The organism is Sphingorhabdus wooponensis, from assembly GCF_003933235.1.
In the GTDB taxonomy this organism is placed as follows: Bacteria; Pseudomonadota; Alphaproteobacteria; order Sphingomonadales; family Sphingomonadaceae; genus Sphingorhabdus_B; species Sphingorhabdus_B wooponensis.
In genome coordinates, this window is record NZ_RWJI01000001.1 from 758,934 (window position 1) to 813,584 (window position 54,651).

62 protein-coding genes, 1 tRNA gene, 1 other RNA gene and 1 pseudogene (2 of these 65 running past the window's edge) are annotated in these 54,651 nt (G+C 54.4%); 37 read left to right on the top strand and 28 right to left on the bottom strand.

What is annotated here, in order from left to right:
* The 3 genes in view from guaB to D7D48_RS03875 are tightly spaced (at most 35 nt apart) and all read left to right on the top strand, a layout consistent with a single transcriptional unit that may run on beyond the window.
* On the top strand, positions 1-1,122 hold the 3' portion of the coding sequence (gene guaB, locus D7D48_RS03865; RefSeq protein ID WP_125230035.1) for an IMP dehydrogenase. It extends 339 nt beyond the left edge of the window; 1,122 of the gene's 1,461 nt are visible here — the last part of the coding sequence; the start codon falls outside the window, past its left edge; it ends in the stop codon at positions 1,120-1,122.
* A 3-nt stretch (positions 1,123-1,125) separates the two neighbouring features.
* The gene (locus D7D48_RS03870) at positions 1,126-2,307 is read left to right on the top strand and encodes an RsmB/NOP family class I SAM-dependent RNA methyltransferase (RefSeq protein WP_125230036.1); all 1,182 of its coding nucleotides are present in this window, start codon (positions 1,126-1,128) and stop codon (positions 2,305-2,307) included.
* A gap of 35 nt (positions 2,308-2,342) precedes the next feature.
* Positions 2,343-2,870 (top strand): tetratricopeptide repeat protein, encoded by a 528-nt coding sequence (locus D7D48_RS03875; RefSeq protein WP_125230037.1) that lies wholly within the window; start codon positions 2,343-2,345, stop codon positions 2,868-2,870.
* Between the two features lie 4 nt (positions 2,871-2,874).
* Here D7D48_RS03875 and D7D48_RS03880 read toward each other — a convergent pair whose 3' ends face one another.
* Positions 2,875-3,360: an RNA pyrophosphohydrolase gene (locus D7D48_RS03880; protein ID WP_125230038.1), complete on the bottom strand. Its 486-nt coding sequence runs from the start codon at positions 3,358-3,360 to the stop codon at positions 2,875-2,877.
* Positions 3,357-4,316 carry an alpha/beta hydrolase gene (locus D7D48_RS03885; protein ID WP_125230039.1) on the bottom strand — a complete coding sequence of 320 codons (960 nt, stop codon included), beginning with the start codon at positions 4,314-4,316 and terminating at the stop codon, positions 3,357-3,359. The genes D7D48_RS03880 and D7D48_RS03885 overlap by 4 nt, the downstream gene beginning before the upstream one ends.
* Positions 4,317-4,473: 157 nt before the next feature.
* On the opposite strand from D7D48_RS03885, the gene D7D48_RS03890 reads away from it, so the two are divergent.
* Both D7D48_RS03890 and D7D48_RS03895 read left to right on the top strand, forming a co-directional pair.
* Positions 4,474-5,433: a metal-dependent hydrolase gene (locus D7D48_RS03890; protein ID WP_125230040.1), complete on the top strand. Its 960-nt coding sequence runs from the start codon at positions 4,474-4,476 to the stop codon at positions 5,431-5,433.
* Positions 5,430-6,827 carry a cryptochrome/photolyase family protein gene (locus D7D48_RS03895; protein WP_125230041.1) on the top strand — a complete coding sequence of 466 codons (1,398 nt, stop codon included), beginning with the start codon at positions 5,430-5,432 and terminating at the stop codon, positions 6,825-6,827. The genes D7D48_RS03890 and D7D48_RS03895 overlap by 4 nt, the downstream gene beginning before the upstream one ends.
* Before the next feature lie 16 nt (positions 6,828-6,843).
* Here D7D48_RS03895 and D7D48_RS03900 read toward each other — a convergent pair whose 3' ends face one another.
* Together D7D48_RS03900 and purF are read right to left on the bottom strand one after the other, a co-directional pair.
* Positions 6,844-7,554, bottom strand: coding sequence for an SDR family NAD(P)-dependent oxidoreductase (locus D7D48_RS03900; RefSeq protein WP_125230042.1), 711 nt, complete (start codon positions 7,552-7,554; stop codon positions 6,844-6,846).
* Between the two features lie 2 nt (positions 7,555-7,556).
* On the bottom strand, positions 7,557-9,014 hold the full coding sequence (gene purF / locus D7D48_RS03905; RefSeq protein ID WP_125230043.1) for an amidophosphoribosyltransferase: 1,458 nt from the start codon (positions 9,012-9,014) through the stop codon (positions 7,557-7,559).
* A gap of 130 nt (positions 9,015-9,144) precedes the next feature.
* Between purF and hisI the strand changes: the two genes are divergently transcribed.
* On the top strand, positions 9,145-9,504 hold the full coding sequence (gene hisI / locus D7D48_RS03910; RefSeq protein WP_125230044.1) for a phosphoribosyl-AMP cyclohydrolase: 360 nt from the start codon (positions 9,145-9,147) through the stop codon (positions 9,502-9,504).
* Between the two features lie 47 nt (positions 9,505-9,551).
* Here the strand turns inward: hisI and D7D48_RS03915 are convergent, their stop codons facing one another.
* From D7D48_RS03915 to D7D48_RS03930, 4 genes are all read right to left on the bottom strand, one after another.
* Complete coding sequence (locus tag D7D48_RS03915) at positions 9,552-10,769, bottom strand: dihydroorotase (RefSeq protein ID WP_125230045.1); 1,218 nt, start codon at positions 10,767-10,769, stop codon at positions 9,552-9,554.
* Complete coding sequence (locus D7D48_RS03920; RefSeq protein WP_125230046.1) at positions 10,766-11,761, bottom strand: aspartate carbamoyltransferase catalytic subunit; 996 nt, start codon at positions 11,759-11,761, stop codon at positions 10,766-10,768. The genes D7D48_RS03915 and D7D48_RS03920 overlap by 4 nt, the downstream gene beginning before the upstream one ends.
* An 81-nt stretch (positions 11,762-11,842) precedes the next feature.
* Positions 11,843-12,304 (bottom strand): Holliday junction resolvase RuvX, encoded by a 462-nt coding sequence (gene ruvX, locus D7D48_RS03925; RefSeq protein WP_125230871.1) that lies wholly within the window; start codon positions 12,302-12,304, stop codon positions 11,843-11,845.
* A complete protein-coding gene (locus D7D48_RS03930; protein ID WP_125230047.1) occupies positions 12,301-13,410 on the bottom strand; it encodes a DUF3089 domain-containing protein in 1,110 nt (369 codons plus the stop codon). The genes ruvX and D7D48_RS03930 overlap by 4 nt, the downstream gene beginning before the upstream one ends.
* Before the next feature lie 140 nt (positions 13,411-13,550).
* On the opposite strand from D7D48_RS03930, the gene gatC reads away from it, so the two are divergent.
* From gatC to D7D48_RS03975, 9 genes are all read left to right on the top strand, one after another.
* Positions 13,551-13,838 (top strand): Asp-tRNA(Asn)/Glu-tRNA(Gln) amidotransferase subunit GatC, encoded by a 288-nt coding sequence (gene gatC / locus D7D48_RS03935; RefSeq protein ID WP_125230048.1) that lies wholly within the window; start codon positions 13,551-13,553, stop codon positions 13,836-13,838.
* Complete coding sequence (gatA, locus tag D7D48_RS03940) at positions 13,838-15,322, top strand: Asp-tRNA(Asn)/Glu-tRNA(Gln) amidotransferase subunit GatA (RefSeq protein ID WP_125230049.1); 1,485 nt, start codon at positions 13,838-13,840, stop codon at positions 15,320-15,322. The genes gatC and gatA overlap by 1 nt, the downstream gene beginning before the upstream one ends.
* Before the next feature lies 1 nt (position 15,323).
* The gene (gene gatB / locus D7D48_RS03945; protein WP_125230050.1) at positions 15,324-16,790 is read left to right on the top strand and encodes an Asp-tRNA(Asn)/Glu-tRNA(Gln) amidotransferase subunit GatB; all 1,467 of its coding nucleotides are present in this window, start codon (positions 15,324-15,326) and stop codon (positions 16,788-16,790) included.
* Positions 16,791-16,894: 104 nt separating this feature from the next.
* Positions 16,895-16,979: transfer RNA gene (locus tag D7D48_RS03950), tRNA-Leu, on the top strand.
* 93 nt (positions 16,980-17,072) lie between these two features.
* Positions 17,073-18,572: a trigger factor gene (gene tig, locus D7D48_RS03955; RefSeq protein WP_125230051.1), complete on the top strand. Its 1,500-nt coding sequence runs from the start codon at positions 17,073-17,075 to the stop codon at positions 18,570-18,572.
* 112 nt (positions 18,573-18,684) lie between these two features.
* Positions 18,685-19,794 (top strand): energy transducer TonB, encoded by a 1,110-nt coding sequence (locus D7D48_RS03960; protein ID WP_125230052.1) that lies wholly within the window; start codon positions 18,685-18,687, stop codon positions 19,792-19,794.
* A 166-nt stretch (positions 19,795-19,960) separates the two neighbouring features.
* Positions 19,961-20,593 (top strand): ATP-dependent Clp protease proteolytic subunit, encoded by a 633-nt coding sequence (locus D7D48_RS03965; protein WP_125230053.1) that lies wholly within the window; start codon positions 19,961-19,963, stop codon positions 20,591-20,593.
* A 134-nt stretch (positions 20,594-20,727) separates the two neighbouring features.
* Positions 20,728-21,999: an ATP-dependent Clp protease ATP-binding subunit ClpX gene (gene clpX, locus D7D48_RS03970; RefSeq protein WP_125230054.1), complete on the top strand. Its 1,272-nt coding sequence runs from the start codon at positions 20,728-20,730 to the stop codon at positions 21,997-21,999.
* Positions 22,000-22,262: 263 nt separating this feature from the next.
* Positions 22,263-24,776 (top strand): TonB-dependent receptor, encoded by a 2,514-nt coding sequence (locus D7D48_RS03975; protein WP_125230055.1) that lies wholly within the window; start codon positions 22,263-22,265, stop codon positions 24,774-24,776.
* A 55-nt stretch (positions 24,777-24,831) separates the two neighbouring features.
* On the opposite strand, the gene mtgA is transcribed toward D7D48_RS03975, so the two are convergent.
* From mtgA to D7D48_RS03990, 3 genes are all read right to left on the bottom strand, one after another.
* A complete protein-coding gene (gene mtgA, locus D7D48_RS03980) occupies positions 24,832-25,533 on the bottom strand; it encodes a monofunctional biosynthetic peptidoglycan transglycosylase (RefSeq protein ID WP_125230056.1) in 702 nt (233 codons plus the stop codon).
* Positions 25,534-25,584: 51 nt separating this feature from the next.
* A complete protein-coding gene (gene rpoH / locus D7D48_RS03985; RefSeq protein ID WP_125230057.1) occupies positions 25,585-26,490 on the bottom strand; it encodes an RNA polymerase sigma factor RpoH in 906 nt (301 codons plus the stop codon).
* 73 nt (positions 26,491-26,563) lie between these two features.
* The gene (locus D7D48_RS03990; RefSeq protein ID WP_125230058.1) at positions 26,564-27,505 is read right to left on the bottom strand and encodes an RluA family pseudouridine synthase; all 942 of its coding nucleotides are present in this window, start codon (positions 27,503-27,505) and stop codon (positions 26,564-26,566) included.
* A 16-nt stretch (positions 27,506-27,521) separates the two neighbouring features.
* Between D7D48_RS03990 and D7D48_RS03995 the strand changes: the two genes are divergently transcribed.
* The 10 genes from D7D48_RS03995 (at position 27,522) to D7D48_RS04040 (ending at position 35,294) form a co-directional block, all read left to right on the top strand.
* Positions 27,522-27,929, top strand: coding sequence for a M67 family metallopeptidase (locus D7D48_RS03995; RefSeq protein ID WP_125230059.1), 408 nt, complete (start codon positions 27,522-27,524; stop codon positions 27,927-27,929).
* 64 nt (positions 27,930-27,993) lie between these two features.
* Positions 27,994-28,635: a histidine phosphotransferase family protein gene (locus D7D48_RS04000; RefSeq protein ID WP_125230060.1), complete on the top strand. Its 642-nt coding sequence runs from the start codon at positions 27,994-27,996 to the stop codon at positions 28,633-28,635.
* A gap of 90 nt (positions 28,636-28,725) precedes the next feature.
* The gene (locus D7D48_RS04005) at positions 28,726-29,418 is read left to right on the top strand and encodes an N-acetylmuramoyl-L-alanine amidase (RefSeq protein ID WP_125230061.1); all 693 of its coding nucleotides are present in this window, start codon (positions 28,726-28,728) and stop codon (positions 29,416-29,418) included.
* A 6-nt stretch (positions 29,419-29,424) separates the two neighbouring features.
* Positions 29,425-29,802, top strand: an RNA gene (gene rnpB / locus D7D48_RS04010) — RNase P RNA component class A.
* A gap of 158 nt (positions 29,803-29,960) precedes the next feature.
* A complete protein-coding gene (locus tag D7D48_RS04015) occupies positions 29,961-30,191 on the top strand; it encodes a hypothetical protein (protein WP_125230062.1) in 231 nt (76 codons plus the stop codon).
* Between the two features lie 75 nt (positions 30,192-30,266).
* Positions 30,267-30,899 (top strand): Yip1 family protein, encoded by a 633-nt coding sequence (locus D7D48_RS04020; protein ID WP_185739770.1) that lies wholly within the window; start codon positions 30,267-30,269, stop codon positions 30,897-30,899.
* 51 nt (positions 30,900-30,950) lie between these two features.
* On the top strand, positions 30,951-31,484 hold the full coding sequence (locus D7D48_RS04025; protein WP_125230064.1) for a J domain-containing protein: 534 nt from the start codon (positions 30,951-30,953) through the stop codon (positions 31,482-31,484).
* A gap of 20 nt (positions 31,485-31,504) precedes the next feature.
* Positions 31,505-31,918: a hypothetical protein gene (locus tag D7D48_RS04030; RefSeq protein WP_221738619.1), complete on the top strand. Its 414-nt coding sequence runs from the start codon at positions 31,505-31,507 to the stop codon at positions 31,916-31,918.
* A 51-nt stretch (positions 31,919-31,969) separates the two neighbouring features.
* Positions 31,970-33,943, top strand: coding sequence for a TonB-dependent receptor family protein (locus tag D7D48_RS04035; RefSeq protein WP_125230066.1), 1,974 nt, complete (start codon positions 31,970-31,972; stop codon positions 33,941-33,943).
* Between the two features lie 10 nt (positions 33,944-33,953).
* Positions 33,954-35,294 carry a PepSY-associated TM helix domain-containing protein gene (locus D7D48_RS04040; protein ID WP_125230067.1) on the top strand — a complete coding sequence of 447 codons (1,341 nt, stop codon included), beginning with the start codon at positions 33,954-33,956 and terminating at the stop codon, positions 35,292-35,294.
* Here D7D48_RS04040 and D7D48_RS04045 read toward each other — a convergent pair.
* The 10 genes from D7D48_RS04045 to D7D48_RS04085 form a co-directional block, all read right to left on the bottom strand.
* The gene (locus D7D48_RS04045; RefSeq protein WP_125230068.1) at positions 35,282-35,686 is read right to left on the bottom strand and encodes a SufE family protein; all 405 of its coding nucleotides are present in this window, start codon (positions 35,684-35,686) and stop codon (positions 35,282-35,284) included. The two genes, D7D48_RS04040 and D7D48_RS04045, sit on opposite strands and share 13 nt — an antisense overlap.
* A gap of 24 nt (positions 35,687-35,710) precedes the next feature.
* Positions 35,711-35,953: a hypothetical protein gene (locus D7D48_RS04050; protein ID WP_125230069.1), complete on the bottom strand. Its 243-nt coding sequence runs from the start codon at positions 35,951-35,953 to the stop codon at positions 35,711-35,713.
* 27 nt (positions 35,954-35,980) lie between these two features.
* Positions 35,981-36,253 carry a hypothetical protein gene (locus D7D48_RS04055; RefSeq protein WP_125230070.1) on the bottom strand — a complete coding sequence of 91 codons (273 nt, stop codon included), beginning with the start codon at positions 36,251-36,253 and terminating at the stop codon, positions 35,981-35,983.
* A 43-nt stretch (positions 36,254-36,296) separates the two neighbouring features.
* Positions 36,297-36,623, bottom strand: coding sequence for a hypothetical protein (locus tag D7D48_RS04060; RefSeq protein ID WP_185739771.1), 327 nt, complete (start codon positions 36,621-36,623; stop codon positions 36,297-36,299).
* Positions 36,624-36,638: 15 nt separating this feature from the next.
* The gene (locus D7D48_RS04065; protein WP_125230071.1) at positions 36,639-36,938 is read right to left on the bottom strand and encodes a hypothetical protein; all 300 of its coding nucleotides are present in this window, start codon (positions 36,936-36,938) and stop codon (positions 36,639-36,641) included.
* On the bottom strand, positions 36,938-37,093 hold the full coding sequence (locus D7D48_RS10495; RefSeq protein ID WP_185739772.1) for a hypothetical protein: 156 nt from the start codon (positions 37,091-37,093) through the stop codon (positions 36,938-36,940). Before D7D48_RS10495 ends, D7D48_RS04065 begins: the two co-directional genes overlap by 1 nt.
* A 26-nt stretch (positions 37,094-37,119) precedes the next feature.
* Positions 37,120-37,503 (bottom strand): envelope stress response membrane protein PspC, encoded by a 384-nt coding sequence (pspC, locus tag D7D48_RS04070; protein ID WP_125230072.1) that lies wholly within the window; start codon positions 37,501-37,503, stop codon positions 37,120-37,122.
* Position 37,504: 1 nt separating this feature from the next.
* Entirely contained in the window at positions 37,505-37,792 is a 288-nt protein-coding gene (gene pspB / locus D7D48_RS04075; protein ID WP_125230073.1) for an envelope stress response membrane protein PspB, read from the bottom strand.
* Between the two features lie 3 nt (positions 37,793-37,795).
* Complete coding sequence (gene pspA / locus D7D48_RS04080) at positions 37,796-38,479, bottom strand: phage shock protein PspA (RefSeq protein ID WP_125230074.1); 684 nt, start codon at positions 38,477-38,479, stop codon at positions 37,796-37,798.
* Positions 38,480-38,588: 109 nt separating this feature from the next.
* Complete coding sequence (locus D7D48_RS04085; RefSeq protein WP_125230075.1) at positions 38,589-38,777, bottom strand: hypothetical protein; 189 nt, start codon at positions 38,775-38,777, stop codon at positions 38,589-38,591.
* Positions 38,778-38,944: 167 nt separating this feature from the next.
* On the opposite strand from D7D48_RS04085, the gene pspF reads away from it, so the two are divergent.
* Positions 38,945-39,982 (top strand): phage shock protein operon transcriptional activator, encoded by a 1,038-nt coding sequence (pspF, locus tag D7D48_RS04090; protein ID WP_125230076.1) that lies wholly within the window; start codon positions 38,945-38,947, stop codon positions 39,980-39,982.
* A gap of 49 nt (positions 39,983-40,031) precedes the next feature.
* Here the strand turns inward: pspF and D7D48_RS04095 are convergent, their stop codons facing one another.
* From D7D48_RS04095 to dapF, 5 genes are all read right to left on the bottom strand, one after another.
* Positions 40,032-40,595 carry a urate hydroxylase PuuD gene (locus D7D48_RS04095; RefSeq protein ID WP_125230077.1) on the bottom strand — a complete coding sequence of 188 codons (564 nt, stop codon included), beginning with the start codon at positions 40,593-40,595 and terminating at the stop codon, positions 40,032-40,034.
* A 142-nt stretch (positions 40,596-40,737) separates the two neighbouring features.
* Entirely contained in the window at positions 40,738-41,367 is a 630-nt protein-coding gene (locus D7D48_RS04100) for an inner membrane-spanning protein YciB (RefSeq protein WP_125230078.1), read from the bottom strand.
* Complete coding sequence (gene ftsY / locus D7D48_RS04105) at positions 41,364-42,293, bottom strand: signal recognition particle-docking protein FtsY (protein WP_125230079.1); 930 nt, start codon at positions 42,291-42,293, stop codon at positions 41,364-41,366. The genes D7D48_RS04100 and ftsY overlap by 4 nt, the downstream gene beginning before the upstream one ends.
* On the bottom strand, positions 42,290-43,543 hold the full coding sequence (mtaB, locus tag D7D48_RS04110; RefSeq protein WP_125230873.1) for a tRNA (N(6)-L-threonylcarbamoyladenosine(37)-C(2))-methylthiotransferase MtaB: 1,254 nt from the start codon (positions 43,541-43,543) through the stop codon (positions 42,290-42,292). The genes ftsY and mtaB overlap by 4 nt, the downstream gene beginning before the upstream one ends.
* A gap of 8 nt (positions 43,544-43,551) precedes the next feature.
* Entirely contained in the window at positions 43,552-44,358 is an 807-nt protein-coding gene (dapF, locus tag D7D48_RS04115; protein ID WP_125230080.1) for a diaminopimelate epimerase, read from the bottom strand.
* A 243-nt stretch (positions 44,359-44,601) separates the two neighbouring features.
* Between dapF and ffh the strand changes: the two genes are divergently transcribed.
* From ffh to D7D48_RS04170, 11 genes and pseudogenes are all read left to right on the top strand, one after another.
* Entirely contained in the window at positions 44,602-46,086 is a 1,485-nt protein-coding gene (ffh, locus tag D7D48_RS04120; protein ID WP_185739773.1) for a signal recognition particle protein, read from the top strand.
* 44 nt (positions 46,087-46,130) lie between these two features.
* Positions 46,131-46,598: pseudogene (gene rpsP, locus D7D48_RS04125) on the top strand (30S ribosomal protein S16); the annotation flags it as partial.
* A 108-nt stretch (positions 46,599-46,706) separates the two neighbouring features.
* Positions 46,707-47,213 (top strand): ribosome maturation factor RimM, encoded by a 507-nt coding sequence (gene rimM / locus D7D48_RS04130; RefSeq protein WP_125230083.1) that lies wholly within the window; start codon positions 46,707-46,709, stop codon positions 47,211-47,213.
* Positions 47,210-47,950 (top strand): tRNA (guanosine(37)-N1)-methyltransferase TrmD, encoded by a 741-nt coding sequence (gene trmD, locus D7D48_RS04135; RefSeq protein ID WP_125230084.1) that lies wholly within the window; start codon positions 47,210-47,212, stop codon positions 47,948-47,950. The genes rimM and trmD overlap by 4 nt, the downstream gene beginning before the upstream one ends.
* Positions 47,951-47,957: 7 nt before the next feature.
* Entirely contained in the window at positions 47,958-48,350 is a 393-nt protein-coding gene (gene rplS, locus D7D48_RS04140) for a 50S ribosomal protein L19 (protein WP_125230085.1), read from the top strand.
* Positions 48,351-48,442: 92 nt separating this feature from the next.
* Positions 48,443-49,468, top strand: a complete 1,026-nt coding sequence (locus D7D48_RS04145) for an aspartate-semialdehyde dehydrogenase (RefSeq protein WP_125230086.1) — start codon at positions 48,443-48,445, stop codon at positions 49,466-49,468.
* A gap of 3 nt (positions 49,469-49,471) precedes the next feature.
* Positions 49,472-50,119, top strand: a complete 648-nt coding sequence (locus D7D48_RS04150; protein WP_125230087.1) for a 2-hydroxychromene-2-carboxylate isomerase — start codon at positions 49,472-49,474, stop codon at positions 50,117-50,119.
* 36 nt (positions 50,120-50,155) lie between these two features.
* Positions 50,156-50,914, top strand: coding sequence for an alpha/beta fold hydrolase (locus D7D48_RS04155; RefSeq protein ID WP_125230088.1), 759 nt, complete (start codon positions 50,156-50,158; stop codon positions 50,912-50,914).
* The gene (locus D7D48_RS04160) at positions 50,911-51,486 is read left to right on the top strand and encodes a GNAT family N-acetyltransferase (protein ID WP_185739774.1); all 576 of its coding nucleotides are present in this window, start codon (positions 50,911-50,913) and stop codon (positions 51,484-51,486) included. The genes D7D48_RS04155 and D7D48_RS04160 overlap by 4 nt, the downstream gene beginning before the upstream one ends.
* Positions 51,479-52,009, top strand: coding sequence for a hypothetical protein (locus D7D48_RS04165; protein ID WP_125230090.1), 531 nt, complete (start codon positions 51,479-51,481; stop codon positions 52,007-52,009). Before D7D48_RS04160 ends, D7D48_RS04165 begins: the two co-directional genes overlap by 8 nt.
* A 54-nt stretch (positions 52,010-52,063) precedes the next feature.
* Complete coding sequence (locus D7D48_RS04170) at positions 52,064-53,938, top strand: M2 family metallopeptidase (RefSeq protein WP_125230091.1); 1,875 nt, start codon at positions 52,064-52,066, stop codon at positions 53,936-53,938.
* 46 nt (positions 53,939-53,984) lie between these two features.
* Here the strand turns inward: D7D48_RS04170 and D7D48_RS04175 are convergent, their stop codons facing one another.
* A complete protein-coding gene (locus tag D7D48_RS04175) occupies positions 53,985-54,488 on the bottom strand; it encodes a hypothetical protein (protein ID WP_125230092.1) in 504 nt (167 codons plus the stop codon).
* A gap of 68 nt (positions 54,489-54,556) precedes the next feature.
* On the bottom strand, positions 54,557-54,651 hold the 3' end of the coding sequence (locus D7D48_RS04180; protein WP_125230093.1) for an AMP nucleosidase. 1,351 nt of this gene lie beyond the right edge of the window; 95 of the gene's 1,446 nt are visible here — the last part of the coding sequence; its start codon lies beyond the right edge, outside the window — the gene reads right to left on this strand; the stop codon is at positions 54,557-54,559.

Below are 54,651 nucleotides of genomic sequence, written 5' to 3' on the forward strand. Positions count from 1 at the left end.
GCGAATGCCATTTCCGGCATTCCGGTAGTAGAGGCGAGCGGAAAGCTTGCTGGTATATTGACCAACCGCGATGTCCGCTTTGCTGAAAATCCGGCGCAGCCTGTGTCCGAACTGATGACGCACGAAAATCTGGCGACAGTGTCCGCCTCCGTCACGCAAGAAGAAGCACGACGTTTGCTGCATCAGCGGCGGATTGAGAAGCTGTTGGTTGTCGACGAGGCCTATCATTGCATCGGCTTGATTACGGTCAAGGACATCGAAAAAGCCGTTCTCTACCCCAATGCCACCAAAGATAGCTCCGGACGGTTGCGCGTTGCGGCTGCGACCACTGTCGGCGAAAAAGGTTTAGCTTATACAAAAGCGTTGATTGATGCAGAGTGCGACCTGATCGTCGTGGACACTGCGCATGGCCATAGCGCGATGGTTGCCGCCGCAGTTGCCGAAATCAAGCGCATGGCGCCAGAGGTTCAGATTGTGGCAGGTAATGTCGCCACCGCCGCTGCCACCCGCGCATTGATTGATGCAGGCGCCGATGGCATCAAGGTAGGCATTGGCCCCGGGTCAATCTGCACCACCCGCGTAGTTGCGGGCGTAGGCGTGCCGCAATTGACGGCAATTATGGAATCAGCTGCAGAGGCAGCAAAGTCTGGTATTCCGGTGATCGCTGACGGCGGTTTGCGGACATCGGGTGATGTTGCCAAGGCGCTTGCGGCGGGCGCATCCTCGGTAATGGTCGGATCATTGCTAGCGGGCACCGAAGAGGCACCGGGCGAGACATTCCTGTATCAAGGCCGCGCTTATAAAAGCTATCGTGGCATGGGCAGTGTCGGGGCAATGGCGCGGGGATCGGCTGATCGCTATTTCCAGCAAGATATTAAGGACCAGCTTAAACTGGTCCCCGAAGGCATTGAAGGGCAGGTACCCTTCAAAGGACCTGCACGTGATGTCATTCATCAGCTTGTCGGCGGCGTAAAGGCTGCGATGGGTTATACAGGTTCGCGCACAATCGCCGACCTTCAGGAACGCGCGCAGTTTGTACGCATCACCAATGCCGGATTACGGGAAAGCCATGTTCATGACGTTACCATTACACGCGAAGCACCTAATTATCCGACGCGTTAAGATATGAGGCCCGCTGCGCGCCTGCAATCGGCGATTGAGCTGGTTGACCAAATCATTCTTGCAGCCCGCGATGGCGGTGCGTCTGCAGACCAGATTGCCAAACGCTTTTTTGCAGAGCGGCGCTATGCGGGGTCAAAGGACCGCCGCGCAGTGCGTGATTTGGCGTGGGGTGTCATCCGACGTTTTGGTAAGCGCCCTGCGACTGCACGCTCGGCCTTTGCCGCGATGGCGGATGCGGATCCGGCGCTCGCGGTACTGTTCGACGGCAGCGATTATGGTCCGGCTGTCATTGATCCGGCGGAGGCTCGGTCAACCGGCGGTGCTTTGCCCAAATGGATTAAGCCATTGTTTTCCGCAGTTGTCGATGAAGCGGAGCAAGCATCCTTGCTAGACCGCGCGCCGATGGACCTGCGCGTTAACGCGTTAAAAGCCCGCCGAGAGGAAGTTGCGGCTTTGTTGCCGGAAGCAGAAATATTGCCTACGCTCGAATTTGCACTGCGGCTGCCCGGCGGCACTGCAATCGACAGTCACCCTGCGGTCGAAAATGGACAGGTTGAGATACAGGATTTGGGTAGCCAGCTCATCGTCGAGGCGTGTCAGGCCAAGGGGCTTGATACTGTGCTTGACCTCTGCGCTGGTGCGGGGGGCAAGACGCTTGCCTTGGCCGCGGCGATGCGCAACGCGGGTCGCCTGATTGCGACTGACACCAACCGTAACCGGCTGGACCAGTTAAAGCCACGCGCAGCACGGGCAGGCGCAACAAACGTCGAAACGCAACTATTAAATCCTAATAAAGAAAAAGAGATGCTGGTCGATCTTCAGAATAAGTGTGAGCTTGTTCTCATAGACGCGCCCTGTTCCGGCAGCGGTACATGGCGGCGGAATCCCGAAACACGCTGGCGTTTGGATGCGGCGCGGTTGAAGCGTGTGGTCGAGGAGCAAGCCAAGCTTTTGGACATTGGTTCAGAAATGGTCGCGCGCGGCGGGCATATCGTTTATGCAGTATGCTCGCTCATCGAAAATGAGGGCAAGGGGCAAGTGGTAGCGTTTTTGAAATCGCATAAGGGTTGGCGCGCGGTAGAAACCGGCGTTTCCATGGGCCGTGCCGATGGCGATGGTGTGATTCTCACACCTTTACATGATGGCAGTGACGGATTTTTCTTCGCGAGGCTCCAAAAGCTGTGATAGCAAAGCGGACCGAAAATTTTTGGATAAAATGTATGCGTTTTTCACCCGCAGCGATTGCCCTGTCATTCACGTTCGCCATTATGTCGAGCGCCAGCATTAGCGGCCCCGCGGACAATGATATTGATGCGCGATCGGTTGCTTTGGTGAAAACCGGTGATGAAGAAGCCAGCGCTGGCCGTGTCGATAGTGCCATCGGCTGGTATGAAAGCGCGCTGGCGGTCGACCCACGCAACCGCGCCGCCTATATTGCCATGGCACGCGCCGTGAAGTCCCAAGGGTTGAACGGCAAAGCTATCAGCTTTTATACAGAAGCGCTGGAGATTGATGCCAACGACCAAGTTGCTTTGGCCGAACAAGCGGAAGCTTTCATAGCGAAAGGCGCGCTGGAACAGGCACGCAAGAATATGGCTCGCCTAACGACGGTGTGCCGTGCTGATTGTAATTCTGTCGCCCGACTTACGACCGCTATCGATATAGCGTCACGCAAAGAACAGGCGCAGGCAAGTGCGGTTGACTTGAAAGAGAAATTAGGCGCAATGCCGGAGCCTAAGGCGAATTGAGCGTCTAAATCAGGTCGGCAAATTCCGCGAGAATATTCTCATATAGCCGCTTTTTAAACGGCACGATGAGTTGCGGGACCATGAGTGCATCTACCCACTGCCAGCTGGTGAATTCCTGATGCGCGGTTTCAATATTGATATCGGTATCACTGCCCTTGAACCGCATGAGAAACCAGATCTGTCGCTGGCCGCGATATTTGCCCTTCCAAATTCGCCCAATCATATCATCGGGTAAATCGTAGAAATGTTCGTCTTTGCTGCGAGCGAGAATGTCTACCAAGTCCGCGCGGACACCGGTTTCTTCGAACAATTCGCGTAACGCTGCGGCCTCGGCCTCTTCACCATCGTCAATACCGCCCTGCGGCATCTGCCATGCGTCGGTGCCTGCGGGCCGGTCTAGGCGCTGCCCCACAAAAACCTTGCCTTGCATATTGGCGAGCATGATGCCCGCGCAGGGGCGGTAAGGGAGGTCGTCAAATGCAACGGTCATGTGCTTGGCGTCACGTCGGCGAGCATATTTTTGAGAGCCTTTATATAGCCTTCGACATCGGTCTGCACTGACGGAATGGCTTGGCGAATGTTGATGTGGCCGTGGATATTGCCATCAGCACTGATATGTTGAACATGCACGCCGGCCTGTCTAAGCTTATCGACATAAGCAAGGCCCTGATCACGCAAGGGGTCTAGGCTGGCCGTGGTCACGAGACTGGGCGGCATGCCTTCTTGGGGGAAGTTTAGCGGTTCGGAGCGATAGTCATTCGGCACCGCTGCATGACCTTCGCCGAAATAGGTCATGGCTTCTTCTGTTAGCAAATAGCCATTGGCAAAGTCGCGCATGCTTGGCCAATCGGGGTCAAGGGTGACGACAGGGTAAATGGGAAACTGCACCAGCACCGGAACAGCAGCAGGTTTGTCGCGCAGGGCCATGGTGGTTACAATCGTCAGATTGCCGCCCGCGCTATCGCCCGACGTGATGAGGCCCGTAACCTTTAGGCCTAATTCTGCTGGGCTGGACGCAATCCAGCGCGTTGCGGCTTCGCAATCTTCCGCAGGGGCGGGAAAGGGATGTTCCGGCGATAGACGGTAATCGATGGAAATGACGGGCAGGTCGAGCAAACGCGCGACTTCGGCGCAATAAGGTTCGTAAGTATAAAGGCTGCCAATGACGAAACCGCCGCCATGGTAAAACACCATGACGGGGCCAGGAGCACGATCGGCGCGGTTGTCATAAACCCGCGCGGGAATGGTTCCTGCAGGGCCGGGAATTTCTATATCGCGGATCACGGCCAGTTCACCCACCGGCGCATCGGCGACATCGCGCATCGCCGACGTAATTGCGCGGGCCTCATCCGCGGAAACTTCCCAAAATTTCGGACCGGGAACCGCATTTAGAAATTGCAGGAACATGGCCACATCGGGGCGCACAAAGGATGGTGATTCAGTCATCGTATTCTCCATATCAGCCAAGTGATAGGGCGGTGCGCGGGACAGGTCCAGCATATTGGGTCGCAAGGCGATGCGGATCGCGCCGTGGCGTGAAGAAAATCGGCATAGCGATAACGCCGTATTGCCATACCGGCACCATTCCGCCAGCAGCGGACCTATGGATAATCTCACACATAGCCTTGTCGGCGCGTTGATTGGTCAGACGGGCTTAAAGCGGAAAACCGGGCTTGCGATGCCGACGTTGATTATCGCGGCGAACATTCCTGATATTGACGCCGTTGCAACATTGCTGGGCGGGCAACAGCATCTCGCCTTGCGGCGTGGTTTGACGCATGGGCCGATTGCAATGTTGGTGCTGCCGCTGATGCTATGGGGCATCATGCTGTGGTTTGACCGCTGGCAGACCCATCGTGCGAAACGACCGGAAAAGCGGCTGCCTTTGCATAAGGGGTGGTTGCTTGCGTTGGCCTATATCGGTTGTCTCAGTCATCCCTTGTTCGATTGGTTCAACAGCTATGGCATCCGCTTGTTAGAGCCCTTTTCCAGCCAATGGTTCTATGGCGATACATTGTTCATTATCGATATTTGGTTGTGGGCTGCGTTGATCGCAGGCGTTTGGATTTCACGGCGGCGTGAACGGCACGGCGCAAGCTGGCGCGCGCCAGCTTTGGTGAGCTTCGCTGCAATTGGTGCGTACATCTTGGCCAATGGCCTGATGTCGGACCGTGCCGAGCAATTGACGGCGGAGGCCGTGCGGCAAAAGCATGACATTGTCCCCACCCTCATCGTGGCAAACCCCGTTCCTGTCCAATTCTGGAAGCGTGAGATGCTGTGGCGCAACGATAGGCTTTATGGGCAGGGCATCTATACCGCCTTCAGCACGGTTCGCGTCGATGATACGATGCGCGCGCACCATATGGGTGTGGATGATAAAAAGGCGTTTGCGGCAAATGTGACGGCGCAATCGCCATTCTTATTCTGGGCACGTATGCCCGTGGCGCAGATTATCGCTGAGAACGACAAAAAGGCGTTAAGACTGTCAGACCAACGCTTTGTCGACCCGATGGTCGGCGATCGCTTTTCTGAGACTTTCCCAATCGGAGAGGACGGCAAATGACCGCGCCTGTGATTCTCTGGTTCCGCCGCGATTTACGCTTATCGGATCAGCCCGCATTGGCAGCAGCGGTCGCAAGCGGTGCGCCAGTTATTCCGGTCTACATCCTCGACGACGACACGCCAAAACATCGCAAGATGGGTGCTGCATCGCGTTGGTGGCTGCATCATAGTCTGAACGCGCTGGATACTGATTTGCGTGCGCTTGGATCAAAGCTTATCCTGCGGGCAGGCAAGTCGGACGCGATTTTGAGTGCATTGGCTGCAGAGACCAAGGCTTCGGCTGTGCATTGCATACGGCATTATGATCCGTGGTGGCGCAATGCCGAAAAAGCGGTCATGAATGGACTAAGCGAAGGCACTGCGTTTGTGTGCCATGATGGCAATTATTTACTTCCCGCCGGCAGCGTGACCACGGGCAGCGGTGGGCAATATAAAATCTACACGCCGTTCATGCGCGCTTTGTGGCAGCATATGCCGCCGCCCGTGCCGCATCCTGCACCGACAAAAATCCCCGCGCCAGATAATTGGCCGGAAAGCGATGGCCTATCCGGCTGGAACTTGCTGCCGACTAAGCCCGATTGGTCGGGTGGCATGTCTGAAATGTGGATGCCGGGCGAGGCGGGCGCGCAAGATCGGCTCGCGGCATTTGTGGATAAGGCGAAATTTTACGACGAGAAACGCAACTTGCCGTCGGTAGAAGGCTCCTCCTTTCTGTCCCCGCATTTGCACTTTGGCGAAATTTCGCCTGCGGCTTGCTGGCATGCAACCATGGACCAGGGCGGATCAGTAGATGTATTCCTGAAAGAATTGGTCTGGCGGGATTATGCGCAGAATGTCATTGTCCAGATGCCGGAATATGGCGCAAAAAATGCGCGAGATGCTTTTGATAAGCTTCCCTGGCGTGACCTGTCCGACCCGGTGGTTCAGGCGGACTTTGTCGCATGGACCAAGGGACAGACGGGCTATCCCATTGTTGATGCCGGCATGCGGCAATTATGGGCGACGGGTTGGATGCACAACCGCGTGCGGATGATAACGGCATCATTCTTGGTCAAGCATCTGCTGATTGACTGGCGCGAAGGCGAAAAGTGGTTTTGGGATACGTTGGTCGATGCCGATTATGGAAGTAATGCGGTCAATTGGCAGTGGACCGCTGGCACGGGTGTCGACAGCAATATGTTCGTGCGTATCATGGCGCCCTTGTCGCAATCGGAGAAATTCGATGCCATGCATTATATCCGAGAATGGGTACCCGAACTGGCGGCGTTGCAGGCGCCCTATATCCACGATCCCGATGAATATGGCGCGCGTCCGAAAGGCTATCCGCGGAAAATCATTGGCCACAAAGCAGCGCGTGAACGCGCGTTAAAGGCGCACGAGATAGTGAAGGGGTAAGGTTGGGGAAACCCGCTTAACCCGCAACTACCAAACGGTGTCCGGTCGCAAATTCGGTCTGCAGCATCTGCACGATGGCATCGGCAACAACGAAGGGTTCTTTGACCGTTGACGGGTCTTCGCCTGGATAGGCCTTCGCCCGCATGGCTGTGCGTGTGCGGCCGGGGTCGACAATAAGAGTGCGCACTTGGGATAGGTTCTTGACCTCATCGCCATAGCTTTGGACCAGATTTTCTAATGCCGCCTTTGACGCGCCATAGGCACCCCAAAATGCCCGTGGGCTTGCGCCAACAGAGGATGTGAGCGCCACTAATCGACCAGCTTCGCTTTTGCGTAATAAGGCATCAAATGAGGCGATCATCACTTGCTGTGCCGTGACGTTCAAGGTGAAGAGCCGCGCAAATTCTGCGCCATCAATCGCGGGCACAGGGCTTAAGGTTCCAAGCATAGCGGCATTCAAAACAAGAATGTCGAGCTTACCCCAACGCTCTGTCACTGCGACAGCAAGGCGCGATATGCTGTCGCCGTCGGTGAGGTCAAGCGGGGCAATGGTCGCATTGCCGCCTTCGCTAAAAATTGCGTCTTCGACAGCCTCAAGATCTTTTGCCGTCCGCGCGGTTAAAATGACATGTGCGCCTTGGGCGGCCAAGGCCGTTGCCGTCGCCGCGCCAATCCCACGACTTGCCCCTGTTACCAGCGCAATCTTGCCTGCAAATGCCTTCGTCATGTTTATGCCAGTTTTTGTTCGCCAAGCATCATGAGGTCGCTTGCCTCATGCGCCTCATGGTCGGTCAGGGTGGTGGGATAATCGCCCGTGAAACACGCATCGCAATATTGTGGCTTGTCCGCATGGCGTGAATCTTCGCCAAGCGCACGATACAGTCCGTCGATGGACAAGAACGCAAGGCTGTCGGCCTGAATAAACTGGCGCATTTCCTCTACATCCATGCGGCTTGCCAGCAGCTTGGAGCGTTCGGGCGTATCGACGCCGTAGAAACAACTGTTCATCGTTGGCGGGCTAGCGATACGCATATGCACTTCGGCGGCACCTGCTTCGCGCATCATCTGCACGATTTTCAGCGATGTTGTGCCACGGACGATAGAATCGTCGATCAGCACGATGCGTTTGCCTGCCACCAAGTTTCTGTTGGCATTATGCTTTAACTTCACACCCAAATGGCGGACGCCGTCGCCGGGCTGAATGAAGGTACGGCCGACATAATGCGAACGAATGATGCCAAGTTCGAAAGGAATTTTGGCCGCTTCGGCATAGCCAATGGCTGCTGGCGTGCCGCTATCGGGCACCGGAATGACATAATCAACATCGACGCCATTTTCACGCGCGAGTTCAGCGCCAATCGCCTTGCGCACCGAATAAACGCTGATGCCTTCAACGATGGAATCGGGCCGCGAGAAATAGACATGCTCAAAAATACATGGCCGTTGTGAAATGGGAATGAACGGCTTGTGCGATTGAATGTCCGTTCCACGCACCACAACCAATTCACCCGGTTCCACCGAACGGATGAATTCCGCGCCAACAATATCCAGTGCAACCGTTTCCGAAGCAAAGATAATAGTGTCGCCAAGCTTGCCCATGACCAACGGGCGAATGCCCAAAGGATCGCGGCAGGCGATCATGCCCTCTGTTGTCAAGCACAGCAGCGAATAAGCGCCTTCAACCCGCTTCAGCGCGTCAATCAAACGATCGAGCAAAGTCCGGTAACCGGAGGTTGCGACCAGATGGATGATGACCTCTGTGTCGGACGTAGACTGGAAAATGGAACCACGGCGCACAAGGTCGCGGCGCAGTGTCATCGCGTTTGAAATATTGCCGTTATGCGCAATCGCGAATCCGCCCGTGGCAAGATCGGCATATAAAGGCTGCACATTGCGCAGCGATGTCTCGCCTGTTGTAGAATAACGCACATGGCCAATGGCGCATCGTCCGACGAGGCCGCCAATGATTTCTTCACGGTCAAAATTGCCCGCAACATGGCCCATTGCCCGATGCGTGTGGAAATCATGCTCGTCAAAGCTGGTAATGCCCGCAGCCTCTTGGCCGCGATGCTGCAGCGCGTGGAGGCCAAGTGCCACCATAGCAGAGGCACCTTCCGTGTCGTAGACACCGAAAATACCGCACTCCTCGCGAAGTTTGTCGTCATCAAAAGGGTCGGTGGTCAGCATATATCGAATCCCGCTGCGCTTCGCTGCGTCGCCTATAGGCATGGCTTTTACAATTGTCTCCCCCTCTTATGGTAAGATTGTCAGAAAGAAAATGTTGGCGGGGCAAAGAGGCTTGGGTTAGGCAATCCATATGACCGATGAACGAGAGAGCGGATGGACGCTTGACCCCAAATATGACGCCAACGGCTTGCTGACGGCTGTCATCACCGATGAATCCGATGGCGCCGTGTTAATGGTGGGGCATATGAATGCAGAGGCGCTTGCGAAAAGCATGGAAACCCGCACGGCTGTGTTCTTCTCACGCAGTCGCCAGCGGCTTTGGCAAAAAGGTGAAAGCAGCGGCAATGTCTTGCATATTGTCGATATGCGCATCGATTGCGATCAAGACGCCCTTTGGATCATCGCGCGGCCGCAAGGTCCGACCTGCCATACGGGCGCAAGAAGCTGCTTTTATCGTAAGCTGACCGATGAAGGCTTGGAACCTGTTTGAAAGCAGCGGCAATACTGCGGGTGCCGCACGGGATGCCTAGCCTGCGCCTAAATAAGCTTGCCGCCCTTAAGCATGTGCCGAACGCGACCTTGAACGGGTAGTCGATCAAAGGGCGTGTTGCCTGCCAGCGCGGCCATGCGATCACCATCCACCTGCCACGGGGCATCTGGGTCGATCAGGATCAGGTCAGCCTCTTGGCCTTCCACAATTTGACCTGCATTTAATCCCAATATTTTTGCAGGGTTCGATGCGAGCAATGCAAACATACGGCCCATCGAAATCACATTATCGCGTACGAGGTTCAACGATAGCGCCAGCAATGTTTCTGCCCCCGCCATGCCCGGCGCGCTTTCGGAAAAAGGCAGGCGCTTGTCTTCTGGCCCGCGTGGGTCATGCCCCGATGCGATAACGTCAATCGTGCCATCGGCAATCGCAGCGATACATGCCAGTCGGTCGCTTTCAGACCGCAGCGGCGGCGAAAGCCGCGCAAAAGTACGGAAATCTGAAATGGCGTTGTCGGACAAGAACAGGTGCGCAGGCGTAATTCCGCACGTAACGGGCAGGCCTTTTGCCTTTGCCGCGCGGATCAGGTCGAGACCGCGTGCGGTGGTAACTTGCCGGAAATGCACATGCGCGCCGCTTTCTTCCGCCAACATCAGATCGCGAGCGATAGCCAATGTTTCGGCTACAATTGGGGCACTTGAAAGGCCAAGCAACGTGGCGGTTTCGCCTGCCGTAGCTACCGCATGGCCAGCCACCCCGGAATCCTCGGTATGTACAATGACGGGAAGGTCCAAAGCTGCACAATAATGCATGATGCGGAGCATGACGCCGCTGTCGGCTATCCATTTGCGGCCAGTTGCCACACCTACAGCGCCCGCGTTTTTCATCAGCGCAATTTCCGCCATATGAAGCCCGTCAAGGCCTTGGGTGGCCGCAGCAAGAGGATGCACCCATAGATCGGGCTTGCCCTTCAATGCGGCAAAGCGGACGGTCGCTGGGTCGTCATGCACGGGCGATTGATCGGGCATCAATGCGGCGCGGGTTATCCCGCCAAATCTAAAGGCCGGTTTATCGGTTTTGAAAACGCCCAAATCGATTATGCCGGGGGCAACGACTAACCCGCTGGCGTCGATGTGATGAGCGATCGGCGCAGCCGTGCCGACCGAGGCAATTTTGCCGTCCTGAATATGCAGATGCAATGGTTCGGCCTTATCCGCACCGGGCAGGATTACTTGGCCTTGAATGATACTTATGTCTGTCATGCCCAGCCCTCCTGACCGCGTGCCTTGCGGGTCAATATGTCGAGACAGGCCATCCGCACCGCAACGCCCATTTCGACCTGCTCGGTAATGGCGGAACGGTCGACATGGTCCGCAACGCTGCTGGCAATTTCCACGCCCCGGTTCATGGGGCCGGGGTGCATGACAAGCGCGTCCGGCTTGGCCAAGGCTAATCGCCGTTCATCCAAGCCATATAGATGGAAATATTCACGCGGGGACGGAATGAAATCGCCCTGCATCCGTTCGTTTTGCAGACGCAGCATCATGATAACATCGGCCCCGTCCAATGCGGCATCGAAATTGGTAAAGGGAATGGCGCCAAATGCCTCAATCCCGCTGGGCATAAGGGCAGGGGGCGCAACCACGCGCACTTCTGCGCCCAAAGATTTTAGGCAAAACAGGTTTGAACGGGCCACGCGGCTGTGCAGCACATCGCCGCAAATAACGACGGTTTGACCCTCAACCTTCCCCTTGCGGCGCAGGATGGTCAGCGCGTCGAGTAAGGCTTGGGTCGGATGTTCGTGGCTGCCGTCGCCAGCGTTGAGGACAGGGCAATCTACTTTGCTGGAAATGAGCTGCACTGCGCCTGAACTGCCATGGCGAATCACAATGGCGTCGGCGCGCATGGCGTTAAGCGTCATGGCCGTGTCGATCAGCGTTTCGCCCTTTTTCACGCTCGATTGCGCCGCGTGCATATTCACCACGTCCGCACCAAGCCGCTTTCCAGCGATTTCAAAGGATAATAAGGTGCGCGTTGAATTTTCGAAAAAGGCGTTGATGATGGTCAAGCCGGATAGCGTGTCAGCATGTTTTGCCGCGCCAGCGCGGTTCAGCTTAACCCATTGCTCCGCCTCTTTAAGGATGTAGAGAATTTCCCACGGCTGAAGTCCGGCGATGCCAAGCAAATGCTTGTGCGGAAAGGCATCCGACCCGCTAGGAAAGCTGTCGGCTGCGAAAGGTGTTGTCCACGTCATTAAAGCGATGCCCTTAATAGGGATTTGGGTGAGACTCAAATGATTTGTCGGCGTCTTCCTGACCAAAGCCTATTTCAGCCATCACCCGCTGGTCAGCGCATCAATTGCGCCTTGCAGGATGAACGCCGCCGCACCGCTGTCGATTTTCTCCGCGCGTTTGGCGCGGCTCATGTCTGCGGCAATCATGTCGCGTTCGACCGCTTGGGTGGACCAACGTTCGTCGCGCAGCAAAATCGGAAGGCCCAGATCGACGATATTTTTTGCAAAAGCCCGGCTGGACTGGCTGCGTGGGCTTTCGCTGCCGTCCATGTTGAGCGGTAAGCCAATAACAATCCCGCGCGTTGGCCGTGTCGCAATCGCCGCCTTTAATTCGAATTTATCCTTCGTAAACTTGGCGCGCTTAATGAGGTCGGCGGGTGAGGCGAAAGTCCAGCCAGCATCACAAAAGGCCGTGCCTATGGTTTTGCTACCGATATCAAGCCCAATTAAAACACCGCCGTCAGTCAGTTGATCGCGGAAACTGGCAACCGATACAAAAATCATTTCTGCAGATATTTCTTTAAGCGCCATGTCGCATCCGCACGCACATTGGCCCAGAATAAGGGAAAATCATACACATGGTAATTGTTGCCGGGTAGCACATAAGAGCCAATCTCCGGCGGATCGCCAATCAGCAGAAAGCCTTTGGTGTCGCATCTTGCCGGCACGGCACCCACAATCAATTCGCCGGTTTCCAATTTATCATCGGGTTTTAACGTCCCCAAATTGGCTTCCACCGAAGCTGCAGGCTTCGCGCCGCCATTGAGCGGGTTTGTGCATAGCATTGCCGTGTCCTTGCGCGGCGTGCCGTTAAATCCGGTTGTGGCGTTGTAGACTTTGACTATCCGGTCATATTCGGCCGGCACGGCAAAGCTTTGCCACGCCATGATGCAGCCGGTGTCATCGGGGCCAGCGCAGGCGGGGAAGCCCATTTGTGGCATGTCAGCCGTCACTGAAATTGGCCATCCCACGGCATAGACCGCGACAATGCGTTTGGCGATGGGTTTGCCCGCTACGCGGTCCTTGAGCAAATGTGTGAGGTGCAACGCGCCCTGGCTATGGCCCGCCAAAATGATCGGGCGGTCCTTTTGCACCTTTGCGGTAAATTCATCAAAGGCCAGAAGAACGTCTTGATAGGCAGCATCCAACGCTTGTTGACCCTCCGGCTTGCTGGTCAGAAACGCGCCAATCGCCGCCTGACGATAACGGGGTGCCCACATTTCACCTGCACTGGCCAAGGGTGAGGCAAGGCCGCGTAGGAACATGCGCGCGCGGTCCTGCGATTCTGGATCATTGAGGGGCGCATTCCAATAATCCCGGCTGATATAGGATGTCGGATGCACGAAGAATATGGCGGCAGACCCAGGTGCATCGGGTTTCGCCGCACCGCTTGGCAGCCAATTGGCTGGATTGTCTGTTTTGCCGGGACGCGCAAACCACATGTCATTGCCCTCATATTTGCTGGGTGCAAAGGCAGGTTGCGGTTCAAATTTGGCTGTGGGAACAAAGGCAAGTTCGGTCAGCTCGCTTTCATAAATGCGAATGACAAAGCCACCCGCAATGACAAGAACGGTAAGCGCTGCGACGATATAAAGAAATTTACGTGCCAAGTGTATGTCCCAAGATTTTGATGCGATTTACCCGATTAGATGGAAATAGCATCGGAAAATTGAACGGGGGATGAAAGATTAGCTCTTTACCCCAAGCTTTTCCGTTGAAGCAATGCAGGCGCAATGCTAGCGGCGGGCTTATGTCTGTAGATAAAGATACCGTGAATAAAATCGCACGGCTTTCGCGTATCGCGATTAGCGATGCTGAGGCTGACAAAATGGTCGGCGAGCTCAATGGCATTTTGGCCTGGGTGGAGCAATTGGGAGAGGTCGACGTCACTGGCGTCGAGCCGATGACAGCCGTCATCGCCAATAAGCTGCGCCTGCGCGATGATGTTGTGACCGATGGCGATGTGCGCGACAAAGTGCTCGCCAACGCACCAGCCAAGGAAGGCAGCTTCTTTGGCGTGCCGAAGGTGATTGAATAATGACTGATTTTTCCAGACTCGGTGTGGTCGCTATCCGTGATGGCGTGGCCAAGGGTGACTTTAAGGCTGTGGAAGTCGCAGAGGCGCTGAACGCGCGCGTATCTGCGGCAAAGGCCTTGAATGCTTTCATCGTGGAAACCCCTGAAAAAGCCATAGAGGCTGCGCAAGCCGTCGATGCTGACCGCGCTGCTGGCAAGCCGCTGGGCAAAATGGCCGGCGTGCCCATTGGTATGAAGGATTTGTTCTGCACCGAAGGCGTGCAGACAACCGCCGCAAGCCACATATTGGAAGGCTTTGTGCCAACCTATGAATCCACCGTGTCCGCCAATTTGTGGAAGGCCGGTGCAGGGATGTTGGGCAAGCTGAACCTTGACCAATTCGCGATGGGTTCGTCGAATGAGACCAGCTATTTTGGCAATGTTATCTCGCCTTGGCGTCGCAATGACGGCAGCACGGCGGCATTAGCGCCCGGTGGATCGTCGGGTGGTTCGTCTTCCGCCATCGCCGCGCGGCTTTGCCCTGCAGCGACGGGGACAGATACTGGCGGATCGATTCGCCAGCCTGCGGCTTTTGTTGGCATTAGCGGCATTAAGCCTACTTATGGCCGTTGCTCACGCTGGGGCGTCGTGGCCTTTGCAAGTTCTTTGGACCAAGCTGGCCCGATGGCGCGCGACGTGCGCGATTGCGCGATCATGTTAGAAGCTATGGCAGGTTTTGATCCGAAGGATTCGACCTCGCTCGATTTGCCGGTGCCCGCATGGGAAGCTGGCCTAAACAGTGACCTGAAGGGCAAGCGTATCGGTATCCCCAAGGAATATCGTCTCGATGGTATTGACGAAGATATCGCCAAAATGTGGGATAATGGCATATCTTGGTTGAAAGATGCAGGCGCGGAAATCGTCGATATCAGCCTGCCGCATACCCAATATGCGTTGCCAGCTTATTACATCATCGCGCCTGCCGAAGCGTCATCGAACCTTGCGCGCTATGACGGCGTGCGCTTCGGTTTGCGCGACTTACCAGAAGGCGCAGGCCTGCAAGACATGTATGCCGCGACCCGCGCCGCTGGCTTTGGCGAGGAAGTCCGCCGTCGCATCATGATCGGCACCTATGTGTTGAGCGCTGGTTTCTACGACGCATATTACACGCAAGCGCAGAAGGTTCGCGCCTTAATTGCACGCGATTTCGAAAATGCATGGGCAAGCTGTGACCTCATCCTCGCGCCAACCGCACCAAGCGCGGCGTTCGGATTGGGCGAAAAAAATGCCGACCCATTGTCGATGTATTTGAACGACGTATTCGCTGTGCCCGCTTCACTGGCTGGTCTGCCTGCCATGTCCGTTCCCGGCGGCCTGAGCAAAGATGGCTTACCATTAGGCCTGCAAATTATCGGCAAAGCGCTGGATGAACAGTCGGTGCTCAACGCGGGCCTCGCGATTGAACAGCGTTCAGGATTTACGGCGGAAGCCGGAGAGTGGTGGTAATATGAGTGAATACCGCATCCAAGGGAATACCGGCGCGTGGGAGGTCGTAATTGGCCTTGAAGTTCATGCGCAGATAACCAGCGAGTCTAAGCTGTTTTCGGGCTCTTCGACGGGCTTTGGTGCTGAACCGAACAGCCATGTTAGCCTCGTTGACACGGCCATGCCGGGCATGTTGCCCGTGCCAAACCGCGAATGCCTGCGTCAGGCCGTCCGTACCGGCATGGCAATCAATGCGCAGATCAACCGCTGGTCGCGTTTTGACCGTAAAAATTATTTCTACGCCGATTTGCCGCAGGGTTACCAAATTTCGCAGCTCTATCACCCGATTGTAGGTGAGGGCGAAATTGAGGTAACGCTCAACGAAAAAGACCCCGATAGCCCGACCAAGAAAATTGGTATTGAGCGCATCCATGTTGAGCAGGACGCAGGCAAGTTGATGCATGACCAGCATCCAACGATGTCCTTCGTTGACCTTAACCGTTCGGGCGTGGCCTTGATGGAAATCGTCTCGCGCCCGGATATCAGCAGCCCGCAGGAAGCCGGCGCGTATCTCAAGAAATTGCGCTCCATTCTGCGTTATGTTGGCTCATGCGACGGCAATATGGAACAAGGCTCCATGCGTGCCGACGTCAACGTATCGGTGCGTAAGCCTGGCGGCGAATTGGGTACGCGCACCGAGACCAAAAACGTCAATTCTATCCGCTTCATGATGCAAGCCATTGAGTATGAGGCGCAGCGTCAGGTGGATCTGATCGAAAGCGGCGGCGCAGTGGTGCAGGAAACGCGCCTGTTTGACCCCAATAAAATGGAAACGCGGTCGATGCGGTCAAAAGAAGACGCGCATGATTATCGCTATTTCCCCGACCCCGATTTGCTGCCCGTGGAACTCGACGACGCGTTTCTCGAGGAATGCCGCGCATCCTTGCCAGAGCTTCCCGATGCCAAGCGTGCGCGCTATGAGGCGATGGGCCTGACAGCCTATAACGCGGCCGTTCTGACGGCAGAGGCCGAAACGGCATTCTGGTTTGAAGATTTGCTGGCGCAAGGCGTGGATGCCAAGCAAGGGTCCAACTGGTTGATGTCCGAATTGTTCGGCGCGCTGAACAAAATGGGCAAGACTTTGGACGAAAGCCCAGTCAATCCCAAGCAAGCCGCCGAATTGCTCGGCCTCGTTGCCGATGGTACGATCAGCGGCAGCATCGCGAAGCAAGTTTTTGAAATCATGCTCGAAACGGGGCAGGCCGCATCGGCCATCGTCGAAGAAAAGGGCTTGAAGCAAACCAACGACACGGGCGCGATTGAGGCGGAAATCGCCAAGATCATGGCCGCGAACGAGGACAAGGTTGCGGAATATCGGTCCGGTAAGGACAAGTTGTTCGGCTTCTTCGTCGGCCAAACGATGAAGGCTATGCAGGGCAAGGCCAATCCGCAAATCATCAATGATTTGCTGAAAAAGGCTTTAGGGTAAGCTGTCTGTGCGGGGGTGCGGTGGTTTCGCCGCTTCTCCCCTTGCCCCGCAGCGGCTTTCCCGTTAGAGGCTCCCGTCGTTTGTTAAATGGCAGCTTTTGGTAAGCGGGCGTGGCGGAATTGGTAGACGCACCAGATTTAGGTTCTGGCATCGCAAGGTGTGGGGGTTCGAGTCCCTTCGCCCGCACCACGAAAAAGGGGAATTTCCCGGCTGTCGTTGAACCCGAAAGCCATTAACAGTTTTTGGCAGGCCAGCGGGTCTGTCGTAGATAGAGAAGAAAACATGCAGACCGTCGAGACACAGAATGAAGGCCTGAAGCGCGCTTATCGCATGATGATTACCGCAAAGGACGTTGAATCCCGCATCGATGCCGAGGTGAAGAAAATTGCACCTCAAGTGCGTATGCCCGGCTTCCGTCCCGGCAAGGTTCCCGCCAATCTGGTTAAGAAGATGCATAAGGATTCGCTGCTTCAGGACGCGCTGAACAGCTCGATCCAAGAAGGCGTCCAAAAGGCCATTTCTGATCATAAATTGCGTCCAGCGACTCAGCCGCATGTGCATCTGGGCGAAGATTACGCGCCGGGCAAAGACGCGGTTGTTGATTTCCATCTAGAAGTGCTTCCCGCAATTGCCGCGCCATCGATAGACGGCATCACGCTTGAGCGCCTGACTGTTGAAGTGAGCGATGCGCAAGTGGACGAATCGATCCTGAAGCTTGCCGAAGGGCAAAAGAGCTTTGAAGCGGCAGACAAGAAATATGCTGCGAAAATGGGCGACAGCGTAGTTATCGATTTTGAAGGCAAGGTTGACGGCGTGCCTTTCGAAGGCGGTAAGGGCGAAGGCATGGCCGTTGAGCTTGGCTCTGGTCAGCTGATCCCTGGTTTCGAAGACCAATTGGTTGGCGTGAAAGCCAATGACGAGAAGGTTCTGAACGTAACCTTCCCAGACGATTATAATGCTGAGAACCTGAAGGGTAAGGCGGCAACTTTTGACATCGTCGTCACCGAAGTGCGCAAGCCCGTTGAAGCCAAGGCAGATGACAATCTTGCCAAGATGTTCGGCCTGGATGGCATCAACAAGCTCCGCGAGTTGATGAAGGTTCAAGTTGAGCAAGAGCATAACGGTCTGACGCGTACATATATGAAGCGCCAATTGCTGGATCAGCTTGCGGCCGGGCATGATTTCGACGTGCCACCTTCCATGGTTGAAGCGGAATTTGCCCAGATTTGGGCGCAATTGGAGCAAGAAGCTGCGCGCGAAGAAGATGCCGAAGCTGCGAAAAAGGAAATGGAAGCCGAGCGCGAAGAGTATCGCGATATCGCCGTCCGCCGCGTTCGCTTGGGCCTGCTCCTCTCGGAAATCGGCCAAGCCAATGGCGTTGAAGTGAGTGCGCAGGAAATGAACATGCTCGTGCAGCAAGCTGCACAGCAATATCGCCCTGAAGACCGTCAGCGTTTCGTGCAATATCTGCAGGAAAACCCAATGGCAGCTGCACAATTGCGTGCGCCTTTGTTTGAAGACAAGGTTGTCGACTTCCTGTTCGAGAAGGCGACCGTAACGGACAAGGCTGTGGCTAAGGACGTGCTGGAAGCCGCGATTGAAGCGGAACCAGATGCAAAGCCTGCCGCTAAGAAAAAGGCACCTGCCAAAAAGGCCGCCTCAAAGGATGAAGCGCCTGCCAAGGAAGCCAAGCCTGCTGCAAAGAAGGTTGCTCCTAAAAAGGACGTAGATACAGCGCCTGCGAAAAAGGCACCTGCCAAAAAGGCTGCGCCAAAGAAATAATCTCTTCGATATTAGATGAGGCAAAAAGGGGGATGCGATGCGTCCCCCTTTTTGTATCTGCTAAGGCGATAGCCCCTTGTTGGCAGCCAAGGCACATGGCACATGTTGCGCTATGTTGAACTTTGTATTCGCCTTGGTCGCGCCATCAATCACGATATCGCCGTCCGTTGCGCCCCTTCCGATTGTGACGACGGTCAGCCCCACTGAGAGGTCTGCGCGGCGTCAGGCCGTGGTTGTAATGCAGCCTATGTCAGGCCGTTGCGGTGATGCACCACTCGATATTTCCCGTGTCCAAACGCCAATGGCCGACCTCGTCTGGACCGGCAGCAATTCGGACCAGCCAGTGCAGCTGCGCTTTCGCATTGATGAAAACGGTCGCCCACTTGGCATAATGCGCGACCCGGCGGGCTATGGCGCAATGGCAGACTTAGCGCCGTCACTTGCGGCAAGCCGATTTGAGCCGAATGCCATTCGAGACGAATGCGTCATTGCCTATCAAACTAAACGCAGTAGCATCGTGGATGCGGACATCCACGCTCTGATAGGCTATTCGATTTTTGCGCAATCTCGGCCACCCAAAGAGCTGTTTGAACGCGTTGCACCCAAGGGATCTGACTGCAGCACACGGCAGTCAGCGGTGTTGCTGCGTGCATTTCCCGATTTTGAAAAAATCCCCGCGACACCAGGCCGGTCCAACTGGAGCATGGTGCAGTTTGACATTAACGATGCGGGAAAACCCGTGCGTCTGCGAATATATGAGACAACGGGCAATAAAGCGCTTGATAAAGCCTCGTTAAACGCCGTGGCACAATCGCGCTTTGCCAAAGGTGCGAAGCAGGGGTGCCTCTATCCTTACACGCGGCACAGTGGCAAGCTGATTGCGCCGGAAAGCAAAGAACTTGATGTATATCGCTACGAAGACAGTAATTGTCCCCAAGCCGTCGAATGGAAATCGCAGCCCACATTGATATATCCGGAAAATTTCCGCCGGCGCGATATTGAAGGCTGGGCCGTGATTGCATTTGATCTCGCGCCGTGGGGCGCGGTCGGTAATACTAAGGTCGTCGCTGCCGAACCTGCCGCTGAATTTGGAGAGGCCGCGCAAAGGATCGTCTCTGCCAGCACAACTGCGCCATCCATGCAGGGCTACAGCAATTGCGTTGTGCGAGTGCGCTATGCCATGCAGAAGCAGGATCGCGACACACAATTGAAAGTCGATTAGGTCGTCAAATGAGGAAGAAGTAATCGAATTTGTGAATGATTAGACTGTGGCGCGTGACCAAGTGCTCCAATTCATCCCCAAACTTAACCGTTTTCCTGCTTGAAACTTTGCTTGCCCGCGCCGATGTAGGCGAAGAGGCATAAACATAACATCTTAGAGGTATTTCATGCACGTTCCTTTTGATCCCGTCCAAGCATTGGTCCCCGTCGTAATCGAGCAATCGAACCGTGGGGAGCGCAGCTGGGACATTTTTTCGCGGCTTTTGCGCGAACGGATCATTTTTGTGACGGGCGAAGTGGAGGACAATATGGCCTCCGTCATCACAGCGCAGCTCTTGTTTCTCGAATCGGACAATCCGAAGAAAGACATCTGGATGTATATTAACTCTCCAGGCGGCGTGGTTACGGCGGGTATGGCGATCCACGACACGATGCAATATATCCGCCCGAAAGTCGGCACTGTTTGCATTGGCCAAGCGGCGTCTATGGGCAGCTTCCTACTCGCAGCGGGCGAACCCGGCATGCGCGTTGCGTTGACCAATTCCCGGATCATGGTGCATCAGCCTTCCGGCGGCGCACGCGGCATGGCGTCGGATATTCAGATTCAGGCGAACGAAATCCTGCGGATCCGCAAGCGTATGAACGACCTATATGCGAAATATACCGGCAAGCCATTGAAGGATATCGAAAAAGCGATGGACCGCGATACATTCCTTGAAGCAGAAGAAGCAAAGGCATTTGGCCTTGTGGATGAGGTGTTCGACAAGCGGCCAGCCAATGCGGAAGCCGACGCAAGCTGACAACATTGTCGATAGTTTTCGTAGATTTGCCGTGATGGCATTGTCCTTATTGGGCTATTGCTAAATCGGAACGCATCTTTAGGATGTTGATTTAATAAGGTGCGTTTGAAGTTGGCGTGCAAGCAGGACATTTTATGACGAAGTTGAGCGGTTCAGATACAAAAAGCACTCTTTATTGCTCCTTCTGCGGAAAATCGCAGCATGAAGTGCGCAAGCTCATCGCTGGTCCCACCGTATTCATCTGTGATGAATGTGTGGAGCTTTGCAATGATATCATTCGCGAAGAAACAAAGGGCGCGTTGAACGGCCGCAAAGAAGGCGAAGTGCCAACGCCGCAGGAAATTTGCGAAGTATTGGACGATTATGTCATTGGTCAGCCGCAGGCAAAGCGCGTCTTGTCGGTTGCCGTCCATAACCATTACAAACGCCTCAACCATGGTGCAAAGGGCGCAGATGTTGAGCTTGCGAAGTCCAACATCCTGCTTGTTGGCCCCACGGGTTGCGGTAAGACATTGTTGGCACAGACACTTGCCAAGACGTTTGACGTGCCGTTCACCATGGCAGATGCCACGACCTTGACAGAAGCCGGCTATGTCGGTGAAGATGTTGAGAATATCATTCTCAAGCTGCTGCAAGCCTCGGACTATAATGTCGAAAAGGCGCAGCGCGGGATCGTCTATATCGACGAAATCGACAAGATCAGCCGCAAGGCCGAAAACCCCTCGATAACCCGCGATGTGAGCGGGGAGGGCGTGCAGCAGGCCCTGCTGAAGCTTATGGAAGGCACAACCGCCAGCGTCCCGCCACAAGGCGGCCGCAAGCATCCGCAGCAAGAGTTTCTGCAGGTGGATACGACGAACATACTGTTCATCTGCGGTGGTGCATTTGCCGGGCTTGAAAAGATTATTTCAAACCGCCTGGAGAGCAAGTCGATTGGCTTTGGCGCGCATGTCGCCGATCCTGACGAGCGCCGTACAGGCGAAATCCTCAAGCAGATTGAGCCAGAAGATTTGTTGAAATTTGGTCTTATCCCCGAATTCGTAGGGCGCTTGCCGGTAACAGCTACGCTGGAAGATCTCGATATAGCGGCTTTGGTGAAAATCCTGTCGGAGCCAAAAAACGCGCTTGTGAAGCAATATCGCAAGCTGTTTGAAATGGAAGAAGTTGGCCTAAGCTTTACCGATGATGCGTTGGAAGCCGTTGCTAAAAAGGCAATTGAACGCAAAACCGGTGCGCGTGGGTTGCGGTCCATTCTGGAGGCGATTTTGCTAGATACGATGTTCGACTTGCCAACCTATGACGGCGTCGACGAAGTTGTGGTCGACAAAGACGTGGTGGAAGGTCGCAAGACCCCCGTTTTGGTATATGCCAAGTCGGCCAAGGCCAGCAAAGAAGACGCCGCCTAATCCGTCACAGGCATACTGTGGCAAAGCTGCCACATTTGCAGACAAAATAAACGAAAATATTGCTTTGCACAATTTGGTGCAACGCGAAACTATGCTTGTGCCTCACTCTCGTCTAAGGGCGCTTCATCTGCGGAGCTGATTGTCATTTTACTGACATTTACGAGCTCCAAGGGAGGTCGCAAGGTCCATTTCGTTCGCGTGATTCGGCCAAAAACCAAAATCTGTCGAACAAACGGCATGTGAAAATCATAGGGGTTAAGAGCATGAAGATTCGTTACCAGTTTGCAGCAAGCGCTGTCGCACTTACCATTTGCAGTTTTTCCAGCGCGGCATTCGCGCAATCAACCGGTTCGGTCGACTTCGAAGACGAAGTGATTGTTGTCTCAGGTTCGCGTTCGCAGGATGTTGCCGGTGTTCAGATCCCTGACACGACGAAGGCAAAATCGGTCCTTACCGAAGAGTATATTCAGCGTCAGAACCCAGGGCAAACTGTCTTGGATACTATCAACGCCATACCAGGTGTTACCTTTACAAATAATGACGCCTATGGTTCGTCTGGCGGATCGCTGAACATCCGTGGATTTGGTGGTGACCGCATCAGCTTAACATTTGACGGCGTTCCTTTGAACGACACCGGAAACTATGCAATCTATTCGAACCAGCAATTGGACCCCGAATTGATCGAGCAAGTGAACGTAAACCTGGGTTCAACTGATGTTGATAGCCCAACAGCTTCAGCGGTTGGCGGTACAGTTAATTATCGTACGCGTCGTCCTTATGAAGATTTTTCTGTGCGTGTCGGCACTTCGGCTGGTCAGTTTGATTTCAAGCGCTTTTTCGCTAGCGTCGACTCCGGAAATTTGAACGCAAGCGGCTCACGCTTCTATGTTTCGGCTTCGAACGCAACAAATGATAATCCGTTCAACAATTATGGTAAGGTAGATAAGCAACAATATAATGCTTCATTCTTCCAACCTATTGGTGACAATGGCGATTTTGTTCAGGTTTCGGCACATTATAACCAGAATCGTAACAATTTCTTTGGCTCGGTAGCGCTTCGTGAAGACACTTCTGGCAACCGTATTGTTCCCAATCGCTTTCCTTTGACGACGGATGAGCGGGAATATAATATTAACTTCCCATGCACGACCACCGTGCCCGCCCGACCCAACTTGGCAGACGCGGCGACCCTCTGTGGCACTGAGTTTGATCGTCGTTTTAATCCGTCCAATACCGGTAACCTTCGTATCAAATCGAAATTCAGCCTCACAGACACATTAACGCTGACGGTTGACCCTAGCTTCCAATCCGTAAAGGCTAATGGCGGCGGCACAGTGAATGCGCGCGAGCGTTTAGAAGGTGGCCGCACAGGATATATCGGTGGGCGTCCTTATTTTGGTAAGGATTTGACTGGTGATGGTGACTTGTTGGACGAAGTTGCAATCTTGGCACCCAGCAACACGCGGACCCAACGTTTTGGTGTCATTGCCAACCTGCGTTACGACATGTCAGATACTCAGTCGATCCAGGTTTCTTACACATTCGACCGTGGTCGTCACCGCCAAACCGGTGAAACCTGCTTGTTGAACACAGGTGGCACACCGGAAGACGTATTCTGTAACGAAGGTTTGACGGATGCGGCTGGCAATGTTTTGCAAAAACGCGATCGTAAGTCGATCGCCACGTTGCATCAAGCATCAGGTCGTTACAACGGCAAGTTCATGGAAGAGAAATTGTTGCTCGACATTGGCGTACGTCTTCCATTCTTTACGCGCGACCTAACGCAAAATTGCTTCACAACTTCCGCAAGCGGATTTGTTGACTGCTTCGGTAGCGACACGCTGAATGCATCTTATGCGGCATCCTTCCCAACCCGCCAAGGGCCACAGAACCGGGTGTTTAACTATAACAAGCTGCTTCCGAACGTTGGATTTACCTACAAGTTGGTCGATAATGTTAGCTTGTTCGGTAGCTACGCGCAGGGGCTTTCCGTTCCCGGTACTGATCCATTGTACAGCAGCTTCTTTTTCGTACCCGGCACTGCTGGTGTGAAGCCGGCACCGGAAACAACTGACAGCTTTGATGGCGGTCTGCGTTATCGTTCTGGCCCTGTGCAGGCTATGGTTTCTGGTTGGTTTACCAAGTACAACAACCGCTTGCAGACTGTTTTTGATGTTGAGACCAACGAGTCAATCTTCACAAACATTGGTAAGGTGGATGTATACGGTCTTGATGCAAGCATAGCATTCCAACCCGTAGACTTTTTCAACGTCTATGCGTTCGGCTCACTTAATGAGAGTGAAATCAAGGATAACGTTAAGCGTTCGGCCACACAGACTGTTCCGTTGGCAGGTAAGAAATTGAACGATACACCAAATTATAGCTTTGGTGTGGGCTCGCAGATTAATCTGGGTCCTGTATCAATTGGTGGCGTTGCGAAGCGCACAGGTGGTCGTTATATTTACGATACAAACCTGCCAGTATATGCATCGGCGCCTGATTATTCTCGTTTGGGTACGGACTCAACCTATACGGCGCCTGCAATCGTATTCGGCGCGAAAAAGCCAGCTTATTGGATGGTAAATCTAGATGCGCGGGTTAATCTCGAGTTTCTAGGCTTGAATGATAAGACCTTCTTCCAGATCAACGTCTACAACCTGTTTGATGAACTTTATGTTGGTTCAGGTGGTGGAGCGACGTTCCAATCAGGTAGCCCGGGCTTTGCACAAATTGGTGCGCCGCGCACGGTCAGTGGAACGATCAACTTCCAGTTCTGATCTTTAAGGTTCGGTTTCTTGAAAATCAGGGCGGGGCTTCGGCTCCGCCCTTTTTTTATGTGTAGATGCAAGCGTCGAGGCCGTCGCGTTTGACGACGCGGATGCGCGCGGAGATGCTATTGCCATAGCGGCGAGTGAAGCCGCCTACGCCGTTCACGGCGCGCTTCTTGGGTAAGGGCAAGATGGCTGCCAAGCGCGCGGCCTCAATACGGGTCAGGTTCTCGGCGGATTTATTGTAATAACGCTTTGCGCCGGCCTCTGCGCCGTAGGTACCAATACCGGTCTCCGCGACGTTCAGATATACTTCCATGATCCGGCGCTTGCCCCAGATTTTTTCGATCAAGAATGTGAAATACACTTCAGGCACTTTGCGCAAATAGCGTGTCCAGCCGGATCCTTGCCATAGGAACACATTTTTCGCGGTCTGCTGGCTGATCGTTGAGCCGCCGCGCATGCGGCCGCCCTTTATGTTGCGGGTAAGCGCCTTTTCAATAGCTTCGCGATCAAAGCCATCATGGCTGCAGAATTTACCATCCTCGGCGGCGATAACGGCACGCACAAGGTTTGGTGAAATGTCGGACAGGGGTGTCCAGTCGCGCTTGGCGCCATTAGTGTCGAACAACATCGTCAATGTCGTTGGAACAGGGACCACGGCATATATGGCCGTTAGCGCAACACTGCCTCCGATGAAATAGGCGGCGCCCTTGAAGCTGGAGCGCAAAAAACGGGCAGAAAGCGAACGCTTGGTTTTTGTCATAATCAAAAACTAGCGCAGTGCTTTCCGCCCGTCATCTATTTTTGCAGTGTGTTAAATCGTAAGCAGCATCCGCTTCTCACCGGCGATACGCAGCATAGCCTTTTGCAGCTTTTCAAAAGCGCGCACTTCAATCTGGCGCACACGCTCTCGGCTGACGCTGTACGTCTGGCTTAGTTCTTCGAGAGTTTGCGGTTCTTCGATGAGGCGGCGTTGCGTGAGAATGTGCTTCTCGCGCTCATTCAAGCTATCCATGGCTTCCGACAATAAGGCATGGCGCATGTCGCCTTCCTGCGCGTCAGCAACACGTTCGTCTTGCAACGGCGTGTCATCGACCAACCAGTCTTGCCACTGGCCATCGCCATCTTCGCGCATAGGCACGTTGAGCGAGGTATCCCCGCCCATCGCCATGCGGCGGTTCATGTTGTTCACTTCTTCTTCGGAAACGCCGAGGTCCGTTGCGATTTTGCGCAACGCTTCCTGGTTCAGGTCGCCGTCTTCAAAAGCCTGAAGATTGTTTTTCATGCGGCGCAGGTTGAAGAAAAGCTTCTTCTGCGCGGCGGTGGTGCCGATTTTAACCAAGCTCCAGCTGCGCAGGATGAATTCCTGCATCGAGGCGCGGATCCACCACATCGCGTAGGTCGCGAGGCGGAAGCCACGATCGGGGTCAAATTTCTTTACGCCCTGCATCAATCCGATATTTCCTTCGGAAATCAGTTCGGACACCGGCAGGCCGTAGCCGCGATAGCCCATAGCGATTTTTGATACGAGGCGAAGATGGGACGTGACCAGCTGTTCAGCTGCTTTGGCGTCACCATGTTCTTGCAAGCGCTTTGCGAGCATATATTCCTGCTCGGGCTTGAGTACCGGAAATTTCCGAATTTCGCTTAGGTAACGATTAAGGCTCGCGTCCCCCCCAAGGGCAGGTATCGTAGCCGGAACATTCTTTCTATCAGACATGTTTTCCTCTTTCATTGTGCCTTCCGCCGGGCCTCATCAAGCACCCGATGGTAAAGCGTTCCCTTCGAAACTTTTATAACTGAAGCTTGCTTAACAGAAGCTGCATGTCTTCTGGTATACCGCATTCAAACCGTAAAGTTCCGCCGGTAATAGGATGAATAAACCCCAAAGAGGCGGCGTGCAATGCTTGCCGGTCGAATTTGGCTTGATTTGGACCAATTTTGTAGTGGTTTTGTCGATTAGAATAGACGCTATCGCCAATGAGTGGATGGCCGATATGCGCCATATGCACGCGGACCTGATGCGTGCGCCCCGTTTCCAGCGTGCATTCGACCATCGCTGTTTTGGCGAAGGCCTCCACCATCCGGTAATGCGTGACGGCATGACGACCCTTTGATTCGGGCAGCACCGCCATTTTCTTTCGGTTTGTGGTGGACCGACCAATTTGTGTGCGGACTGTACCAGCCGGTGGCGCAGGAATGCCGTTCACAATCGCGATATATTTGCGCTCAATATCATGCGCGGCGAAAAGTTTCGCGAGGCCCTCATGCGCAGCGTCGCTCTTGGCAACCACCAGAAGCCCCGATGTGTCCTTATCAATGCGGTGAACTATCCCTGGACGTTGCACCCCGCCAATACCCGAAAGCTTGCCCTGACAATGGTGCAGCAATGCGTTGACAAGGGTTCCGTCGCTGTGCCCTGCTGCAGGATGGACGACGAGCCCAGCAGGCTTGTTGACGATAATGAGATGTTCATCTTCAAAAACGACGTCCAACGCAATGTTCTGCGCCACTGCTGTGTCAGGCACCGGGGCAGGGACGTTAAGTTCAAATGTCTGCCCCGACATTTTCTTGCTGCCCGTGTCGGCAAAGACCTGACCATTGATGCGGAGCGCGGCATCGGCAATCAAAGCCTGAATGCGCGCACGCGAAAATTGCGGCAAGGCGGCAGCAAGCGCACTATCGAGCCGCCCGGCACCCAAAACACCCGTAAATGTGGTAATTTCCCCTGACATGGCATAGACATGGGTGATGGCTTTGCATTTATCAAGCAGCGACTGGCGACAACTTCTGGACTGGGCCAAAATGGCAGGGGACCATGAATGCTGCGGTTTATTGCGGGGGAATGGCGATCGGATACTCGCGGTGGAACTGGCGCAGAATGTTGCGGCCAATCCTGCAAGGCATTTCGAGATCGATCCGGCCGCTTTGATCTCTGCAGCTAAGGATGTGAGACGTGGCGGAATCCCTGTGTTGGGATTTTTCCATTCGCACCCCAATGGAATGCCTATGCCGTCGCCAACCGACATCGCACAAGCGGCACCAGAGCCGCATATTTGGCTGATAATTGCGGCTGATGGGATTACCGCATGGCAGCCTGAGGTGGACGGCGCTCAGGTGACCGGATTTACCCCCATGGCATTAATGAAGGAGGGTTGAAACACCCGTCAACTCGGTCCATGAGCGGCGCCAACATACCAGATACATTCAGGAATTATTTGTAATGCCCGATACTGAAATAGATTTTGCCAGCCTGCTGTGTTCGCGCTTGTGCCATGATCTTTTGAGCCCAGTTGGCGCGATGAATAATGGTATTGAGCTATTGGCGGATGAGCATGATCCCGAAATGCGGCGGCGGTGCATGGATTTGCTGGCGGAGAGCGCAAAATCGGCAGCCGATAAATTGAAATTTTTCCGTTTGGCCTTTGGGGCTGCTGGCGGATTTGGCGCTGAAGTTGATCCAAATGAAGCAAAATTGGTCATTGCGCCAATGGTAACCGCAAGTGGACGAACGGTGCTTGAGTGGGCTGTGCCTGCGGATGCGATGCCCAAAAGGGCAGTGAAAATATTGCTGAATTTGGTTCTGTTGGCCAATGAGGCGTTGGCGCGTGGCGGTACATTATTCGTCGGCGCAGAAGCGCGCGCCGGAGAGCATGAAATTGTTGTGCGGGCGAGCGGCCCTAAAATCCTCATGGATTCGGCTGTTCGAGAGGCGCTGACCGGTCAGCTTGATCCTGCGGCTGTGGATACACGGACGGCGGCGGCGTGGATGGCACATAAGCTTGCCGTTCAAGATGGTGGCATGTTGCAATTATCTGAGTCCGATGACGCACATTTGGTAATAGGTGCACTTTTACGCATATAATTATTGCGTGGGCCGCGCGCACGGAACGCAGCGTAAAGAGTGTGCGGGCCTGATATTGCGCGTTGCTCCCGACTTACCTATGGTTCGGATATGACTATGATCTGGAACCCATCACCCAATTTCGGCGAGCGCAGCCTGCCCATCAATATGATAGTGCTGCACTATACCGGGATGCAGTCCGGCGCGGCGGCTATTGACTGGTTAGCAAACCCAGCATCCAAGGTTTCTGCGCATTATGTCGTCGATGAAGATGGGCAGCTGGTCTATATGGTGCGTGAAGAACAACGCGCCCAACATGCGGGTTTATCTTATTGGCGCGGCGTAACCGATTGCAACAGCGCCAGCATTGGTATTGAGATCGTCAATCCCGGACACGAATTTGGCTACCGCCCATTTCCGGAGGCGCAAATGGACACTGTGACCCGATTGGTTGCGGAATTGGTCCGGACTTATGGGATAGAACCGCGCAATGTTGTTGGACACAGCGATGTCGCCCCAGCCCGCAAAGAAGATCCGGGCGAGCTGTTTGATTGGGAAGGGTTGGCTAAGCTGGGGCTTGCCATAAAACGGCCAACTGAAAATCTGGTTGATCCCGGTTGGCCCGAAGGCGCATTTCTATTGGCACTGGAGCGTTATGGCTATGGCATAGCCGATAGCCGGGCAGCGACGGTTGCTTTTCAGCGGCGGTTCCGGCCCGCAAATATCGATGGCGTAATCGATAGCGAGTGCCGCGCGATACTGCGCAGCTTGCTCTTGGCGGTTGAGGGTAGTTCTGTTATCTGACGTGCGCCAGAGGGTTGGGCGACCGCCGCTTAGCGGGTCACTGCTAAGGGGAGGAAAGTCCGGGCTCCAGCGAGGAACGGTGCCGGATAACGTCCGGCGAAAGCAATTTTAGGGAAAGTGCCACAGAAAATAGTCCACCGCATTTCGATGCGGCCAGGTCGAAACGGTGCGGTAAGAGCGCACCGCGTTTCTGGTAACAGAAACGGCAGGGCAAACCCCACCGGGAGCAAAACCGAATAGGGGCGGCATATGGCATCCTCCTGCCAGTCGCCCGGGTTGGTTGCATGAGTGCCGCAGCAATGCGTCGCCTAGATGAATGGTCGCACATCCGCTTCGGTTTCCCGAAGCGGAGGACAGAACCCGGCTTATAGACCCTCTGGCTTTTTACCCCATGCGCGATAGACAAATAGCAATATGGCGATGAGTATCGCTTCAACGATCATCGGCGGTGCGACAGCTGCGCTATAACCGTCGATTGCAATGCTAACGAAGCGCCCAATCAATGTCGCGCCCAACAACACCGTAGCCGCGAGGATTGCACCTTGATGTTGCCGTACCGCAGCAAACAGCGCCAAGCCCGAAATTCCCAAGAACAGCCCGCCAACATCTGCGCGCAAATTCGCGCGGCCAACGTCACCAATGGCTTGCATGCCGCGCTCCGCAGCTACTGCGTCAAGGTCAAACCAATGCTGGCCAACACCGAGCAAAGCGATGACGCCGATGACGGCGACCAAAATTCTAGTAATGATTATCATATTTACCCCCAAAGTTGACGCAAACGTCAATATTTACATATCGGCACCAATATGTTCTGTTCCCAGACAAGCCAATTCTGGAGGGCTAAGTCAATGTCGATTGTGCAACGCGCTAAGAATATCATCTTAAATCCATCGGATGAATGGAATGTCATTGCATCGGAACCCACGACAATCGGGGGGCTTTACACGGGTTATGCAACGCCGTTGGCTCTGATACCCTTGGTATCCACCATATTGTTTACAGGAATATTGGGCATTTCAGCCGCGGACATGATGGGACTTGGCAACGGCATGCCGATGGATCTTATGGCCATATCAGGCATGGCCGCATTTAGTTTCATTCTGTCGCTTGTGACGCTGTTTGTAATGGGAACGATTGTGAGGCTCGTATCGCCAAGCTTTAACGGCACGTCGGATAAAGTGCAGGCTATGAAGTTGATGACCTACGCCAGTACGCCGAGCTGGGTCGTGGCGTTGATAAGCTGGATTCCCTTTTTGGGTGCTTTGCTGAGTTTTGCGGCGATCGCTTATGTGGTTTACCTGATCTATCTTGGGCTTCATCCGGTACTTGGCGTTCCGAAGGAAAAAGTTGCCGGTTTTACGGTGGTCATCATACTCATTTATGTGGTTCTGGTGCTTATCATATCTAGCATCGTCGCGGGGCTGCTATATTCGATGTTTTTCGGTAATCCGATGATGGGTGGCGCGCTGTCCGGCGCATAAATTACGTTTGCGCCCCTAGCAAAATGCGCATGCCGCCGCTAAGTCGGCGGCATGGTGCGATCTACGCGACGAAATGACTGGGGTTTCCCCCGCTGGCGTGGCTACGGAAGTAGCAGCGAGGCACAGCAAGTGCGCCTGTGCGACCGCTATGGCTGTAACAAGGCTGGAAACTGTCCGGCGCCCAAATCGCCTAATAATCCCGAACGGTGGATGTTCTGTGAAGAGCATGCGGGCGAGTATAATCGTGGCTATGACTATTTTGAGGGACTGACCAAAGAAGAAGCCGACGAGCGCGAGGCCAATGAGCGCCGCGATTCTTCGGGCTATAAGGAATCGGCACATTATGGTTGGGCAGGGTCCGGCGATGGCAGCCGTAGCCGTGATGAAATGCATGCGCTGGATATTTTAGGCCTCGAAAGCGATTCCACTTTTGAAGATGCCAAAAAGGCCTGGCGTAAAATTGCCAAGGAAACGCATCCTGACGTAAACCCCGGCAATGCCGATGCCGCAAAGGCTTTTCAGGCAGGCCAAGCGGCGTATGACGTCCTGCGCGTGGCGGAAGAGCGCCGGGAGTGGAAGGGCTAGTCTCTCTTGTGCCGCCGAATATGCGCCCCTATATGGCGCCTGTGAGACTAGCTTCGTCGCCTTTACGGAACTTTGCCGCCATATTTATTCTGATGGCGCTGGCGATGCGTGTCATCATACCGTCCGGTTATATGCCATCAGCGGAACGGGGCTTCGCGCTCACCATATGCGCGGGCATGGACACACAAACCGTGTGGATGGACAAAACAGGCAAGCTGCACAAGGAAGATCCATCAAAAGGCAAATCGGTTGAACACCAACCTTGTGCTTTTGCCGGTGCTGCTATTGCGGCGGATTTTCCTGCGACAGGGTTGCAAATTGCCATGCCCCCTGTTGCGCGGGCGATACCCGTTTTTGCTAAGCGCGAGGTATCGGTTGGCGCTGGTTTAGCCGCGCCGCCACCTCCGGCCATTGGGCCACCTTCTTACATCTAAACCAAAGGGCTGCTTCGCGGCTTATTTCTCGTTTAGATTTAGGAAACTATCATGAAATTTTTATCCATTTTGCGCGCCTCTGCGGCGTGCAGCTTTTGTGCAATCATTACCCCTGCAGCCGCTGAAGATGCTGCTGATTCCACAATCATTGTCATCGGTCGTGCGGCGGCCGACCAAGCCGAAGTAACTGCACAGAAGACAGCCGGCGGTACCGATATTGTCAGTCATGAGGATTATGCCGATAAGACGGTTGTCTCGCTGCGCGATACATTGGCCTTTTCCCCCGGCGTATATACCCAGCCACGCTTTGGGCAGGAAATCCGCATTTCCATTCGCGGTTCTGGCCTGTCGCGCGGGTTTCACATGCGCGGGTTGACGTTATTGCAGGACGGCATTCCCATTAATCTCGCCGATGACAATGGCGACTTTCAGGAACTTGAACCGATATTCTTCGACCATTTGGAGGTATATCGCGGCGCGAACGCCTTACGCTTCGGTTCGGGAACGCTGGGCGGCGCTGTTAACGGTGTTACACCAAGCGGAGATAATGCAGCGGGCCTCTACCTGCGCGCTGATGTCGGCAGCTTTGATTTTTATCGAGGCCTCGCATCGTTCGGCTTAGGTGACGAGGACGCCAACGCCTGGGTCGCGATGAGTGCGGATAGCCATAAAGGGGATCGCCAACATGCGCGGCGGGATTCCATACGGTTCAACGGCAATGTCGGCTTGCGCGTTTCGGACATTATATTCACGCGATTTTACGGCAGTATGACGACACTGGATCAGGAGCTACCAGGCGCGATGTCTCGTGCAACGGCATTGACTGCCCCGCGCAGTGGCAATTTCACGGGCGATCAGGCCCGCGATATCAATTCTATGCGTTTCCAGAACCGAACGCGCTTCGACTTGGGCAACAGCTATTTGGATGTCGGGGCCTTTTTGAATTCCAAGGAATTGTACCACCCGATTTTCCAAGTGGTCGATCAGGTATCAATGGATCGCGGCGTATATGCCCGCTACGACCGCGCAGGTGATGTGTGGAGTGTTACATTGGGTGGTGAATCCCGTTGGGGGAACATTGACGCAAAACGTTTCGTGAACCTGAACGGCAAGCGCGGTGCGCTAACATTTGACGCCGATCAGACGGCGCGTACGACCAATATCTATGGTGAAATCAGGGTCAGCCCAATCGAAAACCTAACCCTGATCGCAGGCGGTATTTACGCCGATGGATTTCGCAAACAATCGCAAATAGTACCGACTACGGTAACGGCGCAGGCATCGTTTGATGCGGTGTCACCAAAAATAGGTGTACTTTGGGAACCGACAACTGAAATCCAGTTTTTTGCGAACCACAGCAAGTCCGCCGAATTTCCGACCTTTGTAGAGCTGGCGCAAATAGCGGCCTTTGTTCCGGTGCGGGAACAAACCGCGTGGACGACGGAGCTTGGGACGCGCGGGACATTGGGATGGGTAAGCTGGGATGTGGCGGTTTATCACGCCAATCTTAAAAGGGAGATGCTTCAGTTTACAGTCGGACGGGACATTCCCGCGGCAACCTTTAACGCTGACAAGACGCGCCATCAGGGCGTTGAAGCTGCGTTCTGCGCCACGCCAACCAATTGGCTGCGCTTCCGACAAATCTGGCAATATTCGGATTTTAGATTCGTGGAAGATGCCCAATATGGGAACCGTCGACTGCCTGTGGTTCCAGTCCATGTCCTGCGGTCTGAGCTTCGGCTAGGCGGCGATGATCTTCATATTTCGCCAAATGTAGAATGGGTACCCCAAGGTGCTTGGGCGGATTATCGGAACACGACCCGTAATGCCGGCTATACATTGTGGGGCGTATCCGCCGGCGCGCGCATCAAGCAAGGCGTTGATATATTCGTCGATGCTCGAAACCTGACAGGTGAGAAAGCTATTGGTGACGTATCGGCAGCAATATTGGCAACGCCAGCTTCAGCGATGTACTATCCGGTAGAACGCCGGGCCATTTATGGCGGCGTTCGGATGCGGTTTTAGGAGGTAGGACATGGAGAATACATCATTCTACCGCACAATTTGGCGTTGGCATTTTTATGCCTCTTTGTTCGTCATGCCACTTGTTCTCTTGCTGGCGACAACCGGCGCAATCTATTTGTTCAAGCCGCAATTGGACCGTTGGGAGGAGCGCGCCTTTAGCACTCTTTCGACCCATGGTGCCGTGTCTCCCAATGCACAATTGGCCGCGGTCATGGATGCTTATCCAGGCGCGCAGTTTCACGGTTACCGCTTACCCGCGCGAGAAGGGGATGCCGCTGTAATTCATGTCGGGTTCGCCGACGGTCGGGCCATGCGTGACGTCTATGTGTCGCCGCAGGGCAAGGTTTTAGGGAGTTTTGACCCGGAAAGTCGCATTTCCGCAACGGTCTCCCGCATTCATGGCTCGCTTTTAATCGGCAGGGTTGGGGATTGGATTGTTGAACTGGCCGCTTGCTGGGCCATCGTGATGATCCTGACCGGCCTATATATGTGGTGGCCGCGCGGGCAGGGGCTTCGCGGCGTCGTCTGGCCCCGAATAGGCAAGGGCAAGCGCATATTCCTGCGCGACCTGCATGCTGTGACTGGCTTTTGGGTTTCGGGGCTCGCGCTTGTTTTGCTAACCACTGGATTGCCGTGGGCGAGTGTTTGGGGAGATGCCTTTCGCTTGGCAAGGGCGGAGCTAGGCCTTGTTCAAGGCGCGCAAGACTGGAAAACAGGAGGCCACGCCCCACATGCCGAGCATGATCATGATGCGATGATGAAAATGCAAGCGGCTGGAATACCGCTTGTTGGCCTGTCCGACATGGTAGCCAAAGCGAAACTGGAAAATTTACCGCATCCCGTTTTCGTGAAGCCGCCGGGCGCGCCGGAGCGTTTTGGTCCACCGACACCCATGGCGTGGACGATTAAATCGGAGGCGCAAAACCGGCCACTAAACAGCAGCATCACCTTTGATGTTGCGACGGGCAAGGAGATGTCGCGAACGGATTTTGCGGATAAGCATGTCATTGATAAGGCCGTCAATTATGGAATTGCATGGCATGAGGGACAGCTTTTTGGCTGGATCAATCAGCTTATTGGTGTGCTTACTGCGTTGGGCCTGATCACTTTGGTGATATCGGGTTTTATGATGTGGCGGCAGCGTAAGCCGGTTGATGCGCTGGGGGCGCCAATTGCCCCTGCTGTGCCACAGAAAATACGCGGCGTGGCGGTGATCATCGCGGTAATGGCCATATTGTTGCCGTTGCTCGCTATGTCACTGCTGGCTTTGTGGCTGTTTGACCGCTTGCTGTTGCCCCGCCTTCCGGCCTTTGCACTTTGGCTGGGTGTTAGGCCAGCTCAGATGGCATAGCGCGCGGCTGTTTCGCGGATAAGTGCAATCATATTGGGAATGCCCTGCGTCCGGTTTGAGCTGAGTTGGTTCTTCAGATCAAACGGGGCGAGGGCATTTTCGATATCGGTATCTAAAATTTCGGCAGCATTTTTGCCGTCCACCGTTTTGAGGACAAGCGCGATGATGCCTTTTGTAATTGCGGCATTGCTGTCCGCCATAAACGCAAGTTGTTTATTCTCAGTGACCGGATAAACCCAAACACTCGCCGAGCAACCGCGCACCAATGTCGCCTCGGTCTTCAGCGCGTCGGGCATTGGTGCCAATTCGCGGCCAAGATCAATCAACAAACGATAACGGTCGTCGGCTTCAAGGAATTCATATTCTTCTTGGATGTCGGTGAGTGTGGTCATGGCCACCGCATATGGCTGCGGGGGTTAGATATCAATCCCTGCTGCGATAGCCTCAAGCTTTTTGACGCGCTCTTTTAAGTCGGCGACTTCAATCCGTGATGTCGCCATTGGCACCGGCGTATCACCACTGCGGCGCGCAACGTCCAGTTCGGCATGCTTCAGCGCAAGCCAATCGCGCCATCCACGCAACCCCAGCGAAGATACAATCCCGATGGACAGCAACGCAAAAGCGCCGATGATGATGTAGAAATTGGGATCCTGTTCCATGGTTCCTTCCTTTCGCTCCGCGCGCCGTTACCGGCTCCGCAGTTCCTCAATCTGACGGTTAAGATCATGTGCGCTGCTATTCTCAGTCGCAATGCGTTCCAGTACCTGAATACGTTCTTTCAGCGCCTTGATCTCGTCTTGCATCTGCTGCGTTTCCGCGCTGTTCAACCGACGGTGGGTTTTGGTACCCATAAAGTCTCGATCTTCAACAATGCCATGCTTGGCTTTTTGCTTTGTCTGAATAATTTTGCCTGCGGTGACGATAAAGATGATCGCAACGACCATTTCAAACGGGCCCATAAAATCCTCCTCAAATTCCCAAGTAACGCGGTTTTAAAACCGCTTAATTGCTTGGCCCGCGAAGAGCCTCAATTTCCGATCTCAGCTTGTGGCTGTCGTCGACAATGATTTTTTCCACATTGGCAAGCCGGTCCTTAACAGACCCAAGTTCCGCGCGGAGTTGGGCGTTTTCCTGGCTTAGCAACTTAACCCGCTCAACGGCTTCCTGATCAGTTTTGGGATATACAGCCTGACCCCAGACACCATCGAGTGGATAACCGTTCTTGATACGCATCCAAGTTGTCAGCACCCATCCGGCCGAAATCGCAACGATACCGATACCGATCATGGGGCCAATTGTGTTTATCATAGCGAGTTCATTTGGATCCATTTCATCTCTCCCCTTTTAACGCAGTCGTTCGATTTCTTCGGACAAGCGTCCAGCCTTATCCGTCACAATCCGTTCGAGCACCGCGACGCGCTCTTCTAGATGACCGATTTTGCCATTAAGCGCCTCATTTTCGTTGCTCAAAAGCATGATTTTGCGTTCGGCTTCGGGATAGTCGCCATCGGTTAGCGCGGTCTTGCCGCCCCATTCATCTTCCAAAGGATAGCCATGTTTGGCGCGGATCCAGTTGTTGACCAGCCAACCGACCGTCAAAAGCGCAACAATCGCAATAACGAAATTGGGTCCTCCAAAGTTCATTAGAAGTCCTTCCAAGGCAGACGGCGGTTAAGCGGGCGGATTGGGGCGTCGCGATAATTAACGCGCCAATTGTGGCGGTCGGCCTGACGCTTTTTCTGCGCAAAATGGCGGTAGGTAAACCAACCAATAAGGCCAAGAATGATGAGCGTGAACATAAGCTATTTCCTTTATAAGCTTTTGGTTAACGCAAGCTTTCGATTTCGTCGGCCAGCTGCTTGTTGTTGCTGACATAATATGTCTCCATTTCAGCCAAGCGATGGTCGATTTCCCGAAAGCGCGAACGAATGTCGCGGGTGGTGCGGGCAGGGGATTGGCGTACGCCTTGCCAAAATTTCTGCTCTTCGCGGTCGTCGGTATACAGATGCACGGGCTTTTGATGGGCCATCCAAGCCGTTATGACATAAGCGATCAGCGTCCAAGGGAAGCCGCCCATCAGCGTGAGCATGACGGTCCCTAAGCGAACCCAAAGGGCATCAACGCCAGTATAATCCGCGATCCCAGCGCAGACGCCCTTCCATTTGGCATTTTGCTTATCGAGATAGAATTTGGTGTGTTTCCCTGACATTTCAGCGGTTCCTTTCCAGCCTACGTACATTTTCGGGGTCAAAATCTGGCGTGTCGAGTTCCATGCGCCGCGGCCGCCAATCGGGATTTTCCTGCGCGACCAAGCGCTCCACCGTGTCAAGGCGATCTTCAAGCCGGCGGGCCAGTTCATGCATATCGCCAAGCATACGCTCGTCATCATTGGTCAGCGTTGCCGCAGTTTTCCAGCGGGTCACATAATGGAGTACGAGCCATGGGAGAGCTACGAACAGCATTCCTACGACCATGACGGGGACAAGTACCTCTTCCATGGCTTAAGCCTCCTTCTTCGGATCGGCCTTCATGGCCTTTTTCATGGCTTCCAACTCTGCGTCGACGACATCGAAGCTTTCCAGCGCGGCGATTTCGTCGCCCAAAGTGCGCGGTGCATCTGACCCAATGGAGAGCGAGTCCGCATATCCCTGGGCTTCATCGACGCGGCGTTCGAGGACATCAAAGCGTGAAAATGCCTCACGGACCTTGTCGCCATTGTACATGGTGCGCAGCTTGACCTGATTTTCGGCGCTTTCCAAACGTGTCATGAGGGCATTTTGGCGGCTACGCGCGTCGGCGAGTTTCTTCTGCAGCTTGTGAATATCCTGTTCGGATGCCTTGAGCGCATCGTTCAGAACATCGACCTCCGCAGTTAACTGCTCCTTCATGTCCGTTGCCTTGCGCTTTTCCAACAAGGCCGCCTTTGCAAGATCTTCTCGGTCTTTTGAAAGCGCCAGATGCGCTTTGTCGGTCCAATCGGTTTCAAGCGTGTTCAACTTGTCGATATGGCGACGCAGCTCTTTCTGGTCAGCGATGGTGCGCGCAGCAGATGCCCGGACCTCGACCAATGTTTCTTCCATTTCCAAAATGATCATGCGGATCATTTTGGCTGGGTCCTGCGACTTGTCGAGCAGGTCGGTCACATTGGCAGCGATGATATCGCGGGTTCGTGAAAATATGCCCATGGGGTAACTCCGATAATGTGTATTGGCGACTTCGTTCAAAAAGGTGGCGACCGGATGCCTTTCGGCGGGTGAGGGGGAGCTGGGGCACTCCGGTCGCAGGTTACCGTAATCAGGCAAGATAGCTGACAACGATTGACCTATTCGGTTGGATGTGGGCGCTGATCTCGCCGCCGTTGCGGTGGTTCAGAACCGAAACGGCATAGCTGGTAAAGATCATCGTGAAGGACAAGGCTATCGCCAACCAGAGACGGCTATCCTGTTCGTTTGGATGATTGCCGATTTCGATATCTTTGCGCATTGCATCTATTTCCTATGTTGTTTGCCAATATTGCTGGCTTGCAGGATATATAGCAGGGACCGTGCCAGTTTGCGTTTTTGTTGCATTTCTGCCGTTTTTCAAAATTTACATGTGCAAGGTGCTAGTAATTATTGCCACTCTATGGTGAATTATGCCAATATTTGAAAATGGATCGGGATAATGTTCAATTCATTGGTCAATCCACCGCATTTTTGGATGCCGTGGAGCGTGCAAGCCGTGCTGCGCCGCTTAATCGCCCTGTATTGGTCGTAGGCGAGCGCGGGACTGGCAAGGAGTTGATTGCAGAGCGCCTACATCGCTTAAGTGCGCGTTGGGACGGGCCTCTGGTTACAATCAACTGCGCCGCCTTGCCGGAGACATTGATTGAGGCCGAACTGTTCGGGCATGAGGCCGGGGCGTTTACCGGCGCAACGCGGGCACGCGAAGGCCGTTTCGAAGAGGCGGATGGTGGAACGCTTTTCCTCGACGAACTTGGTACCTTGAGCATGGGCGCGCAGGAACGCTTGTTGCGCGCTGTTGAATATGGCGAGGTGACACGCATTGGTTCATCGCGGCCCATACGCGTTGACGTGCGCATCGTGGCGGCAACCAATGAACATCTGCCTCATATGGTCGACAAGGGACGGTTTAGGGCTGACTTACTTGACCGCTTATGTTTTGAGGTCATCACTTTGCCGCCGCTACGCGTGCGTGAAGGTGATATTGAGGTTCTGTGTGAATATTATGGACGCAAGATGGCTGCAGAACTGGGTTGGGATGGCTGGCCTGGATTTGGCGAGGTCGCTACGCGCGCTTTAGAAAACCATCTTTGGCCAGGCAATGTCCGCGAACTGCGCAATGTTGTGGAGCGCGCGGTATACCGCTGGTCTGACCCCGCACAGCCCGTCGATTATATTCAGTTTGATCCGTTTGACAGCCCGTGGCGCGGTGGGTTGGCGGCTTCGGCGCCTGCGCAGGTGCAAGCCGACAACCAAAACAGCGTTGCCGAACCGCGTTTTGCGACGGACACAAGTTCTGCGGCGGATGTGACCGACTTTCGTGAGGCGACGGAGAAATTTGAAAAAGCGGTCTTGGAGCAAGCCTTGGCCAAATGTCGCTATAACCAGCGACAGACCGCCAAGGCACTAAATCTCAGCTATGATCAGTTACGCCACACGTTGAAAAAACACGATCTTTTAGGATAAAAAAAGGGGCGGCATGTGCCACCCCTCCTTGAATTCCAGATAGCCGGACTTAGCCGCCGTTAAAGCTGACCATCGTGTACAGCATCGGGATTGATAGCAATGTGTTCAAGCGCGATGTCATCATCGCTGTGGTCGCTGCCTTCGCCTTTGTTGCGTCATCCGCTTCAACGATACCGAGCGCCTTTTTCTGGTTTGGCCAGATGATGAACCACACGTTGAACGCCATGATAACGGCAAGCCACATGCCAATACCGATCAGCTTGTAAGGATCTTGCAATGTGAATGCTTGGTGCGCGTAGCCAGCTTGAACGGCAATGATCAAACCGAACAATACGGTCAACGCTGCGCCCCAGCGAAAGAAGAACAACGCCGATGGCGCGATATGCTTCGAAATGCCTGGCTTCAGCTCAGCAGGAACCTTCGGCATGGTGGGGATTTGTACAAAGTTGAAATAATACAATAATCCGATCCAGACGATCCCGAAAAATGTATGCAGCCAACGCGTGATAGCTTGCGCCGTGACGCCACCTCCATCAAAGCCAAACATTACGGCAAATGACAGCACTAGCCCAGCGACCAGCACCAGATGTAGATTTCCAAAAAACTTCGCCATGTTATCTCCCCTAGGCATTCAGGCGGTATTGCCCCTGATAGGATGCTGACTATCCGGATGACCGAGGCTTGTCACATATTTTCTGCGCAAGCGGCGCGTGACAGACGGAACCGCTAACATCTCGCGCAGAACAATACTTCATTTATCCCTGTGGCGGAATCTCTGCGTCATCGCTGAGCTTTAAGCCATGACGCATGAGCATAGGGATATTAATTAAGGCAAAAAGGAAGGTGAGGGCGGTGACACCCCACACTTTGATTGAAAGCCATGTGTCGAAAGAAAACCATTCCGGCCGACGAAAAATCTCGTTCAATCCCGCGAGCACCAGGAAGAATAGGCCCCAGCTGCGTGACAGTTTTAGCCAGCCAGCTTCGCTTAGACCCTGATATGCGGCTTCTAGCACATATTTCAGCATGGCTTTGCCGCGCAACCAGCCGCCCAGTAAAAGCGCCGCGAAAAAGGCATAAATGATTGTCGGCTTAATCTGGATAAAGCGTTCGTCATGAAACCATATTGTCAGCGCGCCAAAGAAAATGCCCAGCGTGGCCGTTAGCTTCAGCATAGGGGAAATCTTGCCCAGCTTGAACTTTGACACGATCACCGCAACGATGATCGCGGCCATGAATGCTACGGTGCCGACAATCGCGCCTTGTTTCGGGTCCGTATCGGAACTGCCGAATTTTGACGCGATAAAGAACAAAAATAACGGCCCGAAATCGAGAATAAAGTTCAGCGTGCCTGATGGCTTTTGTTTTGTATCGGTTTCGCTCACAAGGAACCGCCGCTTATGGCGCGGGCAACATCTTGCGGGTTAAAGGGCCGCAAATCGTCAATGCTTTCGCCAACGCCAATGGCGTGAATGGGCAATCCAAACTGCTTGGCCGCCGCCACCAATATGCCGCCGCGCGCACTGCCGTCCAATTTTGTCATCACAAGTCCGGTCACGTCGGCCACTTCCTTAAAGGTTTCAATCTGTGACAACGCATTTTGACCCGTTGTGGCGTCTAAGACAAGCACAACATTATGCGGCGCGGCCGGGTTCAGGCGGCCCAAGACCCGCCGGATTTTTGCGAGTTCATCCATAAGCTCGCGTTTATTTTGTAAACGGCCCGCCGTATCGACAATCAGGACATCAATCCCTTCGGCGGTGGCTCTTTTGACGGCATCAAACACGACGCCTGCGGCATCGCCGCCTTCGGGGCCGGTGACAATCGGCACGCCAATGCGCTCTGCCCAAATTTTCAACTGGCCAATGGCGGCTGCGCGGAAGGTATCGCCGGCGGCCAGCATGACACCATAATCTTGTTCGAGGAACAAATTGGCGAGCTTTGCGATTGTGGTCGTCTTGCCTGAGCCATTAACGCCAATCACCAAAATGACTTGAGGCCGAGGGAAGGCGTCGATCTCCAGCGGGGACGCCACTGGCGCAAGGACCGAGGCAATTTCATCCTCCACAATCTGCCTTATGCCATCTGCATCAATGCCCTTGTCAAAGCGGCCAGCGGCAATTTTGTCACGGATTTGTGACGCCATGGCTGGGCCGAGGTCCGAGGCAATCAACGCATCCTCAATCTCGTCGAGATCACTTGCGTCAAGCTTTGCCTTGGTAACAAGCCCGGCGATATTCTCCGTCAGCTTACCTGATGTTTTTTTCAGGCCGCCGAACAAACGGTCCGTCCACCCAGCATTCTCGCTCATTCGATAACCTCTGCCTGTAAAATCTCATCTTGGATATGCGTCACACGGGCCGAAACGATACGGCCCTCTGGCATCATCTTATCCAGCTTCAAATACGCGAAATTTTCCGCATGACCAGCCAAGCCGCCGCTTTCGACGGCAACATTTTGGACGGTGCCTATTAATGCTTTCATCCACATGGCTTTTTCGGCTGCGACGGCATCGCGCAACGCCTTGGCGCGGGATTTAATTGTCTGCGGCGGCAATTGCGGCATACGCGCCGCGGGTGTACCCTTTTTCGGCGAGTACGGAAAAATATGTCCATGGACGATATTGCATTGGCGCACGAGGTCGACACTGTTGGTAAACATGGCGTCATCCTCGGTCGGGAAACCGGCAATGATGTCCGCGCCAATCGCAATGTCCGGCCTTTTGGCTCTCAACCGCGCAACGAGATCAATCGCCAGTTCACGGCTATGACGACGTTTCATGCGTTTCAGGATCATATTGTCGCCCGCCTGCAATGACAGATGGACATGCGGCATGACGCGCATCTCGTTGGTAAGCAGGTCAAACAGCCGCGCATCAATCTCTACGCCGTCGATGGACGAAAGCCGCAGGCGAGGCAGGTCTGGCACAAGTTTCAATATGCGTTCGACCAATGAACCTAAATTGGGCTGTGCCGGCAGGTCATGGCCATAGCTGGTGACATCTACACCGGTCAGCACAACTTCTTGAAAGCCAGTGTCCACGAGCTTTTGAATATGTTCGATAACGCTACCGGCTGGAACCGAGCGGCTGTTGCCCCGGCCATAAGGTATGATGCAAAAAGTGCAGCGATGGTCGCAGCCATTTTGCACTTCAACAAAGGCGCGCGTCTTACCAGAATAAGCGGTGACCAAATGCGGCGCGGTTTGCGCGATGGTCATGATGTCCGATACGACCACCGGGCGGTCAGGGCGTTCGATTATCTCGCGCAGCAATGCGGCATTTTGCTTTTCATGATTGCCGAAGACGCCAGCGACTTCGGGCATATTCTGAAAGGTTTCAGGCTCCACTTGTGCTGCGCAACCCGTGACCCACACACGGGCATCTGGTCGGCGTTTATGCGCTTGGCGAATTGCCTGGCGTGTTTGGCGGACAGATTCATTGGTGACCGCGCAACTGTTAATGATGACAATGTCGTCATGCCCTGCGAGTTGCTCGGCTAGGGCATTGCTTTCGGCAAGATTAAGGCGGCATCCCATGCTGATAACTTCGGGCTTCTGCAAAGGCGCGTTCATCCAAAATCATCCCAGTCAGCCTGTCCGGTAAAGACATAGGTCGCGCTGCCCGTCATAATGACTGGCTGCCCCGGTTCCCATGCGATGGTCAAACTGCCACCCTTTTGGTGCACGATAACGGGGGATTGGACTTTGCCTTGCTTAATGGCTGCAACGGCGGTGGCACAAGCCCCCGTGCCGCAAGCGCCCGTCAGGCCTGCGCCGCGTTCCCATACTTTCAGATGAATTTCATTGCCTTGAACGGACGCGACGTTGACATTCACGCGTTCTGGAAAGGCGGCGTCATGCTCAATGATTGGGCCAAGCCGCGCGAGATCTGCGGCATCTGCATCATCTACGAAGAACACGGCATGCGGATTACCCATGTTGACAGCCATGGGGTTTTCCAGCTCTTCCCACGCAAGCGGTAGGGAGCCGCTGTCCATAGCAAAAGCGAGCGGAATGTCTTGCCAGTCGAACTTGGCGTCACCCATGGAAACGGTCACGGCGTTGCCGGACAATTGTCCAGAAATCACGCCCCCTTTGGTCTCGATTTGCAGATCTTGCTGCAGCAAAGCCACGACACAGCGCGAAGCATTGCCGCATGCTTCAACTTCGCTGCCATCGGCGTTAAAAATGCGCATAGCGACATCGGCAACTTTGGACTTGCCCAAAAGGATTATTTGGTCGCAGCCAATGCCGAACTTCCGATCGGCAATGGCCCGCGCACGGGGCGGCGACATTTCCATAGGACAATCGCGGGCATCGATAATGACGAAGTCATTACCCAATCCATGCATCTTGTGGAATTCGCCTTTTGCCATCCACGGCGATTTAGGGGGTGCAAGCCGCAGTGTCCACCGTTCATGCGCCTTGCTATCGGTGTGGGCGCAACACGTAATGATTTGCGTTTTGCAATGCCTTTTAGTAAAGGACGCCGCAAGGCAGGCAATCTGCCATTCAAAATTTGTTGGAAATCCATAGTTTCCAAGCTGGTCGGCGAAGATTCGCTCACCGGCTTTTTGTTCGTTTATGCCCCATAAGGGCTGATTTGGTAAGGAATGTCGATGTTTGACAAGCTGAGTGACCGATTAGGAGGTGTCTTTGATCGCCTGCGCGGTCGCGGTGCGTTGAACGAAGCCGATGTGCGTGAAGCAATGCGCGAAGTGCGCGTTGCCTTGCTTGAGGCCGACGTTGCATTGCCCGTTGTCCGTGAATTCATCGACAAGGTGACTGAGCAAGCCGTGGGCGCGCAGGTCCTGAAATCGGTTACGCCAGGCCAACAAGTCGTTAAAATCGTTAACGACGCGCTCGTCGAAATGTTGGGCGCTGAACAAAGCGACCTGAATTTGGCCGTTGCGCCACCTGCGGTCATCATGATGGTCGGTCTGCAGGGTTCGGGTAAAACCACGACAACTGCAAAAATCGCCAAGATGTTGAAGACGAAGCAGGGCAAGAAAGTCCTGATGGCGTCGCTCGACGTCAATCGTCCGGCTGCGCAGGAGCAGTTGGGTACACTTGGTACGCAGACCGAAGTTGCTACGCTTCCAATCGTTCAGGGGCAAATGCCCGTCGACATCGCCAAACGTGCGATGCAGGCGGCAAAATTGCAAGGCTTTGATGTCCTCATCCTTGACACCGCTGGCCGTTTGCATGTTGATCAGCAACTGATGGACGAAATGCAGGCCGTGGCGACAGTCGCCGTGCCGCAGGAAATCCTGTTGGTCGTGGACTCGCTTACAGGCCAAGACGCGGTCAATGTAGCCAAAAGCTTTGGTGAACGTGTTGACCTGACCGGTATCGTGCTCACACGTATGGATGGTGATGCCCGCGGTGGTGCGGCATTGTCGATGCGCGCCATTACTGGCAAGCCCATCAAATTTGCAGGTGTCGGTGAGAAGCTGGACGCGATTGAGGCATTTAACCCAAGCCGTGTCGCGGGCCGTATTTTGGGCATGGGTGACGTCGTCGGCTTGGTCGAACGTGCGTCTGAAATGGTCGAAAAAGAGGACGCGGAGAAGCTCGCGGCCAAAATGGCCAAGGGTCAGTTCGACATGGACGACCTGCGAACCCAATTCCGCCAAATGACCAAGATGGGCGGCCTCGGCGCATTGGCGGGCATGATGCCCGGCATGAAAAAGGCCAAGCAGGCTATGGACGCCAGCGGCATGAACGATAAATTGTTGGTGCACATGGATGCCATCATCGGGTCGATGACACCGAAAGAACGCGCTAAACCAGAATTGCTGAACGCTAAGCGCAAAATCCGCATTGCCAAAGGTTCGGGCATGACGGTGCAAGACGTCAATAAGCTGATCAAAATGCATCAGGAAATGGCGAGCGCCATGAAGCGGATCCGCAAAATGGGGGGGCTTAAGGGCCTTGCCGCGATGTTCGGCGGAAAGGGTGGCGCAGATTTGGGTGGCGCGATGGAGGGGATGCATGGCCTTCCCTCCGGTGCAATGCCACCTGGCATGGGCGGTTTCCCAGGAATGGGCGGCGGTGGCGGGATGCCACCTGACCTCGCAAGACTTTTGAATAAGAAGAAATAATATACTGTTTAGTTTGAATATTTTAAGAAAGGTGAGTTAGTTTTATGGCATTATCAATGCGTTTGTCGCGGGGCGGTTCGAAAAAGCGTCCTTATTATAAAATCGTCGTAGCCGACGCCCGTGCACCGCGCGATGGTAAGTTCATTGAGCGTATCGGCAGCTACAATCCACAGGCACCTAAGGATAGCGCTGAGCGCGTCATCCTCGACATCGAGCGCGCGAAACATTGGCTCGCCGCTGGTGCACAGCCATCGGACCGCGTTGCGCGCTTCCTAGACGTCGCTGGCGTCAAAGAGCGTAAGGTCAAGAACAACCCGAACAAGGGCGAACCAGGCCAGAAAGCCAAGGATCGTGCTGAAGATAAGGCGACCAAGCTTGCTGAAGCTGAAGAAGCCGCAGCAGCAGCAGCCGCTGCGCCAGCACCTGAGCCAGAGCCTGAAGTAGTCGCCGAAGAAGCGCCTGCCGCTGAAGAAGCTGCGCCTGCTGAAGCTGCTGCGGAAGAAGCACCTGCCGCTGAAGAAGCTGCACCTGCTGAGGCTGTTGCTGAAGAAGCACCTGCTGCTGAAGAAGCTGCTCCTGCAGCCGAAGAAGCAACTGAAGAAAAGGCCGAGGGCTAAGCCTTGGCTGACAACACCGTCACGCTTGCCGCCGTCTCTGGTGCGCACGGCGTGACGGGTGAAGTCCGTCTCAAGCTGTTTTCAGACAGTCTGGACAGCTTGAAACATTATAAGAGTTTCAATGACGGGGCTTTGACGGTCAAGTCGCTACGCCCGACCAAAGACGGCGCTATCGCCCGCTTTGCCGAAATCAACGACCGCAATGCAGCCGAAAAGCTGCGCAGCACACTCCTAACGGTTCCGCGGGAGGCTTTGCCCGAATTGGGTGAAGGCGAATTTTATTATAGCGACCTGTTGGGTTTGCCGTGCATATCCACCGATGGCACGGACCTTGGCAGTTGTATCACTGTCGAAAATTTCGGTGCGAGCGACGTGCTCGAAATCCAGATGCCGTCTGCCGACGGCAAGCCGGGTAAAAAGTTCATGGTCCCAATGACAGCTGATGCTGTCCCTGAATGGGCGGCTGGCGCAGGCGGGCGCATCGTCATCGATGCCGCTTTTGTGATATGACCTTTCACGCCCAAATCCTCACGCTCTATCCTGAAATGTTCCCTGGGCCGCTCGGGATATCCTTAGCTGGCCGTGCGCTGGAAGAAGGGACATGGTCTTGCTCTCCTATTCAAATACGTGACTTTGCTTCGGATAAGCATCGCACCGTTGACGATACACCTGCAGGCGGCGGGGCAGGGATGGTATTGCGGGCCGATATTCTCTCGGCGGCGGTCGCGCACGCAGCGGGACTTCATCCCAATGTTCCAATCCTTGCAATGACCCCGCGTGGTAAACCAATCGCGCAAGCGCGGATTCGTGCACTTGCGGATGGCCCCGGCGTAACGGTGCTATGCGGCCGGTTTGAAGGCTTTGACGAACGCCTTTTCGACGCGCATCCAGAAATTGAGCAGGTCAGCATGGGCGACTTCGTCTTGTCCGGTGGCGAAATCGGGGCGCTGATGCTCTTAGACGCTTGCATTCGGCTGCTTCCCGGCGTAATGGGCGCCTCTTCCAGCGGTGACGAAGAGTCCTTTGAACAAGGATTGCTTGAATATCCGCACTACACCCGACCCAATGATTGGGAAGGGCGTATGATCCCTGAAGTGTTGCGATCGGGGGATCATGCGAAAATAGCTGCTTGGCGGAAACAACAGGCAGAGGAAATTACTCGGTTACGCAGACCGGACCTTTGGGGGCGTTACAAAGACGCCCGGGTTCAGCCTGCCTCTGACGTGCAACAAAAGAATAAGGATTAAATGGGGCATGAACCTCATCCAAACACTCGAAGCCGAAGCTATTGCAGCTTTGTCAGAAAACAAAAAAATCCCTGCCTTCCGCGCAGGCGACACCGTCAAGGTGGGCGTGAAGGTCATCGAAGGTGAGCGCACGCGTATTCAGAATTACGAAGGCGTGTGCATCGCGCGTTCGAACAAGGGCATGGGCTCCAACTTCACGGTACGCAAAATGTCGTTCGGTGAAGGCGTTGAGCGCGTATTCCCGCTGTACAGCCCGAATATCGACAGCATCGAAGTCGTCCGTAAGGGCGTCGTGCGTCGTGCGAAGCTTTACTATCTGCGTGGTTTGACCGGTAAGAAGGCACGTATTGCCGAGCGCCGCGACCCACGTCCTATTAAAACCACCGAGGCTGCCGAATAAGGCAGGAGCCGCGTTGCGTTTCTAACCGAACACAAAAGGCCGGGCTCCCATAAAGAGCCCGGCCTTTTTTATTGCCATTGAAGGAAGTTAACATGGGTTATCGTATCGTAGTCGCAGGTGCGACGGGCAATGTGGGCCGTGAAGTTGTCAACATTCTGGCCGAACGCGCGTTCCCCGCTGATGAAGTCGCTGTGCTGGCATCATCGCGCAGCCAAGGTATCGAAATTGAATATGGCGATACCGACAAGATGCTGAAGATCCAGAATATCGAGAATTTCGATTGGACGGGTTGGGATATGGCCATTTTTGCCATCGGTTCGGAAGCAACCATGAAATACGCGCCGATTGCTGCTGCAGCTGGCTGCGTCGTCATCGATAACAGCTCGCTTTTCCGGATGGATCCCGATGTTCCGTTGATCGTGCCGGAGGTCAACCCTGACGCCATCGATATCTATAAGCGCAAGAATATCATCGCCAACCCGAACTGCTCAACGGCGCAATTGGTCGTCGCGTTGAAGCCACTGCATGATTACGCCAAGATTACCCGCGTTGTCGTATCAACCTATCAGTCGGTGTCGGGCGCGGGCAAAGAGGGCATGGACGAATTGTTCGAACAGAGCCGCAACATCTTCGTTGGTGACAGCGCCGATGCCAAGAAGTTCACCAAGCAAATCGCGTTCAACGTCATTCCCCACATCGATAGCTTCCTCGACGATGGCTATACGAAGGAAGAGTGGAAGATGATGGTTGAGGTCAAAAAGATTCTCGACCCGAAAATCAAGCTGACCGCGACCTGCGTACGTGTGCCTGTCTTTGTGGGCCACAGCGAAGCCGTGAACATCGAATATGAGCGTGAAATGTCGGCAGAAATCGCGCAGAATATCTTGCGTGAGGCCCCTGGCATCATGTTGATCGATAAGCGCGAAGATGGCGGTTATACGACGCCTGTTGAGGCTGCAGGTGATGATGCAACTTATGTGAGCCGCGTGCGCGAAGACCCGACCGTTGACAATGGCCTTGCCTTCTGGTGCGTGTCGGATAATTTACGCAAGGGCGCTGCGCTAAATGCGGTGCAGATTGCCGAGCTACTTGGGCGTCGGCATTTGAAAAAGGGATAAGTTATGGGGCTGCAAGCCGATATTTTCTGGTCGTTTCGCAGCCCCTATAGCTACCTTGCCACGCGGCGATATAGCGCGCTAGCGCAAGAATATGATCTGAATATCAATCTGCGTCCGGTCTATCCGCTTGCCATTCGTGAGCCTGACTTTTTTGAGCGCAGCCATCCGAATTGGTTGCGCTATACCTTCACCGACATGTTCCGTGTGGCCCAGTTCCATGGCATCCCATTCGGCCCGCCTAGGCCCGACCCAATTGTGCAGGATGTGCGCACACGCAAGATTGCCGAGGAGCAGCCCTATATTTTTCGCCTGACCCGGTTGGGCCAAGCTGCGGCGCGGCGCGGCAAAAGCCTCGCCTTTTGTGACGAAGTTTCGCGGCTCATTTGGGGCGGGGCGGAAAATTGGCATGAGGGTGACCATCTCACCAGCGCCGCGACCCGCGCGGGATTGGATTTGGTAGAGCTGGACGCCGAAGCGCTTCGCGATGCCGAAGCGCTCGATGCTGAAATCGCAGAGAATCAGACGGCTTTGGAGGCCGCAGGGCATTGGGGCGTGCCAACTCTCGTTTTCGACGGCGAACCCTTTTTCGGGCAAGATCGCATCGACATGGCGCTGTGGCGCATGAAGCAAAAGGGATTGGTGGCGCGTTAGTTTTATGCGTAGGTCTTTGAATATCGAGCGAGATTTATGATTACATGCCATAGTTTTCAAGCCGTCGACGGCGTCGAGATTGCGTGGCGTGAAACGGGGCAGGGTCGGCCTTTGTTGTTGATACATGGCTTCATGTCTGAAGCGGATACCAATTGGATTAAATATGGCCATGCTGTTGCGCTGGCCAATGCGGGATACCGCGTGATTATGCCGGATCTGCGCGCCCATGGGCTAAGTGGTAAGCCGCATGACCCCGTACATTATCCGCGTGACATTCTGGCTGATGACCAATTCGCGTTGCTCGCGCATTTGGATATCACGGATTATGACCTTGGCGGTTATTCTCTGGGCGGGCGGACCGTGTCGCGGATGCTCGCACGTGGTGCCGCGCCTGGTCGGGCCGTTATCTCAGGCATGGGCTTGGAAGGCTTGACCCAGACAGGCAATCGTGGGGCTCATTTCCGGCATGTTTTCGACAATTTGGGGCAGCATGAAAAAGGGTCTTCCGCATGGATGGCGGAAGCATTTTTGAAAACCACTGGCGGTGATCCGGCGGCGTTACGGCATATTTTGGATACGTTCGTTGATACCAATGTCACGGAGATTGCCAGTTGGACCCTTCCGGTCGCTATTGTGTGCGGTGAACAAGATGATGATAATGGCTCCGCAGCCGACCTCGCGGCACTTTTGCAACATGGGAAGCTGTTATCGGTGTCGGGCAATCATATGAGCGCGGTTACCAAGCCGGAGCTTGGGATGGCCTTTGTTGCGGCGCTGACGGGTGACCGCTGGTGACGCTTCCTCCTTTCGATATCCAGCCTGTGTTGGTGGGCGAGCGGGTCATACTGCGGCCCTTAGTGACGACGGATTATGACGGGCTCTATGCTGTAGCGTCAGACCCCGAAATCTGGGCCATGCATCCGTTTCGCGATCGGTACAAAAGGGAAGTTTTTGACGCATTCTTCGCTGATGCCATTGCATCGCAGGGGGCCTTTGCCATTCTGGACCGCACGACCGATGAAATCATCGGCAGCACGCGCTTTGCGAATTATGATCCAGCAACAGCAGAAATAGAAATTGGTTGGACCTTCTTTGCCACTGCATATTGGCGGACAGGCATAAATCGCGCAGTAAAGGCGCTGATGCTAAGACATATCTTTCAATTTGTTCGGATTGTTGTGTTTCAGGTCGGCGCAAACAATTTCCGTTCGCGCACCGCTGTGGAGCGTTTGGGAGGAAAGTTAGTGCGAGAGCATAAGCGTGACCACGGCGGGCAGGTGCATGACTATACCACCTATCATTTGACGTACGACGATACCCTGACAGGAGCGTTGGCGACGGCATTGGAGGGTGCGAGCAATGCTTAAGGAAACAGCGCAGGAAAAGCGTTTCTGGGCATTCTGGCTGTTAGGTATTTTGTTGCTTGCGGCACAGATTGTGATGAACGTCTGGCTCGTCACAGACGCTACGCCTTTGGGCATGAGCGACCATCAGGCAGCCGGAAATGCGGCGCGTGTTGATTACATCCATGCTGCATGGGCCGCATCTGGGGTCATGGACCTTGCCATTTACAGCATGGAATTGGACCTTATCTTTATCGGCATTTATGCATGGGGCGCTTTTGCAGGCGGGCGGATGTTTGCTGCCGTGCCGCACCCCATGCTCGCGCGGCTCGGTAAGGTCATCATGGTTGCAGCCATCGGTTTTGCGATCACCGATTATGCGGAGACCATAAGTCAGCTCATTCAGGCAGCATTTACCGGCGGGCATGAACTGCTTTCCAGTGTCGCAGCAACGGCGCGGCCCATCAAAACGATATTGTTTCTGGTGACATTCTTCGGTGTGTTGGTCGGCTTGGCTATTCGAAGCTGGAAAAGCCGTGCAGCTTGACGCGGAAGACCGTAAGTTTCAACGTCGCGCTATTATATCTGTCAGGACCCAAAAATGAAAAATCTTGTATCCATTGCCGCTCTGGCATTTGCCACGCTTTCCGTCCCCAGCATCGCCATGGCGCAAGATGCGCTAACGACAGCATCTACACCAACGGTATCTGATGCAGACGCGTTTGTTGCGCGCGCCGAAAAGGACCTGTTCGACTTCTCCATCGAAGCTGGCCGTGTCGCGTGGATTAACTCCACCTATTTGACGGATGATACGGATGCCGTTGCAGCGCGCTACGGAGAGATCGGAACAGAAAAAGCTGTTGCTTACGCACTTGAGGCCGCCAAATATCAGGCACTTTCCGGCCTATCCTATGATACAAAGCGTAAATTGGATATTTTGCGCGGTGGCATAGTCTTGCCAGCGCCAACAACGCCGGGGGCAGCCGCGGAACTGGCGACCATATCAACCAAATTGCAGTCCGCTTATGGCAAGGGGCGGGGCACGTTGCGCGGCAAGGAAATCAACGGTTCGGATATTGAGGCCGAAATGGGTTCGAACCGCAATCCTGAAGAACTGAAGGAAATGTGGGTAAGCTGGCACGACAATGTCGGTGCGCCTATGGGGCCCGATTACACGCGCATGGTGGACATCGCCAATAAAGGCGCTGCCGAGCTTGGTTATGCCGATGTAGGCGCCATGTGGCGGTCTGGCTATGACATGCCAGCCGATGATTTTGCCAAGCTGACCGACAAATTATGGCTGGAGGTAAAGCCACTTTATGACGAGCTGCACACCTATGTTCGCACGCAGCTGAACAAAAAATATGGCGATACCGTTCAGTCCAAAACTGGACCAATCCGCGCAGATTTGCTCGGCAATATGTGGGCGCAGGAATGGGGCAATATCTACGACATTGTCGCGCCTGCAGGGGCAGGTGATATCGGTTATGATATTGGCGAACTGCTGGTCACTAAGGGCTATAAGCAAACCGACTTGGTGGATTTCAGCGCCAATCGTGGCAAAGCGGAAAAAGACATGGTGAAGATTGGCGAAGGCTTCTTCTCATCACTTGGCTTTGCACCATTGCCAAAAAGCTTTTGGGATCGCGCGCAGTTTATCAAACCTGCCGACCGCGAAGTCGTCTGCCACGCCTCAGCTTGGAATGTGGACAATGTCGACGATTTGCGCATCAAAATGTGCATCAAGGTCAACAGCACCGATTTTGTGACGATCCACCATGAACTTGGGCATAATTATTATCAGCGCGCGTATAACAAGCAGCCATATCTTTATTTAAATGGTGCCAATGATGGTTTTCATGAGGCGATTGGCGATGCCATCGCTTTGTCGATCACGCCAAATTATCTCGTCCAGATCGGCTTGCTAGATCCAGCCAAGGTCCCCGGCGCGGACAAGGACAATGGCCTTTTGCTGCGACAAGCCATGGACAAGGTTGCGTTTCTACCCTTTGGTTTGTTGATCGATAAATGGCGTTGGGGTGTGTTCAACGGGACGATCACACCTACCAACTATAACAAGGGCTGGACCGATTTACGCCTCCAATATCAGGGTATTATTCCGCCGGTGGAACGTCCGGCCGACCGTTTTGATGCTGGGGCCAAATATCATATCCCCGGCAATACGCCCTATACGCGCTATTTCCTCGCCCGCATATTGCAGTTCCAATTCTACAAGGCGGCTTGCGATATTTCAGGCTGGAAGGGGCCGCTACACCGCTGTTCGTTCTATGGTAACAAGGATGTGGGCACGCGGCTGAACGCAATGCTCGAAATGGGCGCGTCGAAGCCTTGGCCAGATGCGCTTCAGGCCTTTACCGGCACGCGCGAAATGTCTGGTAAGCCGATGCTCGAATATTTTGCGCCACTGATGAAATGGCTCAAGGTGCAGAATAAGGGTGTGGAAAAGGGCTGGTAAGTAATTATAGCCCCGCCGCAAAGGGCGGGGCCATTTTTAACAATTGTTAGGCAGTCGTTTTTGCGGCGGGTTTCGCCGGAGCCGTTTTCTTTACCGCTGGTTTTGCCCGCGTTGCAGGCGCCTTAGCGGCCGCAGGCTTCGCAGAAGGCTTAACCGCAGCGGCGGGCTTCGCGGCAGGTTTGATCACCGCTTTCTTCGCAACAGGTTTCTTCGGTGCAGGCTTTTTCGCAGCTGGTTTTTTGGCCGCAGGCTTCTTCGCTGCAGGCTTTGCGCTGCTTGCAGTTTTGCGATCATATACCTTCTTACCAGCCACGGCGGCTGCTGCAGTTGCGATAACCGCGCCAGCCACGGCGGCGGACTTGCCAGGATTTTCCTTAATGGCTGTGCCAGCGGTCGTGGCGACATGAGAGGCGGAATCTACCGCGGACTTAGCGGTGGTGGTCGCCGTTTCAGCCGCCGAACGCGCCTTGCCAGATAGCGAGCCGGTCAAACCGCGCAACCTGCTCAAAAATTTGTTCAATATACCAGTTTTTTCAAGTTCTTTCGGCATGGGCCGCTCCTCCTTGGGTTGTAATGCAATGATAATAATCGTTGGGCGCTGTCTTCGTTACTAATTGCTTAGCGGAATGGTGGTTCGTTGAATGCGCGCAGCTTGCGGCTGTGTAAGCTGTTGCCAGCCTCACGCAGCAACTCACAGGTTTGAATGCCGATCT

What these genes read in the sequence shown, in the direction of transcription:
- D7D48_RS03995 (WP_125230059.1), top strand. Translation starts at nt 27,522, where the DNA reads ATGGCTTTGCATTTATCAAGCAGCGACTGGCGACAACTTCTGGACTGG.
- D7D48_RS03890 (WP_125230040.1), top strand. Translation starts at nt 4,474, where the DNA reads ATGGATAATCTCACACATAGCCTTGTCGGCGCGTTGATTGGTCAGACG.
- D7D48_RS04020 (WP_185739770.1), top strand. Translation starts at nt 30,267, where the DNA reads ATGTCGATTGTGCAACGCGCTAAGAATATCATCTTAAATCCATCGGAT.
- D7D48_RS04060 (WP_185739771.1), bottom strand. Translation starts at nt 36,623, where the DNA reads ATGGATCCAAATGAACTCGCTATGATAAACACAATTGGCCCCATGATC.
- gatB (WP_125230050.1), top strand. Translation starts at nt 15,324, where the DNA reads ATGAGTGAATACCGCATCCAAGGGAATACCGGCGCGTGGGAGGTCGTA.
- D7D48_RS03965 (WP_125230053.1), top strand. Translation starts at nt 19,961, where the DNA reads ATGCACGTTCCTTTTGATCCCGTCCAAGCATTGGTCCCCGTCGTAATC.
- D7D48_RS04055 (WP_125230070.1), bottom strand. Translation starts at nt 36,253, where the DNA reads ATGGGCCCGTTTGAAATGGTCGTTGCGATCATCTTTATCGTCACCGCA.
- D7D48_RS03885 (WP_125230039.1), bottom strand. Translation starts at nt 4,316, where the DNA reads ATGACTGAATCACCATCCTTTGTGCGCCCCGATGTGGCCATGTTCCTG.
- rpoH (WP_125230057.1), bottom strand. Translation starts at nt 26,490, where the DNA reads ATGTCTGATAGAAAGAATGTTCCGGCTACGATACCTGCCCTTGGGGGG.
- ffh (WP_185739773.1), top strand. Translation starts at nt 44,602, where the DNA reads ATGTTTGACAAGCTGAGTGACCGATTAGGAGGTGTCTTTGATCGCCTG.
- D7D48_RS04165 (WP_125230090.1), top strand. Translation starts at nt 51,479, where the DNA reads ATGCTTAAGGAAACAGCGCAGGAAAAGCGTTTCTGGGCATTCTGGCTG.
- D7D48_RS04035 (WP_125230066.1), top strand. Translation starts at nt 31,970, where the DNA reads ATGAAATTTTTATCCATTTTGCGCGCCTCTGCGGCGTGCAGCTTTTGT.
- D7D48_RS04045 (WP_125230068.1), bottom strand. Translation starts at nt 35,686, where the DNA reads ATGACCACACTCACCGACATCCAAGAAGAATATGAATTCCTTGAAGCC.
- D7D48_RS04065 (WP_125230071.1), bottom strand. Translation starts at nt 36,938, where the DNA reads ATGAACTTTGGAGGACCCAATTTCGTTATTGCGATTGTTGCGCTTTTG.
- gatC (WP_125230048.1), top strand. Translation starts at nt 13,551, where the DNA reads ATGTCTGTAGATAAAGATACCGTGAATAAAATCGCACGGCTTTCGCGT.
- hisI (WP_125230044.1), top strand. Translation starts at nt 9,145, where the DNA reads ATGACCGATGAACGAGAGAGCGGATGGACGCTTGACCCCAAATATGAC.
- D7D48_RS04170 (WP_125230091.1), top strand. Translation starts at nt 52,064, where the DNA reads ATGAAAAATCTTGTATCCATTGCCGCTCTGGCATTTGCCACGCTTTCC.
- D7D48_RS03900 (WP_125230042.1), bottom strand. Translation starts at nt 7,554, where the DNA reads ATGACGAAGGCATTTGCAGGCAAGATTGCGCTGGTAACAGGGGCAAGT.
- D7D48_RS04000 (WP_125230060.1), top strand. Translation starts at nt 27,994, where the DNA reads ATGCCCGATACTGAAATAGATTTTGCCAGCCTGCTGTGTTCGCGCTTG.
- D7D48_RS04145 (WP_125230086.1), top strand. Translation starts at nt 48,443, where the DNA reads ATGGGTTATCGTATCGTAGTCGCAGGTGCGACGGGCAATGTGGGCCGT.
- D7D48_RS03990 (WP_125230058.1), bottom strand. Translation starts at nt 27,505, where the DNA reads ATGTCAGGGGAAATTACCACATTTACGGGTGTTTTGGGTGCCGGGCGG.
- ruvX (WP_125230871.1), bottom strand. Translation starts at nt 12,304, where the DNA reads ATGATTTTTGTATCGGTTGCCAGTTTCCGCGATCAACTGACTGACGGC.
- D7D48_RS04095 (WP_125230077.1), bottom strand. Translation starts at nt 40,595, where the DNA reads ATGGCGAAGTTTTTTGGAAATCTACATCTGGTGCTGGTCGCTGGGCTA.
- D7D48_RS04175 (WP_125230092.1), bottom strand. Translation starts at nt 54,488, where the DNA reads ATGCCGAAAGAACTTGAAAAAACTGGTATATTGAACAAATTTTTGAGC.
- pspA (WP_125230074.1), bottom strand. Translation starts at nt 38,479, where the DNA reads ATGGGCATATTTTCACGAACCCGCGATATCATCGCTGCCAATGTGACC.
- dapF (WP_125230080.1), bottom strand. Translation starts at nt 44,358, where the DNA reads ATGGCAAAAGGCGAATTCCACAAGATGCATGGATTGGGTAATGACTTC.
- D7D48_RS03870 (WP_125230036.1), top strand. Translation starts at nt 1,126, where the DNA reads ATGAGGCCCGCTGCGCGCCTGCAATCGGCGATTGAGCTGGTTGACCAA.
- D7D48_RS04155 (WP_125230088.1), top strand. Translation starts at nt 50,156, where the DNA reads ATGATTACATGCCATAGTTTTCAAGCCGTCGACGGCGTCGAGATTGCG.
- rplS (WP_125230085.1), top strand. Translation starts at nt 47,958, where the DNA reads ATGAACCTCATCCAAACACTCGAAGCCGAAGCTATTGCAGCTTTGTCA.
- D7D48_RS04025 (WP_125230064.1), top strand. Translation starts at nt 30,951, where the DNA reads ATGGTGCGATCTACGCGACGAAATGACTGGGGTTTCCCCCGCTGGCGT.
- pspF (WP_125230076.1), top strand. Translation starts at nt 38,945, where the DNA reads ATGGATCGGGATAATGTTCAATTCATTGGTCAATCCACCGCATTTTTG.
- D7D48_RS04085 (WP_125230075.1), bottom strand. Translation starts at nt 38,777, where the DNA reads ATGCGCAAAGATATCGAAATCGGCAATCATCCAAACGAACAGGATAGC.
- D7D48_RS03960 (WP_125230052.1), top strand. Translation starts at nt 18,685, where the DNA reads ATGTTGAACTTTGTATTCGCCTTGGTCGCGCCATCAATCACGATATCG.
- D7D48_RS04040 (WP_125230067.1), top strand. Translation starts at nt 33,954, where the DNA reads ATGGAGAATACATCATTCTACCGCACAATTTGGCGTTGGCATTTTTAT.
- mtgA (WP_125230056.1), bottom strand. Translation starts at nt 25,533, where the DNA reads ATGACAAAAACCAAGCGTTCGCTTTCTGCCCGTTTTTTGCGCTCCAGC.
- tig (WP_125230051.1), top strand. Translation starts at nt 17,073, where the DNA reads ATGCAGACCGTCGAGACACAGAATGAAGGCCTGAAGCGCGCTTATCGC.
- D7D48_RS10495 (WP_185739772.1), bottom strand. Translation starts at nt 37,093, where the DNA reads ATGTTCACGCTCATCATTCTTGGCCTTATTGGTTGGTTTACCTACCGC.
- D7D48_RS03920 (WP_125230046.1), bottom strand. Translation starts at nt 11,761, where the DNA reads ATGACGTGGACAACACCTTTCGCAGCCGACAGCTTTCCTAGCGGGTCG.
- gatA (WP_125230049.1), top strand. Translation starts at nt 13,838, where the DNA reads ATGACTGATTTTTCCAGACTCGGTGTGGTCGCTATCCGTGATGGCGTG.
- ftsY (WP_125230079.1), bottom strand. Translation starts at nt 42,293, where the DNA reads ATGAGCGAGAATGCTGGGTGGACGGACCGTTTGTTCGGCGGCCTGAAA.
- D7D48_RS04050 (WP_125230069.1), bottom strand. Translation starts at nt 35,953, where the DNA reads ATGGAACAGGATCCCAATTTCTACATCATCATCGGCGCTTTTGCGTTG.
- D7D48_RS03975 (WP_125230055.1), top strand. Translation starts at nt 22,263, where the DNA reads ATGAAGATTCGTTACCAGTTTGCAGCAAGCGCTGTCGCACTTACCATT.
- D7D48_RS03880 (WP_125230038.1), bottom strand. Translation starts at nt 3,360, where the DNA reads ATGACCGTTGCATTTGACGACCTCCCTTACCGCCCCTGCGCGGGCATC.
- D7D48_RS04150 (WP_125230087.1), top strand. Translation starts at nt 49,472, where the DNA reads ATGGGGCTGCAAGCCGATATTTTCTGGTCGTTTCGCAGCCCCTATAGC.
- D7D48_RS04030 (WP_221738619.1), top strand. Translation starts at nt 31,505, where the DNA reads ATGCGCCCCTATATGGCGCCTGTGAGACTAGCTTCGTCGCCTTTACGG.
- D7D48_RS03895 (WP_125230041.1), top strand. Translation starts at nt 5,430, where the DNA reads ATGACCGCGCCTGTGATTCTCTGGTTCCGCCGCGATTTACGCTTATCG.
- clpX (WP_125230054.1), top strand. Translation starts at nt 20,728, where the DNA reads ATGACGAAGTTGAGCGGTTCAGATACAAAAAGCACTCTTTATTGCTCC.
- pspC (WP_125230072.1), bottom strand. Translation starts at nt 37,503, where the DNA reads ATGTCAGGGAAACACACCAAATTCTATCTCGATAAGCAAAATGCCAAA.
- trmD (WP_125230084.1), top strand. Translation starts at nt 47,210, where the DNA reads ATGACCTTTCACGCCCAAATCCTCACGCTCTATCCTGAAATGTTCCCT.
- D7D48_RS03915 (WP_125230045.1), bottom strand. Translation starts at nt 10,769, where the DNA reads ATGACAGACATAAGTATCATTCAAGGCCAAGTAATCCTGCCCGGTGCG.
- pspB (WP_125230073.1), bottom strand. Translation starts at nt 37,792, where the DNA reads ATGGAAGAGGTACTTGTCCCCGTCATGGTCGTAGGAATGCTGTTCGTA.
- purF (WP_125230043.1), bottom strand. Translation starts at nt 9,014, where the DNA reads ATGCTGACCACCGACCCTTTTGATGACGACAAACTTCGCGAGGAGTGC.
- D7D48_RS04005 (WP_125230061.1), top strand. Translation starts at nt 28,726, where the DNA reads ATGACTATGATCTGGAACCCATCACCCAATTTCGGCGAGCGCAGCCTG.
- D7D48_RS03875 (WP_125230037.1), top strand. Translation starts at nt 2,343, where the DNA reads ATGCGTTTTTCACCCGCAGCGATTGCCCTGTCATTCACGTTCGCCATT.